This window comes from Pseudomonas sp. CK-NBRI-02 (assembly GCF_008124495.1).
GTDB lineage: Bacteria > Pseudomonadota > Gammaproteobacteria > Pseudomonadales > Pseudomonadaceae > Aquipseudomonas > Aquipseudomonas guariconensis.
In genome coordinates, this window is sequence record NZ_VSJH01000017.1 from 170519 (window position 1) to 227427 (window position 56909).

A 56909-nucleotide genomic window follows, 5' to 3' on the forward strand; every position below is an offset into this window, starting at 1 on the left:
GGTACCGATGCCCACGAACTCTTCGCGCAGGATCTTCTCCAGACGCTTCATCATGCCCTGGCGCTCTTCGAAGCCCTTGCTGACGATTACCAGCTGCGCGTAGTAGGGGTTCTGCAATTGCGCATCCAGCGGTAGGTAGAAGCGAATCGCCCCCTGGCCGATGTAGGTGCTCCAGCGCACCAGGTCCGGGTCGTCCTTGATCCTGGCCTCGAACCGGTCGACGACCTTGCGGGTTTCCTCGATCGACGCGTTCTGGGGCAGGTTCAGGTCGACCAGGATCTCGGGGCGGTCGGACGAAGGGAAGAACTGGTTCTGCACGAAGCGCTCGCAGATCAGCGCCAGGACAAACAGCAACACCGTGCCGATGATGGTCAGCCAGCGATGACGCATGCACCACAGCAGGCTGTGCTCGAACGCACGCCCCACGCGGCCGGGCTCGGCCTCATGGGCCTTGAGCTTGCTGCTGCTCAGGATATGCACGCCCAGCACAGGCGCGAAGAACACCGCCACCACCCACGACACCAGCAACGCCACCGCGATGACGGCGAACAAGGTGTAGGTGTATTCACCCGCAGAGCTGGCGTTGAGCCCGATCGGCACGAAACCGGCCACGGTCACCAGCGTGCCGGTAAGCATGGGGAAGGCTGTGGAGGTGTAGGCGAATGTCGCCGCCTGCTCCTTGCTTTCGCCCATCTCCAGCCGCGTGACCATGACCTCCACCGTGATCATCGCATCATCCACCAGCAGGCCCAGGGCGATGATCAGCGCTCCGAGGGAGATCCGCTGCATGGTGATGCCGCTGTACTCCATGAACACGAACACCATGGCCAGCACCAACGGGATCGAGCACGCCACCACCAGACCTGCGCGCACGCCCAGGCTGACGAAGCTCACCCCCAGCACGATCACCACCGCCTCGAACAGCGCACTGGTGAAGCCGCCCACCGCCTGCTTGACCACCACGGCCTGGTCGGACACGGTGTGCACGCCCACGCCCACCGGCAGGTCGGCGACGACGCTATCCATCTTCTTCTTCAACGCAGCGCCAAACACTTGGATGTTGCCACCGGCCTTCATGCCGATCGCAAGGCCGATGGCCGTCTGGCCGTTGTAACGGAACATTGGCGAAGGTGGATCGACATAGCCACGTTCGATATCGGCGATATCCGCGAGGCGGAAGAAGCGGTCGTTGATCCGCAGGTTGACGGTCTGCAGGTCCTTTTCCGAGGCGAATTGCCCGGTCGTACGCACTGAGATGCGCTCGGGGCCCGCTTCGATCACGCCCGCCGGGGTGACCGCGTTCTGCGATTGCAAAGCCTGCATCACCTGGCGCTGGTCGATGCCCAGGGCCGCCAGCTTGCGGGTGGAGAAGTTCAGGTAGAGCACTTCGTCCTGGGTGCCGATCAGCTCGATCTTGCCGATGTTGGGCACATCGCGCACTTCGGCCCGCGCCACTTCCACGTAGTCGCGCAGCTGGCGCAAGGTCAGGCCATCGGCTGTAAAGGCATAGATCGAACCGAACACATCGCCGAATTCGTCGTTGAAGGCAGGGCCCTGGATGCCCGAGGGAAACTGGCCGCGGATATCCTGGATCTTCTTGCGCACCTGGTACCAGATTTCCGGGATGTCCTTGGCCTTGGTGGTGTCGCGCAGGTAGACATAGACAGTGGATTCACCAGGGCGGGTATAGCTCTTGGTGTAATCGAGCGAGTCGAGCTCCTCGAGCTTCTTTTCGATGCGGTCGGTGACCTGATACAGCGTCTCGTCCTGGGTCGCCCCTGGCCAGCGGGTCTGGATCACCATGGTCTTGATGGTGAAGGACGGGTCTTCCTCACGTCCTAGGTTGAAATACGAAAAAATCCCCATCAGCAGCCCGACGAACATCAGGTACCAGACGAACGATTGGTGCCTGAGCGCCCACTCGGACAGGTTGAAGCTTCCTTTCATTGCGCGTCCTCATCGAATGCGACCTTCTGGCCCGGCTTGAGGCTGTTCACGCCGGCTGTGACCACCCGCTCGCCTGGCTGAACGCCGGACGTCAGGACGATGCTGTCCTGCGTGCGCTCGATCAGGGCTACGTCACGGATGGCCACGGTCTTCTGTTTCGGGTCGATCACCCACACCTGGGTCTTGCCGTCGCGTTCGAGCAAGGCGCTCAGCGGCAGCTGGCTGCGCGGCGAAACCGCGGAGCTCAACGTCACGCTGATGGCAGTGCCCAGGTGGAAGGCGGCCGGCGTGCTGGCCAGGGTCAGCCGCGCACGACGGGTTCGCGTCGTGGCATCGGCCTGGGGCTCCAGCTCGCGCAAGGTAGCGGTGGTGTTGATGGTGGGGTCCAGTTGCGAGGCGACGGTGAACGTCAGGCCTTTGTTCAGTTGCTCGGCCAGACCGATAGGCAGATCGATCACCGCTTCCTTGACGTCCGGACGGGCCAGCGTGACCACGGCCTGCCCGGCCGTCACCGTCTGCCCGGCCTCGGCCTGCCAGGCGGTGATGACGGCGGCGTGGTCGCTGCGCAGGGTGCTGTAGTCGAGCTGGTCACGGGCCTGACTCACTGCCGAACGGGCTTGTTCCAGTGCAGCGCCTGTGGTCTTGAGGTTGGTCTGGGCGATGTCCAATTGCGCCTGGGCGCCAACGCCTCGATCAAACAGTTGCTGTTGCCGTCGTGCGTCGGCCTGGGCGTTGATCCACTGCGCTTGCACCTTGGCCAGGTCGCCTTCGGCAGCGCGCAGTTGGTTCTGCTGATCGGTCGGATCGAGGGTGGCCAAGGTATCGCCGGGCTTTACCTGGGCGCCGACGTCCAGCCAGCGCCGGGCGATACGCCCGGACACACGAAACCCCAGCGTGCTTTCGAAGCGGGCCTGGATACTGCCCGCAAAGCGCCCCAGCTGCGACTGTACCTGGGGTTCGACGGTCATCGACAACACCGGCCGGATCGGCTCGGGTGCTTGCTCCTCGCTGGAACAGGCGGCCAGCAGTAGGCTGGCCGGCAATACAAGCAGCACGCGCTTCATGGCGCCCCTCCCCCGTCCTTGGCGTCGACCTTGTGCACCTGCATGTTCGGGTGCAGCAATTGCCCACCACTGACCACGACGGTTTCACCACTTTTCAGGCCGCTGGCGACCACGATCTTGCCGGTCAGGTAACGTGTGACCTCGACCTTGCGCAATTCGACCTTGTCCCCCTCGCCCACCACCCAGACCGCCGGCTCGTGCAACGCTTTGGTCAAGGCCGACCAGGGCAGCTCGACACTCGGCCGCCCCTGGGCATTGGTGGTGGCGGTGACCGGCGCGCCCAGCTGCATACCGGGAGGTACGTTGCGCAGCCCTACCTTGACCTGCACCGTGCCACTCTGCGCGGAGACGGTCGGCGTGATTTCCCGGACAAACCCTTGCGCCTGGATCTTGGGATCGTCCAGCAGACTGACAATGACGCCTGCATCGCTCGGCGGCGCCACCAGCAGGGACTCATACACGTTGAACACCGCATCGCGGTCGCCGTCGCGGGCGAGGCTGAAGATCGGCATGGTCGCCTGCACCACCTGGCCGACTTCGGCCTGACGCTCGGTGATGACCCCGTCGGCCTCTGATACCAGCGCGGTATAACTCAACTGCTCCTGGGCATCGGCCAACTGCGCCTGGGCAGCCTTGAGCGCACTCTGGTCGCTGCGCAGCGACGCCTGGGCGGAGTCGTACTCGCTCTGGCTGGTGTAGCCCTTGGGCAGTAGCTTTTGCTGACGCACGAAGGCCGCGCTGGTCTGGGTGACACGCGCCTGGGCGGCGAATACTTCGGCCTTGGCCGAATCGACGTTGTTCTGCAGATCCTTGGGGTCCAGGCGCGCCAACACCTGGTTGGCTTTGACGTGATCGCCTACATCCACGCTACGGGAAATGATCTTGCCGCCGACCCTGAACGACAGGTCGGTCTGCACCCGCGCCTGGACATCGCCGGTCAGGGTCACCCTGGCGGCAAAATCGGTAGGTTTGACCTGGATTACACCCACCCTGGGGAGTTCAGCTTTCGACTCTTCCTTGCTACAGCCCGACAGCATGGACAGCAGCCCCAGGCAAACGACCATCAGCGGACGCGCTAACGTCATGCAGGCTCCTTGCTTGTGCCAATTGGATTGAGGGACGCGAGTGAAAGCGTAGATCAGGCACGGACAACTGGCACTGACTCAGATCCATCAAAACTTCTGCACGCAGAATCGGGGATACTGCCGCTTCACAGGACAAGGAAAAGGCCCATGCTCAACACCCTGGCCATTGCCAACTATCGCTCGATCAACCAGCTGGTCATCCCCCTGGGCCGGTTGAACGTGATCACCGGCGCCAATGGCAGCGGCAAGTCCAACCTCTACAAAGCCCTGCGCCTGCTGGCCGAGACGGCCCGTGGCGGGGTGGTCAACGCCCTGGCCGCCGAGGGCGGCCTGGAGTCGACGTTCTGGGCCGGCCCCGAGACGATCAGCCGGCGCATGCGCCAGGGCGACGTGCCCGTGCAGGGTGGGCCGCGTCAACATGTCAAACGTCTGCGCCTGGGGTTTGCCGACGACGATTTCGGTTACGCCATCAGCCTCGGATTGCCCGAGCCGAGCCGGTCGAAGTTCGCCCTCGACCCGCAGATCAAGCACGAGGCGATCTGGGCTGGCCCGGTGTGCCGCCCTGCCAGTCTGCTGGTTGAGCGTAGCGCGGCCATGGTCAAGGCACGCCAGACGCGCCAGTGGCAGGTGCGCAATCAGCACATGACCGAATTCGACAGCCTGTTCGACCACGTCGGCAGCCTGCAGGATTCGCCGGAAGTCCTGCGCCTGCGCGAACGCATCCGCAGTTGGCGCTTCTACGATCACTTTCGCACCGACGCCGAGGCACCGGCACGCCAGCCACGCCTGGGCACCCGCACCCCCGTGCTGCACCACGATGGCCGCGACCTGGCCGCTGCCTTGCAGACCATCGATGAGATCGGTGACTTCGGCGCCTTGCAGCAAGCCATCGGCGACGCTTTCCCTGGGGCTCATCTGAAAATCGATGCGCAGCCCGGGGGCTTGTTCAGCCTGCGTTTTCACCAAGCCGGGCTGCTGCGCCCGTTGAGCGCCGCGGAACTGTCCGACGGCACCCTGCGCTATCTGCTGCTGGTGGCCGCCCTGCTGACGCCCAGGCCGCCGAGCATGATGGTGCTCAACGAGCCGGAAACCAGCTTGCACCCGGACCTGCTACCGGCCTTGGCGCGTTTGATCCGCCACGCTGCGCAGCATTGCCAAGTGTGGGTGGTCTCCCATGCTCCGCGCTTGGTGGCGGCGCTGGAAGAAGACGAAGCCTGTCACTCGATCCGCCTGGAAAAAGATCTCGGGCAGACGTTGATGGCTGGGCAGGGGATGCTCGATGAACCGGCCTGGAACTGGCCGGATTGAGCCTGGGGATGCGTCGCAGCCCTCGCGCGGCCCCGATGCGCTCCTGCAGGTATCGCATGCGATACCTGCAGGAGCTCGCGGAGCCTGCGAAGGGCCGCAAATCGGCCCACGGATGGATCAGACCGACGCGGTAGCCTGAACCGGACGCTTGACCTGCGGCTGCGAAACATTCGCCGCAGCGCCCTCTTCGATGGCTTGCTGGATAGCCTTGCGACGACGCTCTTCGGCCTGGCGGCTGAAGTACCACACCAGGAAGGTCACCAGCGATACCGACAGCAGGATCAAGCTGGCCACGGCGTTGATTTCCGGCTTCACGCCAAGGCGCACAGCGGAGAACACTTCCATCGGCAAGGTGGTCGAACCTGGACCGGACACGAAACTGGCCAGTACCAGGTCATCCAGCGACAGGGCGAAGGACATCATGCCACCCGCCGCCAGCGATGGCGCGATCATCGGGATGGTGATCAGGAAGAACACCTTCCACGGCTTGGCACCCAGGTCCATGGCAGCCTCTTCGATGGACAGGTCCAGCTCACGCAGGCGCGCCGACACCACCACCGCCACATAGGCTGCGCAGAAAGTGGTGTGAGCGATCCAGATGGTGACGATGCCACGCTCCTGCGGCCAGCCGATCATCTGCGCCATGGCCACGAACAGCAGCAGCAGCGACAGACCGGTGATCACCTCAGGCATCACCAGAGGCGCTGTTACCAGGCCACCGAACAGGGTACGGCCCTTGAAACGGGTCACCCGGGTCAGCACGAAGGCGGCCAGGGTACCCAACGCCACGGCGGCGATCGCGGTGTAGCAGGCGATCTCCAGCGAGCGCATCACCGAGCCCATCAACTGACTGTTGTCCAGCAGGCCGACGTACCACTTCACCGACCAGCCGCCCCAGACCGTCACAAGCTTGGAGGCGTTGAACGAGTAGATCACCAGGATCAGCATCGGCAGGTAGATGAACAGCAAGCCGAGCACCAGCATCAGCTTGGAGAAACCGAAGCGCTTCATGCTCTGCCCTCCATTTCTTTGGCCTGGCTGCGGTTGAACAGCAGGATGGGCACGATCAGGATCGCCAGCATCACCACCGCCAGGGCGGATGCCACCGGCCAGTCACGGTTGTTGAAGAACTCCTGCCACAGCACCTTGCCGATCATCAGGGTTTCCGGGCCGCCGAGCAGTTCAGGAATCACGAACTCGCCCACCACCGGGATGAACACCAGCATGCAGCCGGCGATGATGCCGTTCTTCGACAGCGGCACAGTGATCTTCCAGAAGCTGTTGAAGGTGCTCGAACCCAGGTCGCTTGCGGCCTCGAGCAGGCTCGGGTCGTGCTTGACCAGGTTCGCGTACAACGGAAGGATCATGAACGGCAGGTACGAATAGACCACGCCGATGTACACCGCCAGGTTGGTGTTGAGGATCTGCAGCGGCTGGTCGATCAAGCCGATCCACAGCAGGAAGCTGTTGAGCAGGCCGTTATTGCTGAGGATGCCCATCCAGGCATAGACGCGGATCAGGATCGCGGTCCAGGTCGGCATCATGATCAGCAGCAGCAGGACCGTCTGGGTTTCCTTGCGGGCATTGGCGATGGCGTAGGCCATCGGGTAGCCGATCAGCAGGCACAGAAGGGTGCTGAAGAAGGCCATCTTCAGCGAGCCCAGATAGGCCGAGATGTACAGTTCATCCTCGGTCAACAGGCCGTAGTTGGCCAGGTTGAGTACCAGTTGGATCTTGTCCTCGACGTAGCTGTAGATCTCCGTGTAGGGCGGGATCGCCACGTCGGCTTCAGCGAAGCTGATCTTCAGGACGATGAAGAACGGCAGCATGAAGAACAGGAACAGCCAGATGAACGGCACGCCGATCACCAGATGGCGGCCCTCCGGGGTCACTTTGTTGAGTGCTCGCTTGAGCTTGCGAATGTTCATGAGCGCAATACCACGCCGCTGTCGTCTTCCCACCAGACGTACACTTCATCGCCCCAGGTCGGGCGGGTGCCCTGGCGCTCGGCGTTGGCGACGAAGGACTGGACCACTTTCCCGCTCGGCAGCTCCACGTAGAACACCGAATGACCACCCAGGTAGGCGATGTCATGGACCTTGCCACGCGACCAGTTGTACTGGCAGGTCGGCTGCTCGGAGGTCACCAGGAGTTTTTCCGGACGCAGGGCATAAGTGATGTGCTTGTCTTCGACCGAGGTGGTGACACCGTGGCCGACGTAGATATTGCGTTCGAGCTCAGGGCTTGCGATCAGCGCATGGCCTTCGGCGTCGTCGACCACTTCACCCTCGAACAGATTGACGTTACCGATGAACTCGCAGACCAGGCGGCTGGTCGGGGTCTCGTACACATCCACCGGGCTGCCGATCTGGGCGATCCAGCCCAGGTGCATGATGGCGATGCGTTGGGCCATGGTCATGGCCTCTTCCTGGTCGTGGGTCACCATCACGCAGGTCACGCCGACTCGCTCGATGATTTCGACCAGCTCCAGTTGCATTTGCGAGCGCAGTTTCTTGTCCAGGGCGCCCATCGGTTCGTCCAGCAGCAGCAGCTTCGGACGCTTGGCCAACGAACGGGCCAGGGCCACACGCTGGCGCTGGCCGCCGGAAAGCTGGTGCGGCTTGCGCTTGGCGTACTGAGTCATGTGCACCAGCTTGAGCATCTCGGCCACGCGGGCGTCGATCTCGGCCTTGGGCATCTTGTCCTGCTGCAGGCCGAAGGCGATGTTCTGCGCCACGGTCATGTGCGGGAACAGCGCGTAGGACTGGAACATCATGTTGATCGGCCGCTCGTAGGGCGGCATGTCGGTGATGTCGACGCCATCGAGGAAGATCCGCCCTTCGGTCGGACGCTCGAAGCCGGCAAGCATACGCAGCAAGGTGGACTTGCCGGAGCCGGAGCCACCCAGCAGGGCGAAGATCTCACCCTTGCGGATTTCCAGGGACACATCGTCCACGGCTACCGTTTCGTCGAACTTTTTTGTGACCCGGTCGATTTTGACCAGCACCTGCTTGGGTTGCTGGCCACCCTCGAGGGCTTTTTTATAGGCACCGGAGGCAACTGCCATGAGTGAAACTCCCAACAAGATTTTTATGCCCACACGACCTGTTTTGGCAGGAACGTAGAGGGTCTGGATGATTACTTGCCCGACTTGACCTTGGTCCAGCTACGGGTCATCAGACGTTGCACCTTCGGTGGCAACTCAGCATTGACGAACATCTTGTCCAGCACTTCCTGCGGAGGGTAGACCGCAGCGTCAGTCCTCACGGCCTGATCCATCAGGTCGCCAGCCCTGGGGTTCGGGTTGGCGTAACCGACATAATCGCTGACCTGAGCGATGACCTCAGGTTTCAGCAGATAGTTGATGAAGGCATGGGCCTCCTTGACGTTGCTGGCGTCCTTGGGAATCGCCAGCACATCGAACCAGAGGTTGCCGCCTTCTTTTGGAATGGCGTAGGCCAGTTTCACGCCCTTGCCGGCCTCTTCGGCGCGGGCCTTGGCCTGGAACACATCACCGGAGAATCCGGCGGCGACGCAGATATCGCCATTGGCCAGGTCAGTGATGTATTTCGAGGAATGGAAGTAGGTCACGTAGGGACGCACGGCCAGGAGTTTCTTTTCGGCCGCCTGGTAGTCCTTGGGATTGCTGCTGTTAGGGTCCAGGCCCATGTAGTTGAGCACGGCCGGCAGCATTTCGTCGGCCGAGTCCAGGAACGCCACGCCGCACTGGGAGAGCTTCTTCATGTTCTCGGGCTCGAAGAGCACGGCCCAGGAGTCGATCTTGTCGGTGCCCAGCACCGCCTTGACCTTCTCGACGTTGTAACCGATGCCGTTGGTGCCCCACAGATACGGCACGGCGTACTGGTTGCCCGGGTCATTGCGCTCGAGGCGCTTCATCAGAGCCGGGTCCAAGTTGGAATAATTCGGCAGCAGGCTGCGGTCGAGCTTCTGGAAGGCGCCCGCCTTGATCTGCTTGCCCAGGAAATGGTTGGACGGCACGACCACGTCATAGCCGGTGCGACCGGCGAGCAGCTTGCCTTCCAGGGTTTCGTTTGAATCGAAGACGTCGTACTTGGCCTCGATGCCGGTTGCCTTCTGGAAATCGGCGAGGGTCGTCGGGCCAATGTAGTCCGACCAGTTGTAGATATGCACCGTGGGCGCTGCTTGGACGCCGAATGCCAGCGTCAGACCCGCTCCAGCCATCATGGCCTTGCGAAATACGGAAATAGACAAGTGGATGGTCCTCACAATCAGTGCCTCTGGGTGACGGCGACGCTGCCGTACACGCAAAACCGGCGCGCAACTTACCTTTGCTGCATCGATGCCGCAAACAAAATTGCCTTACACGCCTTCCGGGCCGGGAAACCCCGGCCCAGAGGGCTTCGAGACGGGCTTACTTGCCCGACTTGATCTTGGTCCAGCTGCGAGTGATCTCACGCTGTGCCTTGGCACCCGGGTCGGCGATCGCGTACAGCTTTTTCTTCACGTCAGCTGGCGGGTAGATGCTCGGATCGCTGGTGATTTCCTTGTCTACCAGTGCAGTCGCAGCTTTGTTGCCGTTCGGGAAGCGCACGGCATTGGTGATGCCAGCCATGACTTCCGGTTGCATCAGGAAGTCCATGAACTTGTAGGCGGCTTCGACGTTTTCGGCATCCTTCGGAATGGCGACCATGTCGTAGAAGGTACCGGCGCCTTCCTTCGGAATGACGTAGCTCAGCTTGACCTTGTCGCCGGCTTCGTGGGCACGGGCCTTGGATTGCTCCAGGTCGCCCGAGTAGCCGACTGCCACGCAGATGTTGCCGTTGGCCAGGTCAGAGATGTACTTGGAGGAGTGGAAGTAGGTGATCGAAGGACGAATGCTCAGGAACAGCTCTTCGGCGGCCTTCAGGTCTTTCTTGTCGGTGCTGTTGGACGGTTTGCCCAGGTAGTGCAAGGCCGCCGGGATCATTTCGGTCGGTGCATCCAGGAAGCTCACGCCGCAGCTCTTGAGCTTGGCGATGTTCTCAGGCTTGAACACGGCGTCCCAAGAATCGATCTTGTCCACGCCCAGCGCGGCCTTGACCTTCTCCGGGTTGTAGCCGATGCCGATCGAGCCCCACATGTACGGGAAGGCATGCTTGTTGCCCGGGTCGCTGGCATCGCCCACGGCCTTGAGCAGGTCTTCGTCCAGGTTCTTCCAGTTCGGCAGCTTCGAGCGGTCGAGCTCCTGGTAGACACCTGCCTTGATCTGCTTGGCCAGGAAGTTGTTCGACGGCACGACCACGTCGTAGCCGGATTTGCCGGCCAGCAGCTTGGCTTCCAGGGTCTCGTTGCTGTCGAAAACGTCGTAGACGACCTTGATGCCGGTCTGCTTCTCGAAGTTGGCGATGGTGTCCGGTGCAATGTAGTCGGACCAGTTGTAGACGTGCAGCGTTTTGTCGTCAGCCTGAACAGCGGTAGCCATGGCACCCATCAGGGCCGCGGCCAGCAACGTCTTGCCCATTTTCTTCATGCGTAATGCTCCAGAATTTATTATCAAGCCATCTGTTCAGCAGCCAAGATCCCACGGTACAGCACTGGGCGACTGAAACAGCCGCTAGTCTGGCAAGTTACAAGGCGCTGTTTCAAGGAAAGCAGGGCCCTGTAACCGCTTAATGTCGCTTTGCCAGCCTAGCAGACCGTCACTTGATCGCTTCGTACGTCAAGTCCAGGCACTTGCGCGCCTTTTCAATCAACTCATCAATCTCTGCGTGGCTGATCACCAAGGGCGGCGCGATGATCATGGTGTCGCCCACCGCACGCATCACCAGCCCGTTCTCGAAGCAGTGCGTACGGCAGATCATGCCGACGCCCTTGCCCTCGTGACGGGTGCGGGTCGCCTTGTCCTTGACCAGCTCGATCGCACCGAGCAGGCCCAGGCCGCGTACCTCGCCCACCAGTGGGTGGTCTTGCAGTTCACGCAAACGCTTTTGCAAATAAGGTGCCGTTTCGGTCCTGGCGCGCTCGACGATCTTCTCATCGCGCAGGATGCGCAGGTTTTCCAGGCCCACGGCAGCGGCCACCGGGTGGCCTGAGTAGGTAAAGCCGTGGTTGAAGTCGCCGCCTTCGCTGAGAACCTGGGCCACGGTGTCACGCACGATCACACCGCCCATGGGGATGTAACCGGAGGTCAGACCCTTGGCGATGGTCATCAGGTCGGGTTCCAGACCGTAGTAGTCCGAGCCGAACCACTCGCCGGTACGGCCGAAGCCGCAGATCACTTCGTCGGCGACGAACAGAATGTCGTACTTGGCGAGGATCTCCTTGATCTTCGGCCAGTAGGTGTCCGGTGGAATGATTACCCCGCCCGCCCCCTGGATCGGCTCGGCGATGAACGCCGCGACGTTGTCTTCGCCCACTTCCAGGATTTTCTTTTCCAGTTGCTCGGCAGCCCATACCCCGAACGCATCAGGGGTCATGTCGCCGCCCTCACCGAACCAGTACGGCTGTGGAATGTGCACGATGCCCGGGATCGGCAGGCCGCCCTGCTCGTGCATGCCGCTCATGCCGCCGAGGCTTGCGCCAGCGACGGTGGAGCCGTGATAGCCGTTGATGCGGCCGATGATGGTCTGCTTGCCAGGCTTGCCCTTGAGCGCCCAGTAGTGGCGAACCATACGCAGCACGGTGTCGTTGCCTTCGGAGCCGGAACCGGTGAAGAACACATGGGTCATGCCCTTGGGCGCCACATCGGTGATCGCCTTGGCCAGTTCCAGGGCTGGCGGGTGAGCGGTCTGGAAGAACAGGTTGTAGTACGGCAGCTCTCGCATCTGTTTTTCCGCCGCCTGCACCAGTTCTTCACGGCCATAGCCGACGGCCACACACCACAGGCCGGCCATGCCGTCGAGGATCTTGTGACCCTCGCTGTCCCACAAATGCACGCCCTGGGCCTTGGTGATGATGCGCGGTCCTTTTTCCTTCAGCTGCTTGTAGTCGCTGAAAGGCGCCAGGTGGTGCTCACCGCTCAAGGTTTGCCATTCACGGGTTTGCGGGTTGTTGACGCTCATGTGCTTCTCCGTTATCCGACAGCCGCGCTGAAGCGGCCCCAAGTTTGATCAGACGGCAAACAGCAGGAACTCTCGCTCCCAGGAGCTGATTACCCGTTTGAAGTTCTCGTGCTCGGCCCGCTTGGTGGCCACATAGCCGCTGATGAATTTCTTGCCCAGGTACTGTTCCAGCGCGCGGCAGTTTTCCATGCGCTCCAAGGCATCTTCGATGGTCAGCGGCAGGCGCAGATTGCGCCGCTCGTAGCCACGGCCCTGGACCGGCGCGCTGGCGCCGATGCCCTCGACCATACCGATGTAGCCGCACAGCAAGCTCGCGGCAATGGCCAGGTAAGGGTTGGCGTCGGCGCCTGGCAGACGGTTTTCCACGCGGCGGTTCTGCGGCCCGGCATCAGGCACACGCAGGCCAACGGTGCGGTTCTCCTCGCCCCATTCGACGTTCACCGGTGCCGAGGTGTCCGGCAGGAATCGGCGGAACGAGTTGACGTTGGGGGCGAACAGCGGCAGCGCTTCAGGGATGAACTTTTGCAGGCCGCCGATGTGGTTGAGGAACAGCTCGCTCATGCTGCCGTCCTCGTTGGAGAAAATGTTCTTGCCGGTGGCCACGTCCACCACGCTCTGGTGCAGGTGCATGGCGCTGCCCGGCTCGCCGGTCATGGGCTTGGCCATGAAGGTCGCGGCCACGTTGTGCTTGAGCGCCGCCTCGCGCATGGTGCGCTTGAACACCAGGATCTGGTCGGCCAGGTGCAGAGCGTTGCCGTGACGGAAGTTGATCTCCATCTGCGCCGTGCCGTCTTCGTGGATGAGTGTGTCGAGGTCCAGTTGCTGCAGTTCGCACCAGTCATAGACGTCCTCGAACAACGGGTCGAACTCGTTGGCAGCCTCGATGGAGAACGACTGGCGACCGGTCTCCGGACGGCCGGAGCGACCCACTGGTGGTTGCAGCGGGAAGTCCGGATCCTCGCTGCGCTTGGTCAGGTAGAACTCCATCTCAGGCGCCACGATCGGCTGCCAGCCTTTGTCGGCGTACAGCTTCAGGACTTTCTTGAGCACGTTGCGCGGCGACAGCTCGACCGGGTTGCCCTTCTTGTCGTAGGTGTCGTGGATGACCTGGGCGGTCGGCTCGATGGCCCATGGCACGAGGAACACAGCGCTCTCGTCTGGGCGGCAGATCATGTCGATGTCGGCCGGGTCCAGCAGTTGGTAATAGATGTCGTCGTCGACGTAGTCGCCGGTCACGGTCTGCAGCAGGACGCTTTCGGGCAGGCGCATGCCCTTTTCGGCGATGAACTTGTTGGTCGGCGAAATCTTGCCGCGGGTGATGCCGGTCAGGTCGCTGATCAGGCATTCCACTTCGGTGATCTTGTGCTCTTTCAACCAATCGGTGAGCTGGTCGAGGTTGGTACTCATAAATACCTCAGGAGGTAATGTGGCCCGGCTGACGATAGTCGGGCGCCGCTGACGCCTGGCGTCGATCAAGACGGACGCTGCCTGGCCGCAAATGCCATGGCAGACCCGCGCCTTGATTCTGGATGCAGTGCTTGGCTAAAGCAAAAACCCACGCGCAAGACGACAGCAGATACACTCGAAACAAGCGTGTCCGCGATACAAACAAAGGGCAGAGAAGCGAAAGGACGTGCAGGAAACTGCTACGAACGGAGGATGGACCTGACCAGCCGTCAATTATTGCGAGCAGAGCGCGCGCGCAGGACTCGATGCGTGCGCAGCCTTCGCGGCGAATGCTGGGAACACCTGTGTGCGCGGCGCAGGCAGCGCTTTCAGGTCTCGGCAGGCGGACCATGTGACCCTCGTATTATTGTGTTCTGGGTTGAGGCCGAGCTTAGCCTTGTTCATTTTTTTACACAACCACTCCGTAAAAAATAAACCACGCTCAGCCTGCGATAGCCCTTTGGGGCCAAAATAGCGGATAATGAGTTGCCCCCAGATGCAGCATTTCTGCCGTTGCTGTGCCATTTCGGGGCATCATGGGGTTGGCTTGACTTCGCTAGGTCTTTCGGATTGACTGGGCTTGCAAGCCCCCCTTGATTGATATTTTTAACAACAAAGGTGTTGCATCATGTCGGTACCCCCGCGTGCCGTTCAGCTTAACGAAGCGAACGCGTTCCTTAAGGAACATCCTGAGGTTCTCTACGTTGACCTTCTGATTGCAGATATGAATGGTGTGGTGCGCGGCAAGCGCATAGAGCGCACCAGCCTCCACAAGGTTTACGAGAAAGGCATCAACCTGCCCGCCTCCCTCTTCGCCCTGGATATCAACGGTTCCACCGTCGAAAGCACCGGCCTTGGCCTGGACATCGGCGATGCCGACCGCATCTGCTACCCGATCCCCGGCACCCTCTCCAACGAACCCTGGCAGAAGCGCCCCACCGCTCAACTGCTGATGACCATGCACGAACTGGAAGGCGAGCCGTTCTTCGCCGACCCGCGCGAGGTCCTGCGCCAAGTGGTGAACAAGTTCACCGAGATGGGCCTGACGATCTGCGCAGCTTTCGAGCTCGAGTTCTACCTGATCGACCAGGAAAACGTGAACGGCCGTCCCCAGCCGCCGCGTTCGCCAATCTCGGGCAAGCGTCCGCAATCGACCCAGGTGTATCTGATCGACGACCTGGACGAGTATGCCGATTGCCTGCAGGACATCCTCGAAGGCGCCAAGGAGCAAGGCATTCCGGCCGACGCCATCGTCAAGGAAAGCGCCCCGGCCCAGTTCGAAGTCAACCTGCATCACGTCCCCGACCCGCTCAAGGCCTGTGACTACGCCGTACTGCTCAAGCGCCTTATCAAGAACATCGCCTACGACCATGAGATGGACACCACCTTCATGGCCAAGCCCTACCCGGGCCAGGCGGGCAATGGCCTGCATGTACACATCTCCGTGCTGGACAAAGATGGCAACAACATCTTCACCAGCGAGGATCCCGAGCAGAACGCCGCGCTACGTCACGCTGTCGGCGGTGTGCTCGAGACCCTGCCCGCGTCCATGGCGTTCCTGTGCCCGAACGTCAACTCGTACCGTCGCTTCGGTGCACAGTTCTATGTGCCGAATGCGCCGAGCTGGGGCCTGGACAACCGTACCGTAGCCCTGCGCGTGCCAACCGGTTCGCCGGATGCCGTGCGCATCGAGCACCGCGTGGCCGGTGCCGACGCCAACCCGTACCTGATGATGGCCGCCGTATTGGCCGGTGTGCACCATGGCCTGACCAACAAGGTCGAGCCGGGTGAGCCGATCGAAGGCAACTCGTACGAACAGCTGGAGCAGAGCCTGCCGAACAACCTGCGCGATGCCCTGCGCGAGCTGGACGACAGCGAAATCCTGAACAAGTACATCGATCCGAAGTACATCGACATCTTCGTCGCGTGTAAGGAGAGCGAGCTGGAGGAGTTCGAGCACTCGATCTCCGACCTCGAGTACAACTGGTACCTGCATACCGTGTAAACGAAAACGCCGCCCCAAGGGGCGGCGTTTTTCATTCCGGGACCGTGTCGCCCGCGAAGAGATCAGCACAGTCTCAAAGCGGCTTCTCGAAAATCTTCGAATTGCGCTGGTAGTTGTACAGCGATGCCCGCGCCGCCGGCAGCCGCTCCACCCCACTGGGCGCGAAGCCGCGTTCACGGAACCAATGCGCGGTACGGGTGGTGAGCACGAACAAGGTGCTAAGGCCCTGCTGCCGCGCCCGGCTCTCGATCCGCTCCAGCAACTCGTCGCCACGTCCGCCATGGCGATACTCAGGGTTCACCGCCAGGCACGCCAGTTCTCCTGCGTCGGAATCGGCGATCGGATACAGCGCCGCGCAGGCGATGATCATGCCCTCGCGCTCGACGACGCTGAACTGCTCGATCTCTCGCTCCAACACTTCACGCGAGCGCCGCACCAGGATCCCCTGCTCCTCCAGCGGACTGATCAGCTCCAGCAAACCGCCCACATCGTCGATGGTCGCCTCACGCACCACTTCGAACTGCTCCTGGGACACCAGCGTGCCCCCGCCGCCACGCGTGAACAGCTCGGTCAGCAGCGCGCCGTCCTCGGCATAGCTGACGATGTGACTGCGCGCCACACCGCCCTTGCAGGCTTCGGCGGCGGCATCGAGCAGTTCGCCCTGATAGTCGCTGCCCAAGCGTTGCAGATGCGCGGGTACCTGTTGTGGACGCAGCTCACGCACCAGCTTGCCCTGCTCGTCCAGCAAGCCGGGTTCGGCACCGAACAGCAGCAGTTTGTCGGCGCCAAGCTCGATGGCGGCGCGGGTCGCCACGTCTTCGCAGGCCAGATTGAAGATCTCGCCGGTAGGCGAATAGCCCAAGGGCGACAGCAACACGATGGAGCGCTCGTCGAGCAGGCGGTTGATGCCCTTGCGGTCGATCCGCCGCACCTCGCCGGTGTGGTGATAGTCGACCCCTTCGAGCACCCCGATCGGCCGGGCGGTGACCAGATTGCCCGACGCCACCCGCAGCCGCGAGCCTTGCATCGGCGAGGCGGCGATATCCATCGACAGGCGCGCCTCGATGGCCAGGCGCAGGGCGCCGACGGCATCGATCACGCAGTCCAGGGTCGCCGCATCGGTGACACGCATGCCGCGATGATAATGAGGTGTCAGGCCGCGATCGGCCAGGCGGCTCTCGATTTGCGGACGCGAGCCATGGACCAGCACCAGCCGCACGCCGAGGCTATGCAGCAGCACCAGGTCGTGGACGATGTTGCCGAAATTGGGGTGTTCCACGCCATCGCCTGGGAGCATGACCACGAAGGTGCAGTCGCGATGAGCGTTGATGTAGGGAGAAGCATGGCGCAGCCAGTTGACGTAATCGGGCATGACAAGGCCTGTGGATAAGTGAACGGAGAACGGCGAACAAACGGCGGCGTTCAAAATCATCGTCGGAACAGGCTTGCGGTCACGCGCGGTCTCCTCTAGGCAGGGACGAATCAGGTCAATGGACGTTTAGGCGCTGTACGAAATGTATCCGCTCTGGCCCATGCTGCGTTGGAACAGGGCTCCAATGCGCGTGTACGCGCGGGCGAAGACATTTCATACAGACCCTAGCTCAGGCAATAGTGCCGGATCAGATCACGCAATAGACGCACAGTAGGCTCGATACGTGACATTTCAAGGTATTCGCCCGGCTGGTGGGCACAGGCAATGTCGCCCGGGCCCAGCACGATGGTCTGGCAGCCCAGTTGTTGAAGATAAGGCGCTTCGGTGCCAAAGGCCACTGCCTCGGCGCGATGGCCGGTCAGACGTTCGGCCAATTGCACCAGTTCGGCGTCGGCGGCCTGCTCGAACGGTGGGACTTCCGGAAACAACGGCGCATAGTCGATGCGCACTTCGTGGCGTTCGGCCACCGGCACGAGTTTTTCCCGGATCGCCGCGCGCAGCTGTTCGACATCCATGCCAGGCAGCGGACGCAGGTCGAACTCCAGGGCGCATTGGCCGCAGATGCGATTAGGGTTGTCGCCGCCGTGGATGCAACCAAAGTTCATCGTCGGGGTCGGCACGCTGAACTGCGGGTTGCGGTAGGCCTGCTGCCATTGCTGGCGAAGGCCCATCAGCTCGCCCATCACCGCATGCATCGCCTCAAGGGCACTGTGCCCAAGGCTTGGGTCAGAGGAATGCCCGCTGCGTCCCAGGATGTCGATACGGTCCATGAGGATGCCCTTGTGCATGCGAATCGGCCGCAAGCCCGTGGGCTCACCGATCACTGCCGCGCGGCCTAGGGGCTGACCGGCCTCAGCCAGGGCGCGGGCGCCGGACATCGAGCTCTCCTCGTCGCAGGTCGCAAGAATCAGCAGCGGTTGCTTGAAATCGTGTTCCAACAGCGGCAACACGGCCTCGATGACCAGCGCAAAGAAGCCTTTCATGTCGCAACTGCCCAAGCCCACCCAGCGGCCATCGACCTCGGTCAGCTTGAGCGGATCGCTGGCCCACAGTTGTGGATCATAGGGCACGGTGTCGCTGTGTCCGGCCAACACCAGGCCGCCGGGGCCCGTGCCACGGCTGGCCAGCAGATTGAACTTGCCAGGCGTTACCTGGCGGATCTCGCAGACAAAGCCAAGATCGCCAAGCCAGCCGGCCAGCAAGTCGATGACCTGACGGTTGGACTGGTCCAGCGCAGCCTGGGTGCAACTGACCGACGGTGCGGCGATCAGGGCGGCGAACTGGTCTTTCAGCGACGGCAGGGGCATAAGCGCTCTCCTCGGGCTCGAGGCCCATCATAGCAATGCATCCCGTCCCCGGAACAACCCAACAGCCGGGAGCCGACTCCTGTAGACTGCACGACAACGATGCCCCCTCCTTCGAGTCTGCGATGCACAAAGAAACCGAACTCAAGCTCCGCGCCAGCCGCGAGACCCTTGCCGCCCTGCGCGAGCACCCCCTGCTGAAGAAGCGCAACAAGTCCGGCTGGCAGACCCGCGAACTGCTCAACCAGTACTTCGACACCCCAGACCGCGACCTCGCGGCTGCCCGCGTTGCCCTGCGCCTGCGTCGGGACGGCGAGGTCATCATCCAGACCCTCAAGTGCCGCGGCCAGAGCGTGGCCGGGCTGTCCGAGCGCAACGAACACGAATGGCACCTGGACAAGGTCAAGCTGGACCTCAAGAAGCTCGACGACACCTGCTGGCCAGAGCAGCTAGCGGGGCTGGACAAAAAGACCATCAAGCCGCTGTTCACCACCGACTTCACCCGCGAATTCGCCGAGATCGCCTGGGGTCGTGGCAAAGCCAAGGTGGTGATCGAAGCCGCCCTTGACCAAGGCTTCGTCATCGCTGGCAAGCGCAAGGAAGAAATCTGCGAGCTGGAGCTTGAGCTGCGCGAAGGTGCCCCTGAAGCGCTGCTGGAACTGGCCGCCGAACTGGCCGCCAGTCTGCCGCTGATGCCCTGCGACATCAGCAAAGCCGAGCGCGGCTACCGCCTGCTCGAGCCCGAAAGCTATGAGCTGAGTTTGCCGAACACCGAACTTGAAGCCGAAACCTCGGTGGACGACGCCTTCGCGGCGCTGGCCTGGCAGTTGCTCGGCAGTAGCCAGCGCCTGGCCGAGCAGTACCGTCACAGCGGCCATTGGCGCCTGCTGCAGGACTGGGTGCAGTGCCTGGCCGAGCTGCGTGCCTTGGTCAGCACTCTGGGCCAGGCCGCCCCCCGCGCGACCACACGTGACCTACGTCTGCGCCTGGACGCCCTGCTGGAAGACTGGCGTCCGTTGGTACAGGCCGGCAACGACGACGAAGACGTCCGCCGCGCCGCCCCCGAGCAGTTCGCCGACGAGCTCGAAGACACTCGCTGGGGTCAGTTCTCCCTGGAAACCTCGCGCTGGCTGCTGGCCCGTACCTGGACCGTCGAGCGCGCCGGCCGGGGCGAGCGCCAGGGCAAGGCGCACCTGGCCAGCTGGCTGGCGCACCTGCTGGGCGAGGAAGGCCGTTCGCTGAAGTTGCCGCTGTATGCCCAGCGTCCAGAAGACCTTGCCGAGCAACTGCCGCGCATCGAGCAATTGCTGGCCTGGCTGCACCACGCGCGTCACGTCCTCGAGGCGCCGCAGATGGACCGGCTGTATGGCGACCTGAAGAAGCTACATGAGCTGGCGGAACTGCCGATCAGCGATGAACTGCTGGAGGCGCGGATCGAGCAGGCCCGCGTCATCGATCAGAGCAGGGGCTGGAAGCATTTGCTCAAAGTTTGATACCGGCTCGCTACTTCACGGGTGGACCCGTTCCTACAGATACGGCGCAGATCCTGGTTTTGCGCAGCCCTGTGAGCGCGGGTTCCCCTGTGAACGCTTCACCTCGATAACGGCAGACTGGTGGTGGATTTGATTTCGGACAGGGCCACGATCGAATTGACTTCCTGGATCCCTGGCACGTTGGACAATTTCTCGAAGAAGAACCGTTCGTAGGCTTCGATGTCCGGCGTGACGATGCGCAGCAGGAAATCAACCGATCCCATTAGCACATAACACTCCAGCACCTGCGGAAAACCCCGGATCGCCTCAGTGAACTCGGTGAAGTTAGAACGCCCATGGGCATTGAGCTTAACCTCGGCAAAGATCTGCGTATTGAGGCCAACCTTCTTGCGGTCGAGCAAGGTCACCTGGCCACGAATGATCCCCTCGTCCTTCAAGCGCTGTATGCGCCGCCAGCACGGCGATTGCGAAAGGCCGATACGCTCGGCGATCTGCGCGCTGGACAGCGAAGCATCCTCTTGTAACAGCTCCAGGATGCGGCGATCGTAAGCGTCAAGCTCGCTTTGCATGAATAATTCTCCATTTCGCACAGATTCGAATAGAAATAGCTGCCAAGGGGCGATTGGCTGGAATCATAGCGAAAAAATACCCCCCTCGACCTGCCAGAATTTCTCCCTCGACGATGGAGATCGGCATGAACGCACTCGAACGCCCCGACACCCCGCAACGCACCGACACCTGGGCCGCCAGCGCCGCTCACTGCACCGCACGCTATCGCCTGCAGGCCGAGGCCGAGCCGGACAGCCTGTGCCGGGTGCTCAATCTGTTCGCGTTGCAGTTTCTGACTCCGCACAGCGTCCATGTGCAACAGCAGGACGATCTGCTGGATATCGAAGTGGGTGTGGACGGACTTAGCTGGCATCGGGCCGAAGTCATTGCACAGAAATTGCGCAACCTGGTGTGTGTCGGTGAAGTGCGCCTTGAGAACATGCCGCGAATGGCCGAGGTGGCTGCGAGCTGAGGACTGCGAGACGGGGGTGGCCTCGTTCGGCTTCTCTGAGCAAGATCCAGACACTTTTTGCCCCGACTCCTTCACCTGACGCCGGCTAGCCTTCCCCGGGACCGATCCACCCTGGCAAGGAAGCCATCTATGTATACCGACGACACCCACGCCCTCGACCTGAGCCGAGTGCTCGACGCCCTGCTCATCGAACAGCACCTGGACGCCAGCGACACCCTGCGCGTTCTCGAACAGGCCCACCGCCACCCAGATCAGCATCCGCTCGAGACCATCGCCAGCCTCGACCTCCATGACCGTCGCCACCCCGACCGACGCCTGGACCTGGACATCCTCTGCCAATGGCTCGCCAACCGGGCCGGCCAACCGTTCATGCGCATAGACCCACTGCAAGTCGACCTGCAGCAGGTCAGCGGCCTGATGTCGCCAGCTTTCGCCCAGCGCCACGGCATCCTCGCCGTGGCTGTGGACGACAGCTGCGTCACGGTGGCCAGCGCCCAACCCTACCAGTGCGAATGGGAGGCCGACTTGGTCCGCAGCCTGGGCAAGCCGATCCGCCGCGTACTGGCCAGCCCGGTGCAGGTTCGCCAATTGGCCCAGACCTTCGTTCGCCTGGCCCACTCGGTCAAGGGCGCACAGCGCCAGCAGACCACTGGCCTGGGTGAACTGGAGCATCTGCTGGAGCTCGGCCAGCGCCACACCGAGGCCAGCGCCGACGACGCCCACATCGTGCACATCGTCGACTGGCTGCTGCAGTACGCCATCGAACAGCGCGCCAGCGATATCCACCTCGAACCGCGCCGAGAACAAGGCCAGCTGCGATATCGCATAGATGGCTTGCTGCATACGGTCTATGCCTTTCCGGCAGGTGTCACCCTGGCGTTGGTCAGCCGCCTCAAGCACTTGGGGCGCATGGATGTCGCAGAAAAGCGCCGCCCCCAGGACGGTCGACTGAAAAGCCGTCTGCCGGGGGGTGGCGACGTGGAACTGCGGCTGTCCACATTACCCACGCCTTTCGGCGAAAAACTGGTACTGCGGCTGTTCGACTCCCAACAATCGCACCAGGACTTTCACCACTTGGGCCTGGAGGGCGACTTGCTACGCCAATGGCAAGGGCTGCTGAACCACCGCCAGGGTATCGTCCTGGTCACAGGCCCCACAGGCTCGGGCAAGACCAGCACGCTCTACGCCAGCCTACGCCAACTGGCCACGCCCCAGGTCAACCTGTGCACCATCGAAGACCCTATCGAGCGTCTGGAGCCTGCGTTCAACCAGCTGCAGGTCCAGCCGAGCCTCGACCTGGGGTTTGCCAATGGCGTGCGCGCCCTGCTGCGCCAGGATCCGGACATCATCATGATCGGTGAGATACGTGATCGCGAGACCGCCCAGGTCGCGGTGCAAGCAGCCCTGACGGGGCATCTGGTGCTGTCCACCCTTCACACCGACGACACCTGCAGCGCGATCACCCGTCTACAGGAGCTGGGTGTGGCGGACTACCTGCTCAAAGCCACACTGCTCGGTGTCATGGCCCAGCGCCTGGTGCGTACCTTCTGCGGCGACTGCCAGGGCACGGCGGCCCTCGACGGTGTTGCCTGTCGTGCTTGCCGAGGGACGGGGTTTCATGGCCGCACGGGGCTGTTCGAGCTGTTGATCCCAAGCGAAGGCCTGCGCGCCAGCATCGGCTCCAACAGCGATCTGGCCGCCCTGCGTCGGATGGCTCTGGCGGAAGGGTTGCAGGACCTGCGCCACTGCGGGGAGGTGAAAATCAGCGCCGGACAGACCAGCCTGGCGGAGGTGCTCAGGGTCTGCTCCTGAGCAAAATTCCCTTGTATTCAGGGAACTTGCGTCACTCAGACACGATCCAAACGGCCATTCCCACAACCCTCACCACTCGAGGTGAATGCACCATGCGTCTCAAAACCGCCATCGCAGCCGCCGCCCTGCTCTCGCTGCCTGTTGGCTCCGCCATGGCCGATACCTTCTGGCGTAACGTCATGACTTCCGGCGCGACCACCGCGTCGAGCTACCTGACCTCCAAAGACCACAAGATGGTCGTGGCCGCCCAAGACGATGCCGGCAGCTTCGTTGCCAGCGAAGGCGCCATCCGCGGGCCATACCTGGAGGCAGCGCTCCGCAAGGTGCGCGCCGACAACCCTGGCATGCAAGCGACCGACATGGACCTGGCCAACGCTATCTTGGCCAAGAACGCCGTCGTCGAGTAACACCGCAGGGGCCTTCCGACAGATCCATCTCGGGCCTGTATGAGCAACGGTCTTGCTCCGTGGCGTCTTGTTCGCGGGTAACCCGCTCCCACTGGTCCGCGCTGGCCCTGTGGGAGCGGCTGACCCGCAAGCAGACGACTCAGATGCTGGGGTCATCTAACCGCTGCTTCAATCGCCCATTTCCCTCTGCTTCCTACCTACCTTGGGTGGCCTAGCATCAGCCTCAGCGATACGCCTCCACCGGCACGCACGAGCAGAACAGGTTCCTGTCCCCATACACATTGTCGACCCGGTTCACCGCTGGCCAATACTTGTGCAAGCGCACATGAGCACTGGGAGCTACGCCTTGCTCCAGGCTGTAGGGGCGCGTCCAGGGCGCCAGCACATCGGCCAGGGTATGGGGGGCATGCTTGAGCGGGTTGTCCTCGGCGGGCCAGTTGCCTTCCTTGACTTCATCGATCTCCGCCCGGATCGCCAGCATCGCCTCGACAAAGCGGTCCAGCTCAGCCTTGGATTCGCTCTCGGTAGGCTCGACCATCAAGGTACCCGGCACCGGGAAGGACATGGTCGGGGCATGGAAGCCGTAGTCCATCAGGCGCTTGGCCACGTCCTCCTCGGTGATTCCAGTCAGCGCCTTGAGCGGGCGCAGATCGAGGATGCACTCGTGGGCGACACGCTCGTTGCGCCCCCGGTACAACACCGGGAATGCCCCATCGAGCTGGTGAGCCAGGTAGTTGGCTGAAAGAATCGCCACCTCACTGGCATCGGCCAGTTGCGGCCCCATCATCGCGATGTACATCCAGCTGATCGGCAAGATGCTCGCACTGCCCCAGGGCGCGGCGCTGACTGCGCTATTGTTCGGGTCGAGCCCTGGCACCGGCACCACCGGGTGGCTGGCAACGAACGCCTTGAGGTGGGCACGCACCCCGATCGGCCCCATGCCGGGCCCCCCGCCGCCATGGGGGATGCAGAAGGTCTTGTGCAGGTTCATGTGCGAGACATCGGCACCGATGTCGGCCGGCCGTGTCAGGCCGACCTGGGCATTGAGGTTGGCGCCGTCCATGTACACCTGGCCCCCCTGCTGGTGGATCACCTCACAGATCTCACGAATGCCTTCTTCATACACCCCATGGGTCGAGGGGTAGGTGATCATCAGGCAGGAAAGTCTATCGCCAGCAGCGCGCGCCTTGGCCTTGAGGTCGTCGAGGTCGACGTTGCCATCATCGTCGCAGTCGACGATCACCACCTCCATGCCAGCCATCTGCGCCGATGCAGGGTTGGTGCCGTGCGCCGATGATGGAATCAGGCACAGGGTCCGCTGCGGCTGATGGCGACTCTGGTGATAGCGGGTGATTGCCATCAGCCCTGCATATTCGCCTTGGGCGCCCGAGTTGGGCTGCATGCAGATGGCATCGAAGCCGGTGATGGCGCACAACCAGCTTTCCAGCTCGTCGATCATGGCCTTGTAGCCCTGGGCCTGGCCGGCCGGGACGAAGGGATGCAGCGAGGCGAAGCCAGGCCAGGTGATGGGGATCATCTCGCTGGTGGCATTGAGCTTCATGGTGCACGAGCCCAGCGGGATCATCGACTGGTTCAGCGCCAGGTCCTTGTTCTCCAGCTGCTTGAGGTAGCGCAGCATCTCGGTTTCGCTGTGGTGCAGATTGAACACCGGATGGGTGAGCAACGGCGTACGCCGGACCAGCGCCCCCGGAATGCCTTCGGGGAGCGCCTGGGCGTCGAGGTCGGCGATGCGCAGGCCATGGTCGACACCCAAGAAGATATCGAACAGACGCATGACCGTCGCCTCGGTGCAGGTCTCGTCCAGGCTGACGCCCAGGTGTCCGCGCCCGAGAATGCGCAAATTGATCCGGGCCTTCTCGGCGCTTTCGATGATCGCCGCCTGGGTACCGCCAACCTCGAGGGTCAAGGTATCGAAGAAGTGCTGGTTCACCCGCTTGATGCCCTTGGCTTCGAGGCCTGCGGCCAGGACGAACGTCAGCCGATGCACACGCTGAGCGATGCGCCTGAGCCCTTCAGGACCATGGTAGACCGCGTAGAACCCGGCGATGTTGGCCAGCAGCACCTGAGCGGTGCAGATGTTGGAATTGGCTTTCTCGCGGCGGATGTGCTGCTCGCGGGTCTGCAAGGCCATGCGCAGGGCGGTATTGCCGCGAGCATCGCGCGAGACGCCGATGATGCGCCCCGGCATCGCGCGCTTGAACTCATCACGACAGGCGAAATATGCGGCATGGGGGCCGCCATAGCCCATGGGTACGCCAAAACGCTGGGTCGAACCCAGCACCACATCGGCCCCCAGCTCACCGGGTGGGGTCAGCACCACCAGGCTGAGGATATCCGCCGCGACGCAGGCCAAGGCGTGTTGGCCATGCAATTGCTCGATCAGTGGACGCAGGTCGCGTACTTCCCCATGGGTGTCGGGATACTGCATCAAGGCGCCGAACACCTGATGCTTGGCCAGGTTGTCCAGTGAATCGACGATCAGTTCGAAGCCGAACCCCTCGGCGCGGGTGCGCAGCACCGAGAGTGTTTGCGGATGGCAGTGCTCGTCGGCAAAGAAGACATTGCTTTTGCTCTTGGCCATCCGCTTGGCCAGGGCCATGGCCTCGGCCGCCGCAGTGGCTTCATCGAGCAACGAGGCATTGGCCAGGGCCAGGCCGGTGAGGTCGATCACCATTTGCTGGAAGTTCAGCAGCGCCTCCAGCCGCCCTTGGGCGATTTCCGGCTGGTAAGGCGTGTAGGCGGTGTACCAGCCCGGATTCTCCAGCACATTGCGCAGAATGACGGTGGGCGTGACGGTCCCGTGGTAACCCATGCCGATCAGGCTGGTCCAGATCTGGTTCTGCTCCGCGTACCCAGCCAGTTTGGCCAGGGCAGCTTGCTCATCCAGGGCGGGCGGAAGGTCCAGCGGGCGGGCCAGGCGGATGCCCGGGGGGACGGTCTGTTCGATCAGTTCGGTGCGACTGGCGATGCCGAGGGCATCGAGCATGGCCTTCTGCTCTGAGGCATCAGGCCCCAGGTGACGACGCAGGAAGGGGTTGAGCTCTTGCAGTTGACTCAAGGATGGCGACTGGGACATGGCGATCGTCTCTTCCTGGACCAGGTCTCATGGAGACTTACAAGTCTAGGAAGGGATTGCCCATGCTGCGTGAAATCTTGCGTTGCCCAGTGACTTCTTCACGGATAAACCCGCTCCCGCAGGGCTCGGATCGCGCCTGCAGGAGGGGTTTAGTTGTGCCAGGAAGGCTTACTCGCCGATGGCAGCTTGGTAGCCAGCAGCGTCCAGCAGGTTGTCCAGATCGGCTGGGTTGCTTGGCTTGAGCTTGAATATCCAGGCAGCGTAGGGCTCTTCGTTGAGCAGCTCAGGGCTGTCGGCCAGTTCTTCGTTGACGGCGATGACTTCGCCGGCCACAGGTGCGTAGATATCCGAAGCGGCCTTGACCGACTCGACCACGCCCGCGGCGTCGCCAGCGGCAAACACCTTGCCCACTTCTGCCAATTCGACGAACACCACATCACCCAGGGCTTGCTGGGCATGATCGCTGATACCGACGGTCACGCTGCCATCGGTCTCCAGGCGTGCCCACTCGTGGCTTTCGGCAAAACGCAGTTCGGCGGGGATATTGCTCATCTGTTGTCTTCCTCGATTGGCTCAGCGGTCAGCCCGCCGGTAATTGTTCAGATCAGAATCTTTCCATGGCGCACGAAGGTCGGCTTGACCACCCGCACCGGATACCACTTGCCACGAATCTCCACCTCGGCACGCTCGCCCGTAGCCATGGGCACACGCGCCAAGGCGATGGATTTGCTCAGCGTAGGCGAGAAACTACCACTGGTGATCTCCCCTTCGCCAATCCCGGCTACCCGCACTACCTGATGGGCGCGCAGTACACCACGCTCTTCCAGCACCAGGCCGACCAGTTTCTCTTGCACACCCTGCTCGATTTCCGCAAGCAGGCCGGTACGCCCGATGAAGTCGCGCTCGGCCGGTTCCCAGGCGACACTCCAGCCGAGGTTGGAGGTCAGTGGCGTATGGTTTTCGTCAATGTCTTGGCCGTAAAGGTTCATGCCGGCTTCCAGGCGCAACGTGTCGCGCGCACCTAGGCCGCTCGGCGCAATGCCTGCACCGACCAGGTCGTTGAAGAAGGCTGGCGCCTGCTGGCCGGGGAAGATGATCTCCAGGCCGTCCTCGCCGGTGTAGCCGGTGCGGGCAATGAACCAGTCACCTTCGGCAACCCCTTCGAACGGGCGCAGCTCACGGACCAGTGCAGCACGCGGGGCACTGAGCAACTGGGCGACTTTTTCGCGGGCATGGGGGCCTTGGATGGCGAGGATGGCGAGCTCGGAGCGCTCGACGAAGTTGATGGCGAAACCGGCGCTCTGCGCCTGCAGCCAGGTGAGGACCTTGTCGCGGGTGGCGGCGTTGGCCACCAGGCGATAGCCGATTTCCGTGCGGTAGGCGATCAGGTCGTCGATGACGCCGCCGTCGGCGTTGAGCAACGGGCTGTACAGCGCCTTGCCTAGGCTATCCAGACGGGCCACATCGTTGGCCAGCAAACGTTGCAGCCAGGGTGTGGCCTGGTCGCCGGCAACATCGATGACGGTCATGTGGGATACATCGAAGACGCCGCAATCACTGCGCACCTGGTGGTGCTCCTCGACTTGCGAACCGTAGTGCAGGGGCATGTCCCAACCACCGAAATCGACCATCTTGGCGCCGAGCGCCAGGTGCAGGTCATACAGAGGCGTACGCTGTCCCATGGGTTTCTCCTTCCGGGCGTGGCGAGGCAGCGGCGGTCGGCAACGTTGATCCGTCGCCTGATCTTGTTCAGGACCCGCCGCAGCGAATGCCGCGCATTGTAGCCGCAAGGGCGGAGCCTGGCACCCTCAGTGACGATGCCCGGGACGCCGAGCCGAACGGCGGATCAACCCGATGACCGGCAGCAGGCCGACCAGCACCAGCGTCAACGCTGGCAGCGAGGCTCGTGCCCATTCGCCTTCGCTGGTCATCTCGAACACCCTGACGGCGAGGGTGTCCCAGCCGAACGGTCGCATCAGCAGCGTCGCCGGCATCTCCTTGAGCACATCGACGAACACCAGCAGCGCCGCACTCAGGACGCCCGGCACCAGCAACGGCAGATACACCTTGAAAAACAACCCCACGCCACCGACCCCCAGACTGCGCGAAGCCTCCGGCAGCGACGGCCGTATACGCTCCAGGCTGCTCTCCAGCGGACCGTAGGCCACGGCCATGAAGCGCACCAGGTAGGCCAGCAGCAAAGCCCAGAGGCTGCCCAGCAACAACGGTTTGCCGGCGCCGCCCAACCATCGGGACAACGGAACCACCCATTGGTTGTCCAGGTAGCTGAAGGCAAGCATGATCGACACGGCCAGTACCGAGCCCGGCAGGGCATAGCCCAGGTTGGCCACGCCCACCCCGGCGCGGATGCCTCGGGTTGGCGACTGACGCCGCGCAAAGGCCAACAGCAGGGCCACGCTGACCGTGATCAAGGCAGCCATGGCGCCCAAGTAGAGGGTATGCAGCACCAAGCCAATGTACCGCTCGTCAAGGTCATGCCGCCCCCGCTGCCAGAACCACGCCAGCAATTGCAGCAGCGGGATGACGAAAGCACAGGCGAATACCAACAGGCACCAGCCGGTAGCCGCCAGCGCTTTCAGGCCACGCAGGTGATAGAGCGCCTGCCCCCGGGGCCGCTCGTTGCCATGGCGGCTTTTGCCACGAGCCCGCCGCTCGCCGTACAGCACCAGCATCACCACCAGCAGCAACAGGCTGGCCAGTTGCGCTGCGCTGGAAAGACTGAAGAAGCCATACCAGGTCTTGTAGATGGCCGTGGTGAAGGTGTCGAAGTTGAACACCGCCACGGCGCCGAAATCTGCCAGGGTCTCCATCAGGGCCAAGGCGATGCCTGCACCGATGGCGGGCCTGGCCATCGGCAGCGCCACACGCCAGAACGCCTGTAGCGGCGACAGCCCAAGCACCCGCGCCGCCTCCATCAACCCTTTGCCTTGGGCCAGGAAGGCGCTACGCGCCAGCAGATAGACGTAGGGGTAGAACACCAGCACCAGCACGGTGATCACGCCACCGGTGGAGCGCACCCGAGGCAGGCGCATGGGCCCGAACACCTCGCGCAGGGCAGTCTGCACGGGGCCGGCGAAATCGAGCAGGCCGACGAAGACGAATGCCAATACGTAGGCTGGGATGGCGAAGGGCAGCATCAGCGCCCAGTCCAGCCACCGCCTGCCGGGGAATTGGCAAAGGCTGGTCAGCCAGGCCAGGCTCACACCCAGCACCGTCACCCCGACGCCCACTCCCAGCACCAGCGTGAGCGTGTTGCCCAGCAAGCGGCTCATCTGGGTGTCGAGCAGGTGCGACCAGATCTGCACGTCGATCGACTGCCAGGACAGCAGCAGCACGCTCAGGGGCAAGAGCGCCAAAGCAGCGACGAGAAAGACCGGGAAGTACCAACGGCGTTGGAGGGTGTGGGGCAAGGCGAACGTCTCTGTGCTGATGGCGACCGCTGCGCGGTCGTTCGCAGGTAAACCCGCTCCCCAGGAACACCCTCGAGGGAGCGGGTGTTCCTGGGGAGCGGGTTTACCCGCGAAGGGCCTTTGCAGGCCCTGAAGGATAAAGCCTGGGGTTTAGTTCCAGCCAGCCCGGTCCATCAAGCGAATGGCCTCGGCCTGGCGTTTGCCGGCCACTTCCACCGGAATGCTGTCGGCCTTGAAACTACCCCAGGCCGCGACTTCCTCGGACGGCTGGACCTTCGGGTTGGCCGGGAATTCCTGGTTGATGTCGGCAAACAGCTTCTGCGCCTCGACGCCGGTCATCCACTCGACCAGCTTCTTCGCCGCCTCCGGGTGCGGCGCGTGCTTGGTCAGGCCGATGCCCGACAAGTTGACATGCACGCCACGGTCGCCCTGGTTGGGCCAGAACAGCTTGACCGGCAGGTTGGGCTTTTCCTTGTGCAGACGACCGTAGTAATAGGTGTTGACGATGCCCACGTCGCACTGACCGGCCTCGATGGCCTGGAGCACGGCGGTGTCGTCGGAGAACACATCGGTGGACAGGTTGTTCACCCAACCCTTGATGATTTCCTGGGTCCTGGCCTCGCCGTGGTTCTCGATCAGGGTCGCAGTCAGCGACTGGTTGTAGACCTTCTTGGCCGTGCGCAGGCACAGACGGCCTTCCCATTGCTTGTCGGCCAGGGCTTCGTAGGTGGTCAGCTCTTGGGGTTTTACCCGCTCGGTGGAGTAGGCAATGGTCCGCGCACGCAGGCTCAGGCCTGTCCAGTCGTGGGAGGAAGCGCGGTACTGGGAAGGGATGTTCTGGTCGATGACGTCCGATTTGATCGGTTGCAGGATGCCCATCTGTTCAGCCTGCCAGAGGTTGCCGGCATCGACGGTGAGCAGCAGGTCGGCCACGCCGTTCTCGCCCTCGGCCTTGATGCGTTGCATCAATGGGGCTTCCTTGTCGGTGATGAACTTGATCTTCACGCCGGTCTTGGCGGTGTAGGCGTCGAACACTGGCTTGATCAGCTCGTCGATGCGCGAGGAATACACCACCACTTCGTCCGCCGCCTGGGCAGTGCCGCCGAACAGGGTCAGGGCCAGAGCGGCCAATAGGGGCTTGCGTGGCAACATCGGGGTCTTCCTCGCTGAGTTGAGAGGTGCAAATGGTAGTGAATCCCATTATCTACCTCACCTGCGCAGACGTTACCGAATGTTGCCGGACGCCCTCAGGCCTTGGCCAAGGCCGGCAGATCCCCGGAAAGCCCCAGCGCCTGGCGCACGAACAACGCCTTTGCCTCCGGCATCTGCTCCACCAGCTTCAACCCGCTGTTGCGTAGCCAGCGCAGCGGCAATGGATCAGCCTGGAACAGCCGCTCGAAACCTTCCATCGCTGCCATCAACGCCAAGTTGTGCGGCATGCGTCGCCGCTCGAAGCGGCTCAGCACCTTCACGTCGGCGAGCCGTTCGCCACGTTCGCAGGCGCGCTCCAGCTCCTCGGCCAACACGGCAGCATCCAGAAAGCCCAGGTTGACGCCCTGTCCGGCCAGCGGATGGATGGTGTGCGCGGCGTCGCCGATCAGCGCCAGCCCCTCGTCCACATAGCGCTTGGCATGGCGCTGGCGCAGCGGCACGCAAAGCCGTGGATCGGCACTCACCACCTCACCCAGGTGCCCCTCGAAAGCACGACCGAGCGCCTCGCAGAAGGCGGCGTCATCCAAGGCCATGAGTTTCTCGGCCTGCTCCGGCGTGGTCGACCAGACGATCGAGCACCAGGCCTGCCCGTCATCACGGGACAACGGCAGGAAAGCCAGCGGCCCTTCATCGGTAAAGCGTTGCCAGGCCGTGGCCTGGTGCGCCTCGCTGCAGCGCACGCTGGTGACGATGGCGTGGTGCAGGTAATCCCACTCACGGGTTTCACAACCGGTCAGCTTGCGTACCGCGGAGTTGGCGCCATCGGCGGCCACCACCAGCGGCGCACGCAGGGTCCGCCCATCGGCCAGGGTCAGCAGCCATTCGTCGCCGGAGCGGCGCATCTGCTCCAGGCGAGCATTGGACAGCAGGCCGACGTCACTGTCGTGAAGACGCTCCAGCAGGCTATCCTGCACCACGCGGTTCTCGACGATATGGCCAAGCACCTGGGCGTGCACGCTGGCTGCCGAGAAGTGGATCTGACCCGTACCGCTGCCATCCCAGACGTGCATGTCCGTATACGGCGAGACCCGGCGCCCGGCGATGCCTTCCCAGGCGCCCAGGCGCTCGAGGATACGCTGGCTGGCCGCCGACAGTGCGCTGACGCGGGGTTCGAATGGCCCTTGGGCATCGAAGGGTTTGACCGACAGCGGGCTGCCGTCGAGCAGGAGAATTTCCAGGCCGCTGTGGCGCAAGGCCAAGGCCAGGGCGCTGCCGACCATACCGGCACCGACAATCAACAGATCTGCGCGCATTTCCATGCCTTACGCCTGCCTCGCTTGCGGCTTGAGCCGCACATAAAGGGTTTTATCGACCCGCGCAACCAGTTCGCCGGCACCGTCGCGGATATCGACCTGCAAACGAGGCAGGTACTTCTTGCCGCTGGCGGTCTGCTGGCGAATGTCCTCCAGCAACGCGTCATCGACATGGAATTCGGCGAATACCGGGCCTTTGCCGGGTGCGATGAAATCGATGGTGGCGGCCTTGTCCCAGACGATGTATTCACGCCCGAGTCGCTCGATCAACAACAACATGTAGAAAGGATCGACCATCGAATAGAGGCTGCCACCGAACTGGGTGCCGACGTAGTTGCGGTTCCAACGGGTCAGCTTCATGCGCACCCTGATGCTGCGCATGTCGGGACTGATGTGCTGCACGCGGATACCGGCGCCCAGATAGGGTGGGTAGAGGTTGAGCAGCCACCGCAACATGCGGGCCTTTCGGGCGAGCCTGCGCGAATCGCTCATGCACGGCCTCGCGGGTCGGGACGGGTACCCAGGCCCATGGCCTGTCGGGCGAACCAGCGCTTGGCCGGCGGCAGCAGGTCCAGGCCGAGCAACCCAAGGTTGCGACCGGCGGCCAGCAAAGGCTGGCTGCTGCCGAACAAGCGGGTGACCTGGTCGGAAAAACCGATGGTCATGGCCTGGTCCAGTTGCTGACGCTGATGGTAGGCCTGCAACGTGGCAAGGTCGCCCAGCGGCTGCGGGCCGGCCAGCAGGGCTTCGGCCAGCGACTGCACGTCACGCAGCGACAGGTTGAAGCCCTGCCCTGCGATCGGGTGCAGGCTGTGGGCCGCGTTGCCCAGCACCACCAGATGTGGACGCACCTGCTCCTGGGCTTCGATCAAGGCGAGCGGATACAGATGGCGCACCCCTACCTGACGCAGGGCGCCCAGGCGGTAGCCGAATACATCTTGCAGTTCACGCAGGAAGCTGCGTTCGTCGATCTCGGCCAGGCGCTGGGCGTCCATCCCTTGGCGGGTCCAGACGAGCGCACAGCGGTTTTCCGGCAGCGGCAGCAAGGCCATCGGGCCCTGCTCGGTGAAACGTTCGAAGGCCTGCCCGCGATGGGCTTCGCCCGGGGTGATGTTGGCGATCAGTGCGCTTTGTTCATAGGGGGTACGCCGGACATGGATGCCCAGTTGTTCGCGCAAGCCCGAGCGGCCACCGTCGGCGAGTACCGCGAGGTCGCACTCAAGGCTGGTGTCGTCGTCCAGCAGCAAGCGGTAGCCGCCGGCGACAGCCTGCATGGCCTTGACCTCGGCCGGACAACGCCAGCTCACCACATAGGCATCAAGGCTCTGCCACAGGCATTGGCCAAGCCAGGCGTTCTCCACCACATAGCCCAGCGCCGGCACGCCTTCCTCGATCGCATCCAGGCGGGTGGCGCCGAAGCGACCTCGGTCGGACACCTGGATCTGGCTAATTGGCTCGGCGCGTTGGCTGATCAGCTGCCACAGGCCCAAGTGCTCATAGATTTGCCGGGTGCCGTAGGACAACGCCGAGGAGCGGGCATCGTAGCTGGGCTGGAAGCTGTGACCCGGGGCGAACGGCTCGATCAGCAGAATCTTCCAACCGCGCGCCTTGGCGCCGGCCTGCAAGGCCAGGGCTAGGCTGGCCCCGACCAGGCCGCCACCGATGATCGCCAGGTTGACCCGGTTCATGCCGCGTCCTTGCGGGCGGCGGCCATCAACGCTTCGATCTCGGCAACCGTGCGCGGTACGTCGGAGGTCAGAATTTCACAGCCCTGCTTGGTCACCACCACATCGTCCTCGATCCTTACGCCGATGCCGCGCCATTTCTTCGCGACGTTCTGGTTGTCGGCGGCAATGTAGATACCGGGCTCGACGGTCAGCGCCATGCCCGGCTCGAGCACGCGCCACTGCCCGCCCACCTTGTAATCGCCCACATCGTGCACATCCATGCCCAGCCAGTGACCGGCGCGATGCATGTAGAACGCACGATGGGCCTCGCTGTCGATCAGCGCTTGCACGTCACCTTTGAGCAGCCCCAACTCCACCAGCCCCTCGGTGATAACCCGCACGGTCGCCTCATGGGCGTGGTTCCAGTGCTTGCCCGGCGCGATCTCGGCGAACGCGGCGGCCTGGGCCTTGAGCACCAGTTCGTAGATGGCTTTCTGCTCCGGCGAAAAACGCCCGCTGACCGGGAAGGTCCGGGTGATGTCGCTGGCGTAGCAGTCGATTTCACAGCCGGCATCGATCAGCACCAGGTCGCCATCCTTGAGTGGGGCGTCGTTCTGCTGGTAGTGCAGGATGCAGGCGTTGCGTCCGGCCGCGACGATCGAACCATAGGCCGGCATCTTCGCGCCGCCCTTGCGGAATACGTAATCCAGTTCTGCTTCCAGGCTGTATTCGTGCAACCCGGCCCGGCACGCCTGCATGGCCCGCACGTGAGCCTGCGCGGAAATCTTCGCGGCGGTGCGCATCACCTTCACCTCTGCCGCCGATTTATACAGGCGCATGTCGTGCAGCAGGTGATCCAGGGCAACGAATTCGTTCGGAGGCTGGGCGCCGAGCCGCGCCTTGGAGCGAATCACGTTGATCCACTCCATCAACCGGCGGTCGAACTCGGGATTGCTGCCCATGGCGGTATAGACCCGGTCGCGGCCTTCGATCAGGCCGGGCAGGATCTCGTCGATATCGGTAATGGGGAAGGCGTCGTCGGCGCCAAAGTCGCGGATCGCGCCTTCCTGGCCGGCACGCAGGCCATCCCACAGCTCACGCTCAGGGTTGCGCTCGCGGCAGAACAGCACGTACTCGCCATGCTCACGGCCAGGAATCAGCGCGATGACCGCCTCGGGCTCAGGGAAGCCACTCAGGTACTGGAAGTCGCTGTCCTGCCGGTAAACGTGCTCGACGTCGCGATTGCGGATGGCAACCGCGGCCGCAGGCAGGATGGCGATGCTGTTGGGGACCATCTGCGCCATCAGCGCCTTGCGCCGACGGGCATATTCGGCCTTCGGAATATGGCTCATGGGCAGGACCCCCGGGGTATCAGTGCAGCGATGGCTTGGGCGCGGGCGCAGCGGGTTTGGCCAGCTCGGTGTACAGCAACAACGGGGCGACGCGCAGGTACTCCATGACTTCCATGTAGTCGCTCTCACCGTCCTCGGATTCTTCGAGGGCGTCCTGAACCTGGGAAATGGCCACCAAGTCCTGTAGGACTTCCTTGGCTTCGTCGGAGAGGTCCTTGCCGCCGGCGTTGAGCCCGAAGCCTGTGATGAAGCCCTGGCACCATTGGCCCAGGGCAGTGGCACGCTCGGTCAGCGGCGCATCGTCGCCCGGCAGCAGCAGGACGATGGCAATGTCTTCGCCAGTGAGCTCGGCCTTGACCATTTCCTGCAGACCAAGCAAGGCGGCGCGCACGGCATCCACCGGCTCGTTCTCCAGCGCACCGGCGGCGTCGGCCAGCCAGGAATCGGCATCGAAGCCTGCGCCGGCGCAGCTGCGACCGATCAGCAGGCCGTGCAGTTCGGCGGGGGAGACAGGATGGCCATTGCTGGAGAGCAGCGTGGCGAAGGCAGTGTAGGGCGATTGGGTATTGGGCATGGGCAGCTAGGCGCCAGGCGGCGCAATGACTAGAATGAAGACCTTGTATCCTAGCACCGGCAGGCGCGCCAAGACCATCCGCACTGGCTGCACCGCCCCCGGAAGAGGCATGATCGCCAGGCAGTCAACGAGGGAGCGAATCGAGTGCAACCCATGCCAGAGAACGACTTGCAAGCGCTGATGAGCCGATTCGAGTTGCTGATCGAGCGAGTCGAGCAACTAAAACGGCAAAATGCACTCCTACTAGCGCAGGAAAAATCCTGGCGCGAGGAGCGCGCCCACCTCATCGAAAAGAACGAGATCGCAAGGCGAAAGGTCGAGTCGATGATTTTACGCCTCAAGGCCCTGGAGCAAGACTCATGAGTTCAAGCAATAGCGTCACCGTCCAGATCCTCGACAAGGAATACTCGATCATCTGCCCGCCGGAAGAGCGCAACAACCTGGTCAGCGCCGCCCGCTACCTGGATGGCAAGATGCGCGAGATCCGCAGCAGCGGCAAGGTGATCGGTGCGGACCGCATCGCGGTCATGGCAGCCCTGAACATCACCCACGAACTGCTGCACCGTCAGGAGCGTCCGGATGTTGCCGCCAGCGGCACCACACGCGAGCAAGTGCGCGACCTGCTCGAGCGGGTCGACCAGGCGCTGTCCGACGACGCGGATACCAAAATCGGCTGAGCTTGGTATACTGGCGCCACTCCCTGGGGGATGCGCCAGTCGGTTATGTCCCTGAGCCGATACGCACAACCACGGGGGTTGCACGCTGGGGCCGGTGTGCATGTCCGCCCGACGGAAAGCCTTAACGCCCCCTGCAATCTCCACCTTGAACTTTCGGGTTCAAGGGCTACACCGATAGCGGTCTTGTCGGGGAGCCTGAATTCTTTCTTGCCCGCCTGCCCTGGCGGGCAAATCGTCCGGTCGCCACGGCGTCCGGCACATCTGGGAACGCCTGTGCCATGACCGACACCGCGCCGCTCACCCGCCCCCAATTGCGCCGTCTGCTTCGCAATGCCCGCCGCGCACTGACGCCCGCCCAACAACGCCAAGCCTCCCTCGGCCTGTACCGCCAGCTGGCCCAGCATCCGTTGTTCCGCCGCGCCCGGCACATCGCCCTGTATCTGCCCAACGATGGCGAGATCGATCCGCGCCTGTTGCTGCGCGAGGCCCAACGACGCGGCAAGCGTGTCTACCTGCCGGTACTGCATGCCTGGCCGCGCACGCGCATGGTTTTCCAGCGTTTCGAGCACGGCGAAAAGCTGCGCCCCAACCGCTTCCGCATTCCTGAACCTGTGGTCGAACGCAAGCGCCAACGGCCGATCTGGTCATTGGACCTGATCCTGCTGCCATTGGTGGGATTCGACGAGGTGGGGGGGCGCCTGGGCATGGGAGGCGGCTTCTATGACCGCAGCCTGGCTTACCAGGCGCGCCGCAAGACGTGGAAGAAACCGCTGCTGCTGGGGCTGGCCCATGAGTGCCAGAAAGTGGAGCGGCTAGCTCAGGCCAGTTGGGATGTTCCGCTCAAGGGAACGGTCTCGGACCGAGGCTGGTACCTGGCGCTGGCTTGAACGGCGCCTGCGGACAGATCAGCGCTGCGGCTGGGCTGGATCTACCGGCATCTGGTAGGCGGCGTCCACCTTGCGCTCAAGGAAACTCTGCGCATAACCGGTGGTGACGACACCCAGGCCAAAGATAAAGACCAGGATCCAGAGCAGGTCCGGTTTGCGTTGGTTCATTGATGATTGCCCCCCTAGGCAAACAGTCAGGCTCGGCAACCTTCTTGGTGCTGCCGGAGCGTCAAGCTTAAAATCGGCGCATTTTCCGACAACCTGAGTCGACACGCAAACGTTGACGCCAACCGACTGTCGGTTAAATGCGTCAGGTTATTTCAAACTTTTTCAGGAGCCTCACCCATGGCCTATTGGCTGATGAAATCCGAGCCAGACGAGCTCTCCATCGAAGCCCTGGCAGGTCTCGGACAGGCGCGCTGGGACGGGGTGCGCAACTATCAGGCCCGTAATTTCCTGCGCGCCATGAGCGTGGGCGACGAGTTCTTCTTTTACCACTCCAGCTGCCCACAGCCGGGCATTGCCGGTATCGCGCGCATCACTGCCTCGGCCTATCCCGACCCGACCGCACTGGACCCCGAGAGCCATTACTACGACGCCAAGGCCACTGCCGAGAAGAACCCCTGGAGCGCCGTGGACGTTGCCCATGTGAAGACCTTTCGCCAGGTGCTGGGCCTCGGGCTGCTCAAGCAGCAGGCCGCCCTCGACGAACTGCCGTTGGTGCAAAAAGGCAGCCGCTTGTCGGTAATGCCGGTCACGGCCGAACAGTGGGCAGCGATTTTGGCGCTGACGACCTGACACACTGGTAAACCCGGCCCCGCAGGCCCGACGGTAAGCCTTGCGGGAACGGGTCCACCCGTGAAAAGCGCGTTTATTGCACGATCAGGTTGTTGAACAACAAGTCCTCGACGATCGGCTTGCCTTCCTCGGCTTCCATCACCTGCTGAACCTGCTTGAGCGCTTCCTGGCGCAGCTTTTCCTTGGCCTCGACATTGCTCATGTTGTCCACACCCTGCTGGGTGAACAGTGCCACCAGCTGGTTGCGAATCAGCGGTTCATGGTGCTTGACCGCGGTGGCCGCGGCATCACCGGTCACGCGCAGGGCAACGTCGGCCTTGTACACACGCAGCTTGGGGCTGCCGTCGAGGGCATAGTTGCCGACGAAAGGTGGACTTAGGCTGATGTAGGCCACCTTGGGCTCTCCTTCCTTGGCTTCCTCGGCCAGGGCCGCCGCTGGCAACAACAAGGCCAGCATCATCAAGATCCACGCTTTCACGAATTCGCTCCTCAATACAGTTGGCGCCAGCTTACCCAGCACATCGCTCAAACCCAAGCCCGGGCTTATGCCGCCCCATCAGGGCGGGGCATGCTCGTTGACCCGTCCTGTGCCCCTCCTACACTTATCGGCCAACGCACGCAAAGGAATAGCCCCGATGAAAGCAGTGTTGTGCAAAACCCTCGGCCCTGCGCAAAACCTGGTGCTGGAGGAGGTGGCAAGCCCGGTACCGAAGAAGAACGAGCTTCTGCTGGAGGTTCATGCCGCCGGCGTCAACTTTCCCGATACCTTGATCATCGAGGGCAAGTACCAGTTCCAGCCACCGCTGCCGTTCTCCCCTGGGGGTGAAGCGGCCGGCGTGGTAGCGGCGGTCGGGGATAAGGCCGGCGCCTTCGCGGTCGGCGACCGGGTCATGGCACTGACCGGCTGGGGCAGCTTCGCCGAGCAGGTCGCCGTGCCCTTCTATAACGTGCTGCCGATTCCCGTGTCGATGGACTTCGCCACCGCTGCAGCGTTCGGCATGACTTATGGCACCTCGATGCATGCTCTGCGCCAGCGCGGCCAGCTCAAGGCCGGCGAAACCCTATTGGTGCTCGGTGCATCCGGCGGCGTGGGCTTGGCCGCCGTGGAGATCGGCAAAGCCATGGGCGCCCGGGTGATCGCCGCAGCCAGCAGCGCCGAGAAGCTCGCCGTCGCCAAGGCTGCCGGAGCCGATGAGCTGATCGACTACAGCCAGGCCAGCCTGAAGGATGAAATCAAGCGCCTGACCGGGGGCAAGGGCGTGGATGTGGTCTACGACCCGGTGGGTGGCGAACTGTTCGAGCAGGCCGTACGCGGTCTGGCCTGGAACGGTCGACTACTGGTGGTGGGCTTTGCCAGCGGGACCATCCCCCAGTTACCCGTGAACCTGGCATTGCTCAAGGGCGCCGCAGTGCTGGGCGTGTTCTGGGGCGCTTTCGCCCAGCGCCAGCCCGAGGACAACGCAGCCAACTTCCGCCAGTTGTTCGTCTGGCATGCCGAGGGCAAGCTCAAACCGCTGGTGTCGCAAACCTATGCGCTGGCAGAAGCCGGTGCAGCCATCGAGCGATTGGCGCAGCGCAAGGCTGTGGGCAAGTTGGTGGTGCTGACCAAATAGGGGGGCTGGGCGAGGCCTGCCCACGGACGGCAAGCCCCCGAGAGTCGCAAGCACTTGATGGGGAACGGGCGTTTCTTACACCTCGCGCAGGTTATGGCACCTGCGAAACCGCGCTTCCAAATTGCGATCGGGCATCTGGTGGCTGCGCAAGGCGTTGAGCGTCTGTTCGACATAGTCCCGGGTACTGCCATAGCGCCCTTTGGCACTGGCCAGAATCTGACTGAGCAACGCGTCCGGCAGATTGCCGGCATAGCACGGCAGATGCCGCTCCAGCACAAAACCCAGGGCCTGCACCTTGCTGCCGTCGCTCAACCGGCAGTTGAGCCAGTGCGGCCGGTAAGCCGGGTACGGCATCTCGCGTTGCCACAGGGCCATCAGCGAGTCATCCAGGTTGTTCTCGTCCAGGCGATAGGCAAAACCGCTGCACGAGCCACCACGGTCCAGGCCGAACACGAGCCCCGGGCAATCGGGCGTGCCACGATGCTCGTGGGACCATAGATACAGGCCCCTGTGGTACCCATGCACGCGCGCCCGCTGGCGCTCGACCGAATTGCATTCCGGCCGCCAGATCAGCGAACCATAGGCGAACAACCACACCGGTCCACCTTCGTGACGCGACATGGTCAGTTTCATGGAGTGATGCAACTGCTCTTCGGTCAACTGCTGACCGAAATCCAGCGAAGGAGGATAAGTCACCTGCCACGACGAACTTTCAAGTGTCGACATCATGCTGCCGCCATTATTCCCCGTAAACTACCGAAGGCTGTCACTGTAAAAGCCGTGACGCCTCGCTGGAATTACCGTACGGCAGAAAGTGTCCGGAACTCAAGTCAAGTATTGCGTGAGCCCAGTATTCATCTGCCTTTGCGGATAACAGACAGGTATTGTTCCGAGTAGAGTGAAAGTTATTAACCGCGGCGGCAACAATGAGCGCCTTATAATACGAATGGCACACTTCGGTTATTAAAAACGGCACACCTTTGCGGTGTGCCGTGTGCTGTTTCAGGCCCGCGGTGCGTAGGCGAAAACATCGGCGCGCATGCGATGCGCATCCATACCGGCCTCGACCAACGCATCCAGAGTCGCGTAGACCATGGTGGGCGAACCGCTGGCATAGACATGCACCTGATTCAAGTCAGCGATATCTTCGCAGACCGCTTCATGCAACAGCCCACAGCGTCCTTCCCAACCGCACAGATCACTCACCACCTTGTGCAGGAAAAGATTCGGCAACTGCTCCCATTCGGACCAATGCTCGATCTGGTAGAAGTCCTCGGGTCGACGCACGCCCCAATACAGGTGAACCGGATGCTTGAAGCCTTGGGCGCGGCAATGCTCGATCAGACTGTGCATCTGGCCCATGCCGGTACCGGCGGCGATCAATACCAGCGGCCCGTCCGGCAATTCGGCCAGGTGCGCGTCGCCAAACGGCAGCTCGATGCGTGCCACGCCGTCGCGCTGCAACTGGCTGATCAGTTGCCGGGCGCTGTTTTCACGCGCCAGCACATGCAGCTCCAGGTCACGACCGCCATGGGGGGCCGATGCCAGGGAGAAGGCCGCCTTGTCGGCTCCCTCACGTTCGATCATCAGGTATTGTCCGGCGTGATAGCGCGGCGCCTTGCCGGCGGGGGCGCGCAGGCGCACGCGCCAGACGTCGCCACCAACCTCGACGCACTCACTCAAGGTGCAGGCCAGCTTGCGCACCGGCAACTCACCCAGGGCCAGCACACCATCCCAGAGCACCACGCAGTCCTCCAGCGGCTCGGCGATGCAGGTGAACAGCTCGCCATGATCGCGAACTTCACCTTCTTGGCGCACCCGCCCTTCTACCAGCAGCGCGGCGCAAACGTGGCAATTGCCGTTGCGGCAGCTGTTGGGGCAGTCATAACCCAGACGCCGGGCCGCATCCAGAATCCGTTCTCCGGGCTCGACGGCCAGTACCGCTCCGGACGGCTGCAACGTTACCTGCATCAATCTATTCCCAACTGATCCCACAGCTCATCGATACGGCGGGTGACGGCCTCGTCCTTGACGATGGCACGCCCCCATTCGCGTGTAGTCTCGCCCGGCCACTTGTGCGTGGCATCCAGGCCCATCTTCGACCCCAGGCCCGATACCGGCGACGCGAAGTCGAGGTAGTCGATCGGCGTGTTGTCGATCATCACCGTATCACGCTTGGGGTCCATGCGCGTGGTGATGGCCCAGATCACGTCGCTCCAGTCACGGGCGTTGATGTCATCGTCGGTGACAATAACGAACTTGGTGTACATGAACTGTCGCAGGAACGACCACACACCCAGCATCACGCGCTTGGCGTGCCCTGGATACTGCTTTTTCATGGTCACCACCGCCATCCGGTACGAGCAACCTTCCGGCGGCAGATAGAAATCGACGATCTCCGGGAACTGCTTCTGCAGGATCGGCACGAACACTTCGTTCAGCGCCACGCCCAGGATCGCCGGCTCATCCGGCGGACGGCCAGTGTAGGTGCTGTGGTAGATCGGCTTTTGCCGGTGGGTGATGCGCTCGACGGTGAAGACCGGGAAGCTGTCCACCTCGTTGTAGTAACCGGTGTGGTCGCCATACGGCCCTTCCGGGGCCATTTCACCTGGGTGGATCACCCCTTCGAGAATGATCTCGGCAGTGGCCGGCACCTGCAGGTCGCTGCCACGGCATTTGACCAGCTCGGTGCGATTGCCGCGCAGCAGGCCTGCGAAGGCGTATTCGGAGAGCGTGTCCGGCACGGGGGTCACGGCACCGAGGATGGTCGCCGGATCCGCCCCCAAGGCAACGGCCACGGGGAATGGCTGCCCGGGGTGCTTCTCGCACCATTCACGGTAGTCCAGCGCACCGCCACGGTGGCTCAGCCAACGCATGATGACCTTGTTGCGGCCGATCAGCTGCTGGCGGTAGATACCGAGATTCTGGCGATCCTTGTTGGGGCCGCGGGTGACGGTCAGGCCCCAAGTGATCAGTGGCGCCACATCGCCCGGCCAGCAGTGCTGGATCGGAAGCTGGGTGAGGTCGACGTCCTCGCCCTCGACCACGACTTCTTGGCACACCGCGTCCTTGACGACCTTCGGCGCCATGGACACGACTTTCTTGAAGATCGGCAGCTTGGACCAGGCGTCCTTGAGCCCTTTCGGCGGCTCGGGCTCCTTGAGGAAGGCCAGCAGCTTACCGATTTCACGCAGCTCATCGACCGACTCGGCGCCCATGCCCATGGCCACGCGCTCCGGCGTACCGAACAGGTTACCCAGCACAGGCATGTCGAAGCCGGTGGGCTTTTCGAACAGCAGCGCCGGGCCCTTGGCGCGCAGGGTGCGGTCGCAGACTTCGGTCATTTCCAGGATGGGGGAGATCGGAACCTGGATGCGCTTGAGTTCACCGCGCTGTTCCAGGCCACGGATGAAGTCGCGCAAGTCGCGATACTGCATGCAGAAGCCTCGTGTTGGCCGTATCGATCGGGGTTGCAGAGTGTAGCGCCGTTCAAGGCTTTGTTGGGGGCAAAAATGACTTGGGGCCGCTTCGCAGCCCTTCGCATGTAAACCTGCTTCCACCAGAATCGCACGAAACCTGTGGAAGCGGATTTACCCGCGAAGGGGCACGAGGCGGCCCCAATTACATCCTGATCTACAGCGCTTACTTGCGCTTCATCGACAGGAAGAACTCGTCGTTGGTCTTGGTCTGCTTGAGCTTGTCGACCAGGAATTCGATGGCGGCAACTTCATCCATCGGGTGCAGCAGCTTGCGCAGGATCCACATGCGCTGCAGTTCGTCGTCGGCGGTCAGCAGCTCTTCGCGACGGGTACCGGACTTGTTGATGTTGATGGCCGGGAATACGCGCTTCTCGGCAATGCGACGGTCCAGCGGCAGCTCCATGTTGCCGGTGCCCTTGAACTCTTCGTAGATCACTTCGTCCATCTTCGAGCCGGTTTCGACCAGCGCGGTGGCGATGATGGTCAGCGAACCACCTTCCTCGATGTTACGCGCCGCACCGAAGAATCGCTTTGGCTTTTCCAGGGCGTGGGCGTCGACACCACCGGTCAGGACCTTGCCGGAGCTCGGAATGACGGTGTTGTAGGCACGGGCCAGACGGGTGATGGAGTCGAGCAGGATGACCACGTCTTTCTTGTGCTCGACCAGGCGCTTGGCCTTCTCGATGACCATCTCGGCAACCTGCACGTGACGGGTCGGCGGCTCGTCGAAGGTCGAGGCGACCACTTCGCCGCGTACGGTGCGCTGCATCTCGGTCACTTCTTCCGGGCGCTCGTCGATCAGCAGGACGATCAGGTGGCACTCGGGGTTGTTGCGGGTGATATTGGCCGCGATGTTCTGCAGCATGATGGTCTTGCCCGCTTTCGGCGGAGCGACGATCAGGCCACGCTGGCCTTTACCGATCGGAGCGCACAGGTCGATGACACGGCCAGTGAGGTCTTCGGTAGAGCCGTTGCCGGCTTCCATCTTCAGGCGCTCGTTCGGGAACAGCGGCGTCAGGTTCTCGAACAGGATCTTGTTCTTCGCGTTTTCCGGGCGGTCGAAGTTGATGGTGTCGACTTTCAGCAGGGCGAAGTAACGCTCCCCTTCCTTCGGCGGACGGATCTTGCCGACGATGGTGTCACCAGTGCGCAGGTTGAAGCGACGGATCTGGCTGGGCGAGACGTAGATATCGTCAGGGCCGGCCAGGTAGGAGGCATCCGCCGAACGCAGGAAACCGAAACCATCCTGGAGAATCTCCAGCACGCCGTCACCCGAGATCTCTTCGCCGCTTTTCGCATGCTTCTTCAGCAGGGCGAAAATCACGTCCTGTTTGCGCGAACGGGCCATGTTTTCGATGCCCATCTGTTCGGCCATTTCCAAAAGATCGGTAATCGGCTTTTGCTTGAGTTCAGTCAGGTTCATAAGGGGAGTGACGTAATCATGTAAGAAGGGAGAATTAAGCGTTGGCTTAATGAGGCCGCGCCGCTAGATGGCGACAGGATCGCGTACTGATTCGAATTAGGGATGCTTCGGCGACGGCGTGCAGAGGGCACTGGAGAAACAGTGCGAGGCCGAATGTAACACTTGCTTTTTTCGACGTCTAGGGGTTTTGACTGGGTAAATCGCGCCTCGTGGGAACCGGTTTACCTGTGAAGGCAGCCGTGGCTTCACCCTCGAATTCGCGGGCAATCCTGCACTCACAAGCGCTTGGGCCCAGAAAAAAGCCCCGCATGTGCGGGGCTTTTCACATCACAGGTGGGCGTCGAGGAACGCGGCCAGCTGGGACTTGGACAGGGCGCCGACCTTGGTCGCTTCGACGTTGCCGTTCTTGAACAGCATCAGGGTCGGGATACCACGCACGCCATGCTTGGCAGGGGTTTCCTGGTTTTCGTCGATATTCAGCTTGGCGACGGTCAGCTTGCCTTCGTAGGTAGCCGCGATATCGTCCAGGACCGGAGCGATCATCTTGCATGGGCCGCACCATTCAGCCCAGTAGTCGACCAGCACCGGGCCTTGAGCCTGCAGTACGTCGGCTTCGAAGCTGGCGTCGGTGACGTGTTTGATTTTGTCGCTCATGGAAATCTCCAAGGTCGTAAGCAATAAAAAACGTTGCCCATCATAGCTGCACCTACGTCCTACAGGAAGTCGCGCACGATTGAGTGTAACTATAGTTGTGCAAGACGCCACGAATCGAAACTGTCACATCACTGTCATAGCATCGAGTGGCACATTGCCCTGCATCAATCCCGACAATTGTCATGCGTTGGCGCAAGCCATGGATCATGGCAGGATTGGCGGGTTATCGACCGAGAACATCGAGATCATGCCGCATACCACCGCGAAGAACCTGTCTCTGATCGCCGCCATCGACCTTGGCTCCAACAGTTTCCACATGGTCGTGGCCAAGGCCCACCACAGTGAAATCCGCATTCTCGAGCGGCTCGGGGAAAAAGTGCAGCTGGCCGCCGGCATCAGTGAAGAGCGTCAGTTGAGCGAAGAAGCCATGCAGCGGGGCCTCGAATGCCTCAAGCGCTTCTCGCAACTGATCAACGGCATGCCCCAGGGCGCCGTTCGCATCGTCGGCACCAACGCCCTGCGCGAAGCACGAAACCGCAACGAATTCATCCTGCGCGCCGAAGCCATTCTCGGCCATCCGGTCGAGGTCATCTCCGGCCGCGAGGAAGCGCGCCTGATCTACCTGGGCGTCTCCCACACGCTGGCCGATACCCCGGGCAAGCGCCTGGTCGCCGACATCGGCGGCGGCAGCACCGAGTTCATCATCGGCCAGCGCTTCGAGCCGCTGCTGCGCGAGAGCCTGCAGATGGGCTGCGTCAGCTTCACCCAACGATATTTCCGCGACGGAAAGATCACCCCCGCACGCTACGCCCAGGCTTATACCGCCGCACGCCTGGAGTTGATGAGCATCGAGAACGCCCTGCATCGCCTGACTTGGGACGAAGCCATCGGCTCGTCTGGCACCATCCGTGCCATTGGCGCGGCGATCAAGGCCAACGGCATGGGCAGTGGCGAGGTCAACGCCGAAGGCCTGGCGGCGCTCAAGCGCAAATTGTTCAAGCTCGGCGAGGTCGACAAAATCGATTTCGAAGGCGTCAAGCCGGATCGTCGCGCGATCTTCCCAGCAGGCCTGGCGATTCTCGAGGCGATCTTCGACGCCCTCGAACTGCAACGCATGGACCATTGTGACGGCGCCCTGCGCGAAGGCGTACTGTACGACCTGCTAGGCCGTCACCATCACGAGGACGTTCGTGAGCGCACCCTGAATTCGCTGATGGAGCGCTACCACGTCGACCAAGGCCAAGCGGCACGTGTCGAACGCAAGGCGCTGCATGCGTTTGACCAAGTGGCCAAGGCCTGGGGCCTGGAAGAAGGCAACTGGCGGGACCTGCTGAGCTGGGCGGCGAAAGTGCACGAGGTCGGGTTGGATATCGCCCACTACCACTACCACAAGCATGGCGCCTATCTGATCGAACACTCCGATCTGGCTGGTTTCTCCCGCGAGGACCAGCAGATGCTGGCCCTGCTGGTTCGTGGCCACCGCCGTAACATTCCCAAGGACAAGTTCGCGGAGTTCGGCGATGAAGGCGTGCAGTTGATCCGTCTGTGCGTGCTGCTGCGCTTCGCCATCCTGTTCCACCACATCCGCGGTACACAGCAGATGCCGAAGGTGGAGCTCAAGGCAGGCGAGGACAACCTGGAAGTGGTATTCCCGCAGGGCTGGCTGGAAGAAAACCAGCTGACCCAGGCCGACTTCGCCAACGAGGCGCAGTGGCTGGCCCGGGTCAACTTCATCCTCAGCGTACGTTGAGAACCGGATTGCTCAGGCGCTCGAGCAGGGCGGCCTGGGCATTGCGCGGGTTCTGGTTGCCGGTCGGCGTGCTGCGCACGTAGCGGCCGTCCGGCTGCAGGATCCATGCGTGGGTGTTGTCGGTAAGGTAACCCTCGAGCTCCTTCTTGACCCGCAGCACCAGCTTTTTACCTTCCACCGGGAAGCAGGTCTCGACGCGCTTGTCGAGGTTGCGCTCCATCCAATCGGCGCTGGACAGGAACATCTGCTCCTCGCCGCCATTGAGGAAGTAGAACACCCGCGTGTGCTCCAGGAAGCGACCGATGATCGAGCGCACCTGGATATTGTGTGAAACCCCCGGAATCCCTGGGCGCAGGCAGCACATACCGCGGACCACCAGATCGATGCGCACGCCCGACTGGCTGGCCTTGTACAAGGCTTTGATGACCTTGGCATCGGTCAGCGAGTTGAACTTGGCGATGATGTGCGCGGGCTTGCCTTCCAGTGCGAACTGGGTTTCCCGGGCAATCATGTCCAGCATGCCCTTTTTCAGGGTGAACGGCGCGTGCAGCAGCTTCTTCATACGCAGGGTCTTGCCCATGCCGATCAGCTGGCTGAACAGCTTGCCGACGTCCTCGGTCAGCGCATCGTCGGACGTGAGCAGGCTGTAGTCGGTGTAGAGGCGCGCATTACCGGCGTGGTAGTTGCCCGTGCCCAAGTGGGCATAGCGCACGATCTCGCCCTGTTCACGACGCAGGATCAACATCATCTTGGCGTGGGTCTTGAAGCCGACCACGCCATAGATCACCACGGCACCCGCAGCCTGCAGACGGCTGGCCATCTGTAGGTTGGACTCTTCGTCGAAGCGCGCACGCAGCTCGATCACCGCCGTGACCTCCTTGCCGTTGCGCGCCGCATCCACCAGGGCGTCGACGATCTCGGAGTTGGCGCCGCTGCGGTACAGGGTCTGGCGCACGGCGAGCACGTGCGGATCCTTGGCGGCCTGGCGCAGCAGGTCGACCACCGGGGTGAAGGACTCGAACGGGTGCATCAGCAGCACGTCCTGCTTGCCGATCACGCTGAAGATGTTGTCGGCGTTTTGCAGGATCTTCGGAATCGCCGGGGTGAATGGGGTGTATTGCAGCTCAGGGTGGCTGTCCAGGCCGGTGATGCTGAACAACCGGGTCAGGTTGACCGGGCCATTGACCTGGTACAGCTCGCTCTCGCTCAGGCTGAACTGCTTGAGCAGGTAGTCCGACAGGTGTTTAGGGCAATTGTCGGCCACTTCCAGGCGCACAGCGTCCCCGTAGCGGCGCGAGAATAGTTCGCCGCGCAGAGCCCGCGCCAGGTCTTCGACATCCTCGGAATCCAGCGCAAGGTCAGCGTTACGGGTCAGGCGGAACTGGTAGCAGCCCTTGACCTTCATGCCTTGGAACAGGTCATCGGCGTGGGCGTGGATCATCGAGGACAGGAACACGAAGTTGTCCCCGGCGCCACCGACGTCTTCCGGCACACGAATCACCCGCGGCAACAGGCGCGGTGCCGGGATGATGGCCAGACCCGAATCTCGGCCGAAGGCATCGACACCTTCGAGCTCGACGATGAAGTTCAGGCTTTTGTTGACCAGCAGCGGGAAGGGGTGGGTCGGGTCCAGGCCGATCGGGGTGATGATCGGCGCGATTTCGTCACGGAAGTAGCGACGTACCCAGGTCTTGAGCTTGGTCGTCCAGTGCCGGCGGCGAATGAAGCGGATCTGGTGTTTCTCCAGCTCCGGCAGCAGCACGTCGTTGAGGATCGCGTACTGGCGTTCGACCTCGCCATGGACCAGCTCGCTGATGCGCGCCAGCGCCTGGTGCGGCTGCAGGCCGTCGGCACCGGCTTGCTCGCGGGCGAAGGTGATCTGCTTCTTCAGGCCCGCCACGCGGATCTCGAAGAACTCGTCCAGGTTGCTGGAGAAGATCAACAGGAATTTCAGGCGCTCGAGCAGCGGGTAGGATTCGTCCAGCGCTTGCTCGAGCACCCGAATGTTGAACTGCAGCTGCGAAAGCTCGCGATGAATGTACAGGCTGCTGTCGTCCAGGCTCGGAATGGCGATGGCAGGCGCGGGCGCAGGCGCGACAGCTTCGGCCGCAGGCTCGGCTGCTGGTGGCAGATCCGGCGGGGTCTGCACCATTTCTTCGGGAACCGCCTGGGCATCCTTGATCGCGACAGGTGTTAGCACTTCATTGTTCATCTGACGTTCCTGGAGGGCGTGACTGCCCTCTCGACAATTGAGCGGCGCGGGCAGCGAAAAGAGGTCAGGATGCCATCGGCGCCTGCCCGTTTGAAGCGGCACCAGTCCTGCGCAGCTTCCAGCGGTACATCGAGGGAGAGGATCCTGGTGGAAAACGCATCCCGACGGTCGCTGCGCAGCCTGGTGGCAAGAGGAAGGAGGATGAACGGGGCAACGCTCACGGCAGACTCCTGGGCCCGCGCACGCGGGCTGGCGCGACAGTTATAAGCCGCCATTATGACGCTGGGATGACAGTATTGGGCAACCCTTTGACCAGAGGCCAAAGCGACCTTTCCTGTAGGAATTGTTCACGTCGAGACACATTTGGACACTTTCCCGAACGCGCGCGAAGGGGTAGGCTGCGCGTTCATTTCGCTAGCACCCCAGAAAATGCTTCAACAATTCCTGCAGGATTTCGGCTACTTTGCCCTTTTTCTCGGCACGTTTTTTGAAGGCGAGACCATCCTGGTTCTTGCGGGCTTCCTTGCGTTCCGCGGATACATGGACATCAATCTGGTGGTGATCACAGCGTTCTTCGGCAGCTATGCCGGCGACCAGTTGTGGTACTTCATGGGCCGCCGTCACGGCCGGGCCATCCTCGCGCGCAAACCACGCTGGCAAGCCATGGGCGACCGGGCACTTGACCACATCCGCCGCCATCCGGACATCTGGGTCCTGAGTTTTCGCTTCGTCTACGGCCTGCGCACGGTCATGCCCGTGGCCATAGGTCTGTCCGGCTACCCACCCCGGCGCTACCTGTTGCTCAACGGCATCGGCGCAGCGGTCTGGGCCCTGGCCCTGGGCGCCGCGGCGTACCACTTCGGCGCCATCCTCGAAGGCATGCTGGGCAATGTGAAGAAGTACGAGCTATGGGTGCTCGGCGGCCTGCTGGCGCTCGGTGGCCTGCTCTGGTTGCGCCGCCGGTTCCGCACCCTGCGCGCCGAGCGCAAGGCAGCCGCAGCGGGTCAGACCCCAGAGACTGGCAACGCTGTATCCCAGGAGCAGGAGCCACCCCAAGGGCGTGACCGGCCCTAAGCCCATGGCACCGGCCAGGTACAGCGCCGGTGCATTCGATGTCAGTCGTGCCAGCTCCAGGCGCCTGGCCCAAGGCCGATTCTCGAGTGCAGCGCCGAGCACGAACAAACCAAACGCCATGACTGTCCAGCCCAGCACGAGGCCGGCCGTGGGCACCTGTTCGGCCACCTGCATGAGGTAGCTGCCCAAGGCAACGTAGGCTGCAAACTGCGCCACGACGTAAACCTGTGACCTTCGCCCCAACGGAATCTCGAACTTGTGAAACCGCGCCAGGTCCGGCTTGGCCTGTGGATAACGTGCCGCGACGTCAGCCGGACGCCAGCCGGTGGGCATGAACCAAATACGCAGTTTGTCCCGCAGCGAGTGGGTACGCCTGGCATCCTCCCAAAGCTGAGCATAGAACTGCAGGTTGGCCCACAGCGGATTCCAGCTGGCCAGCGGTGTGGTCACGCCGAACACCACCGGTTCACGAGGGTCCTCTTCCTGGAAGGTGCCGAACAGTCGATCCCAGAGAATGAACACGCCTGCGTAGTTGCGATCCAAGTACAGAGGGTTTTGCGCATGGTGGACGCGATGGTTGGACGGCGTGATCAGCACCCATTCGAGCCAGCCCAGCTTGGGGATGTGCCGCGTGTGCACCCAGAACTGGTAGAGCAGATTCAGCGAGGCCACGGTAACGAACACCAGCGGTGGCACGCCGATCAGCGCCAGGGGCAGGTAAAAGATCCAGGAGAAGATGAAGCCGCTGCTGGTCTGGCGCAGGGCGGTGGTGAGGTTGTACTCCTCGCTCTGGTGATGCACCGAATGGGCGGCCCAGAGAATATTGCGCTCATGTCCCAGGCGGTGCAGCCAGTAGTAGCACAAGTCGTACAGCACGAAAGCCAGCAGCCAGGTCCACCAGGCGTCCCCCGGCAGGCGCGAGAAGGCCAGATATTCCCAGGCCAGGGCGTAGCTCACCAGCCCCACGCCTTTGGTCAACAGGCCGGTGCTGGTCGACAGCACGCCCGTGCTCAGGCTGTTGATCGCATCGGCCAGCCGGTAGTTGCGCTGACCACGCACGCGGTCGGCAATCAGCTCCACGGCGATCAGCACGAAAAAGAACGGCACGGCCAGCAGAATCAGGTCCATGGACAAGCATCTCCGGGGTTATCCCCAAAGATTAGGCCTCGTGCGTGGGAAACCCTATGGCGACATCTGCCAAACTAGAGGACATTTAGCGCCTCGACACTGGAGTAATGAGCATGACGAAAAAAGTTGCGGTGATACTTTCCGGCTGTGGCGTCTACGACGGCGCCGAGATCCACGAAAGCGTGATCACGCTGCTGCGCCTCGATCAGCGCGGCGCCCAGGTGCAGTGCTTCGCGCCCAACATCGCCCAGATGCATGTGATCGATCACCTCACTGGCCAGCCCATGCCTGAATCGCGCAACGTGCTGGTGGAGTCGGCGCGCATCGCTCGCGGCCAGATCAAGGACATCCGCGAAGCCAGGGCCGAGGACTTCGACGCACTGATCGTCCCGGGTGGCTTCGGCGCGGCGAAGAACCTGTCCAACTTTGCCGTCGAGGGCGCCAACTGCACCGTCAATCCGGACGTGCTGGCACTGGCCGAAGCGTTCGCCGAGGCGGGTAAGCCGGTGGGTCTGATCTGCATTTCCCCGGCGCTGGCGGCGAAGATCTACGGCCCGGGCGTGGTCTGCACCATCGGTACCGACGCCGATACCAGCGCGGCGGTGGTGAAGATGGGCGGTACCCACGAGGAGTGCGATGTGCACGACATCGTCGAGGACACCCAACGCAAGTTAGTGACCACACCCGCCTACATGCTGGCCACGTCCATCAGCGAGGCGGCCAGCGGTATCTACAAGCTGGTGGATCGAGTGCTGGAGCTGACCCACGAGAACGATTGACCAGCTCCGCCCCCAAGCAGTCGGATACCCATCCAACCCTTGGGGGCTGTTCGTCACACCTTCGACAGCCGGGTGAGCATCCGGTCCAGGGCATTGGCGAATGCCTGCTTCTCCCGCTCGCCATAAGGCGCCTGCCCTCCCCCGACCTGCCCTTGCTCGCGTAGCTCGGTGAACAGGTTGCGCACCGCCAGGCGCTCGCCCATGTTGCGCTCATCGAACTCACGCCCACGCGGGTCGAGGGCGGACACACCCTTCTTGATCAGGCGATCGGCCAACGGCACGTCGCTGCAGATCACCAGCTCGCCCGGCACGGCGTTTTCCACCAGATAGTCATCGGCCGCGTCCATGCCGCTGGGCACCACGATCAGCCGAACACAGGCAAACGCCGGCTTGATCTGGGCCTGGCCGGCCACCAGCACCACCTCGAACTTGCGCTTGAGGGCGAACTTGACGATCAGGTCCTTGGCCGCCTTGGGACAGGCGTCGGCATCGATCCATACACGCATTGCAGGTGTTTCCTCGAAATCGTTGGGGAGGGCTTGACCCTCCAATCGCGGCCCAAGGCCGCTCCCACAGGTTCACAGTATGCCTGCGGGAGCGGCTTTCAGCTCGCCGCGATCCGGCGCTTCTCGGCCAGGCGTGACCGCCCATAGAGGAACATGATCGCCAGCAATGCCAGCGCCTGCGCGCCGAGTGAATAGGCATCGGCATGAATGCCCAGCCAGTCGAACTCGAAGAACGCCACGGGCCGCGTGCCCAACACGCCGGCTTCCTGCAGCGCCTTGATGCCATGCCCGGCGAACACGACCGACAAGACGCACAGCAAGGCCGCATTGATCGCGAAGAACAGCGACAACGGCAGTTTGGCCGAGCCACGAAGGATCACCCAGGCCAGGCCCACCAGCAGCACCAGCGCAGTAGCCCCTCCGGCCAGCACGGCGTTGTGGCCCGCTGGGCCGGCCTGCAGCCACAGGGTTTCATAGAACAGGATCACCTCGAACAACTCGCGGTACACCGAGAAGAACGCCAGTACAGCAAAGCCGAAGCGCCCACCACCGCTGACCAGGCTGCTCTTGATGTAGTCCTGCCAGGCCGCAGCGTGGCGACGGTCGTGCATCCACACGCCCAGCCACAGCACCATCACCGCGGCGAACAACGCCGTACAGCCTTCGAGCAGCTCGCGCTGAGCACCACCGACGTCGATCACGTAGGCCGCCAGGGCCCAGGTAGCGAAGCCTGCGACCAGCGCCAGGCCCCAGCCGAGATTGACGCTGCGCACTGCCGATTGCTGGCCGGTATTGCGCAAGAAGGCCAGGATCGCCGCCAGCACCAGGATGGCCTCGAGCCCTTCACGCAGCAGGATCAACAGGCCGGAAACGAAACTCAGCGACCAACTCAGCCCATCGCCGCCCAGCAGCTTGGCGGCGCCGTCGAGCTTGGCCTTGGCCTCGGCCAGGCGCTGCTCGGCCTGGGCGACCGGCAGCCCGTCCTGAAGCGATTGACGATAGGCCATCAGGGCTTTCTCGGTGTCCTTGCGTGCCAGGGTGTCGATGTTATCCAGGGAGCTTTCGACCAGCTCGAAGCCTTCGAGGTAGGCCGCTACCGAGAGGTCATAAGCCTGGTCATGGTCGCCTTCGCGGTAGGCGGCCAGGCTCTTGTCCAGGGTGCTGGCGGTGTACTCGAGCAACTGCGCAGGGCCACGCTTGACCTGCGGCGGCTGGGCACGCTGGGCGCGGAAGGCGAGCACGGCTTCGGCGCCTTCACTGACAGCGACTTCGGCCGGGGTCTGGCGCGCCAGGTCGGCCAAGTTCCAGGTCTTGTCGCCCTTGGCGGCCTGCGGGTCGGCCGTGAGGCTCGCCACGTAGGCGGCCACATCCCAGCGCTGACGTTCATCGAGCTGGTCGGCGAACGACGGCATCTCGGTGCCTTCGATGCCCAGCGCCAGGGTGTTGTAGAGATCGAACAGGCTCAGCTGGTCGAGGCGCGCGACACTGCGCAGGTTGGCCGGCGGCGGCTCCAACCCCAGGCCCGCCGGGCCATCGCCGGCACCGGTATCACCGTGGCAGATGGCGCAGTTCTGTGCGTACAGCGAGGCGCCACGGGCCGGATCGGGGGTGATGATCGGCGCCTGGCTGACTTCATAAGCCACCGCCAGTCGTGCGCCCAGCTGGCGGGCCTGCTTGGCGACGACTGCACCCTCCTGGCGTTGGTCGATGGCTTGACGCAGTGCCTGCACGCCCTGTTCGAGCCCGTTACGCTCAGGATTGTCCGGCAGGGCCTTGAGCACTTCGGCCAGGACGGCGCTGAACTCCTGCTGCTCGCGGTATTCACCCGCATCCACCACCTTGCCGTCGTGCACGGTCGGTGGGTAGTCGGCGCCGATGTAGTCGAGCAGGTGCAACGCCTTGGCAGCCTCGGCGGGGGATTCGGCCAGCGCCGGGGTGCTGCTCAGCGCCAGTATCGGGCCGAGCAACAAGGCGGGCAGCCAGGCGAGCAGACGGAAGGGGAACATCATGGCCACTCTCGCGGTAAATACGAAAGAGAACATTGTTCACTTCCACTCCCTTTCGCTCAAGGCTCGTGGGCGGATTTCATGAAAAATCTTGTGACAAACTGACGACACTTGCGCCGCGCCGAGGGCGTTGCCCTTGATCATGACGCTCGCGTATGGGTCCTCAAGGCTTGGCCGCCGCGCCCTGCCATCCACCGCCCAAGGCCAGGAACACCCCGATCTGCCCCATGGCCACCTGTGTATTGGCAGCAGCCAGCTGCGCGCGCACATCGGTATAAGTGCGGGTCGCCTGCAGATCGGCCAGGAACGACTCGCGTCCCACCTGGTATCGCAGGTGAGTCTGGTCCGCCGACTCCTTCGCCGAGCGCTCGGCGTCGGCCAGGGCGTCGCGGCGCTCCAGCAACGCGCTGTACTGGGCCAGGCGGGTCTGGGTTTCGCGGATGGCATTGAGTACCACGCCATCGAAATGCGCCAACGCCGCCTGGGTCGAGGCCTCGGCCATGCGTATGCGCGCCCGGGTGCCGTTGGTGGGGATCGTCCAGCTGACCTGCGGGCCGAAGCCCCAACGGTTGGTCGACGGGTCACCGAGGTTTTCAAGGATACCGATGGTGCCGACCTGGGCGCCGATGCTGATGTCCGGATACAACGCACCGGTGGCCACGCCGATGGCGGCGGTGGCGGCGGCGAGCTGACGTTCGGCCTGGCGCACGTCGGGGCGGCGCTTGAGCAGCGCAGCGCCATCGCCTACCGGAAGCAACTGGGTGATGTGTGGCAGCTCCGCGCAGTCAGCGGTGCCGGCCGGCAGCCGCTCGACCGGCTTGGCCAGCAGGGCCGCCAGGGTGTAAAGGCCAGCCTCACGCTCGGCTTTGAAGCGCGGCAGCTCGGCGCGCAAGGATTTGAACTGGGTCTGCGAACGGGTGACCTGGGTTTCATCCCCGCGGCCAGCGTCGCGCAGGCGCTGGTTCAGTTGCACGCTCTGTTCCTGCAGGTCGAGGGACTCACGGGCGATGTGGTACTCCTCGTTGGCCGAGCACACCTGGGTGTAAGCCTTGACCACGTCGGCCACCAGGGTGATGCGCGCAGTATCGGCCGCGGCCTGCACCGCGTCGGCATTGGCCTTGGCGGCCTCGGTGCCACGCTTGAAGGTGCCCCACAGATCGAACTGGTAGCTGGCGCTGATGATCGCCTCGCCGATGTTGGCCACCGGCACCTTTTCCGGCAGCAGGAAAGCTTCGCCGGATTCCTGCAGCCGCTGGGCGCCGAGCTTGACCCCACCGTTGAAGCCACCCTGGGACTCGGCCACTTCCACCTGGGCACGAGCCTTGGCGATGTTGGCCGCCGCGACGCGTAGCTCGGTGTTGGCCGCCAGGGCCTGGCGCACCAGCTCGTTCAAGCGCTGATCCTGGTACAGCTGCCACCAGTCGTCTGGTACCGGCGCCGAGACCACGCTGTCGGCGTCCTGGCGCAGCGGGCCGTTGAGGTCGCTGCGCTGCACAGCGGCGTCCTTGGGCACTTCGTAGTCCGGGCCGACCATCATGCAGGCGCCCAGGGACAGGCACAGCCCCGCCAGGATCAGCTGTTTCATGGCCGCTGGCCCTCGATGATCGACACCGTGGCGGTACGCCCGGCGATCATGCGGAAGTCTTCTGGCACGTCATCGAAAGCGATACGCACCGGGATCCGCTGGGCCAGGCGCACCCAGCTGAAGGCCGGGTTGACGTTGGGCAACAGGTTGGCGCCGCTGCTGCGGTCTCGATCCTCGATGCCCGCCGCCAGGCTCTGCACATGGCCTCGCAGCCGGGTGTTGTCGCCCATCACGCGGATGTCCACGGCATCGCCGATGTGGATACCGCCGAGCTTGGTCTCTTCGAAATAGCCATCGACGTGGTACGAGGCGCTGTCGACCACCGACAGCACTGGCCGCCCGGCGGTGACGAATTCATGAGCACGCGGCGCGCGGTCGTTGAGGTAGCCGTCCACTGGGCTGCGCA

50 protein-coding genes, 1 other RNA gene and 1 pseudogene (2 of these 52 running past the window's edge) are annotated in these 56909 nt (G+C 63.0%); 15 read left to right on the forward strand and 37 right to left on the reverse strand.

Features of this window, described 5'->3' with window-relative positions:
* The 3 genes in view from DQ397_RS14160 to DQ397_RS14170 are tightly spaced (each overlapping or abutting the next) and all read right to left on the reverse strand, a layout consistent with a single transcriptional unit that may run on beyond the window.
* Positions 1 to 1947, reverse strand: partial view of an efflux RND transporter permease subunit gene (locus DQ397_RS14160; protein WP_043211523.1) — the 5' portion only. It extends 1107 nt beyond the left edge of the window; only the first 1947 of its 3054 coding nucleotides appear in the window; it begins with the start codon at positions 1945 to 1947; its stop codon lies off the left edge, out of view.
* Positions 1944 to 3011 (reverse strand): efflux RND transporter periplasmic adaptor subunit, encoded by a 1068-nt coding sequence (locus DQ397_RS14165; RefSeq protein ID WP_043211525.1) that lies wholly within the window; start codon positions 3009 to 3011, stop codon positions 1944 to 1946. The genes DQ397_RS14160 and DQ397_RS14165 overlap by 4 nt, the downstream gene beginning before the upstream one ends.
* Positions 3008 to 4096 carry an efflux RND transporter periplasmic adaptor subunit gene (locus DQ397_RS14170; RefSeq protein ID WP_043211527.1) on the reverse strand — a complete coding sequence of 363 codons (1089 nt, stop codon included), beginning with the start codon at positions 4094 to 4096 and terminating at the stop codon, positions 3008 to 3010. The genes DQ397_RS14165 and DQ397_RS14170 overlap by 4 nt, the downstream gene beginning before the upstream one ends.
* Before the next feature lie 147 nt (positions 4097 to 4243).
* Here DQ397_RS14170 and DQ397_RS14175 point away from each other — a divergent pair, with 147 nt between their 5' ends.
* On the forward strand, positions 4244 to 5404 hold the full coding sequence (locus tag DQ397_RS14175) for an AAA family ATPase (protein WP_090343460.1): 1161 nt from the start codon (positions 4244 to 4246) through the stop codon (positions 5402 to 5404).
* 117 nt (positions 5405 to 5521) lie between these two features.
* Here DQ397_RS14175 and DQ397_RS14180 read toward each other — a convergent pair whose 3' ends face one another.
* The 7 genes from DQ397_RS14180 to DQ397_RS14210 form a co-directional block, all read right to left on the reverse strand.
* Positions 5522 to 6415 carry an ABC transporter permease subunit gene (locus tag DQ397_RS14180; protein WP_043211529.1) on the reverse strand — a complete coding sequence of 298 codons (894 nt, stop codon included), beginning with the start codon at positions 6413 to 6415 and terminating at the stop codon, positions 5522 to 5524.
* On the reverse strand, positions 6412 to 7332 hold the full coding sequence (locus DQ397_RS14185; RefSeq protein ID WP_043211531.1) for an ABC transporter permease subunit: 921 nt from the start codon (positions 7330 to 7332) through the stop codon (positions 6412 to 6414). Before DQ397_RS14185 ends, DQ397_RS14180 begins: the two co-directional genes overlap by 4 nt.
* Positions 7329 to 8471 (reverse strand): polyamine ABC transporter ATP-binding protein, encoded by a 1143-nt coding sequence (gene potA / locus DQ397_RS14190; protein WP_043211532.1) that lies wholly within the window; start codon positions 8469 to 8471, stop codon positions 7329 to 7331. Before potA ends, DQ397_RS14185 begins: the two co-directional genes overlap by 4 nt.
* Before the next feature lie 71 nt (positions 8472 to 8542).
* Positions 8543 to 9637 (reverse strand): polyamine ABC transporter substrate-binding protein, encoded by a 1095-nt coding sequence (locus DQ397_RS14195; protein ID WP_043211534.1) that lies wholly within the window; start codon positions 9635 to 9637, stop codon positions 8543 to 8545.
* 160 nt (positions 9638 to 9797) lie between these two features.
* Positions 9798 to 10895: a polyamine ABC transporter substrate-binding protein gene (locus tag DQ397_RS14200; RefSeq protein ID WP_043211536.1), complete on the reverse strand. Its 1098-nt coding sequence runs from the start codon at positions 10893 to 10895 to the stop codon at positions 9798 to 9800.
* Positions 10896 to 11064: 169 nt separating this feature from the next.
* Positions 11065 to 12426, reverse strand: coding sequence for an aspartate aminotransferase family protein (locus tag DQ397_RS14205; RefSeq protein WP_043211539.1), 1362 nt, complete (start codon positions 12424 to 12426; stop codon positions 11065 to 11067).
* A 48-nt stretch (positions 12427 to 12474) separates the two neighbouring features.
* Positions 12475 to 13833, reverse strand: a complete 1359-nt coding sequence (locus DQ397_RS14210; protein ID WP_043211541.1) for a glutamine synthetase family protein — start codon at positions 13831 to 13833, stop codon at positions 12475 to 12477.
* 667 nt (positions 13834 to 14500) lie between these two features.
* Between DQ397_RS14210 and DQ397_RS14215 the strand changes: the two genes are divergently transcribed.
* Positions 14501 to 15877: a glutamine synthetase family protein gene (locus tag DQ397_RS14215; protein ID WP_043211544.1), complete on the forward strand. Its 1377-nt coding sequence runs from the start codon at positions 14501 to 14503 to the stop codon at positions 15875 to 15877.
* 73 nt (positions 15878 to 15950) lie between these two features.
* Here DQ397_RS14215 and argA read toward each other — a convergent pair whose 3' ends face one another.
* Together argA and argE are read right to left on the reverse strand one after the other, a co-directional pair.
* The gene (argA, locus tag DQ397_RS14220) at positions 15951 to 17249 is read right to left on the reverse strand and encodes an amino-acid N-acetyltransferase (RefSeq protein ID WP_043211546.1); all 1299 of its coding nucleotides are present in this window, start codon (positions 17247 to 17249) and stop codon (positions 15951 to 15953) included.
* Between the two features lie 224 nt (positions 17250 to 17473).
* A complete protein-coding gene (gene argE, locus DQ397_RS14225) occupies positions 17474 to 18616 on the reverse strand; it encodes an acetylornithine deacetylase (protein WP_043211548.1) in 1143 nt (380 codons plus the stop codon).
* 122 nt (positions 18617 to 18738) lie between these two features.
* Here argE and DQ397_RS14230 point away from each other — a divergent pair, with 122 nt between their 5' ends.
* Complete coding sequence (locus tag DQ397_RS14230; protein WP_043211550.1) at positions 18739 to 20106, forward strand: inorganic triphosphatase; 1368 nt, start codon at positions 18739 to 18741, stop codon at positions 20104 to 20106.
* A 98-nt stretch (positions 20107 to 20204) separates the two neighbouring features.
* On the opposite strand, the gene DQ397_RS14235 is transcribed toward DQ397_RS14230, so the two are convergent.
* Entirely contained in the window at positions 20205 to 20675 is a 471-nt protein-coding gene (locus DQ397_RS14235; RefSeq protein ID WP_043211551.1) for an Lrp/AsnC family transcriptional regulator, read from the reverse strand.
* A gap of 125 nt (positions 20676 to 20800) precedes the next feature.
* Here DQ397_RS14235 and DQ397_RS14240 point away from each other — a divergent pair, with 125 nt between their 5' ends.
* From DQ397_RS14240 to DQ397_RS14250, 3 genes are all read left to right on the forward strand, one after another.
* The gene (locus DQ397_RS14240; protein WP_043211552.1) at positions 20801 to 21127 is read left to right on the forward strand and encodes a hypothetical protein; all 327 of its coding nucleotides are present in this window, start codon (positions 20801 to 20803) and stop codon (positions 21125 to 21127) included.
* A gap of 129 nt (positions 21128 to 21256) precedes the next feature.
* A complete protein-coding gene (locus DQ397_RS14245; protein ID WP_043211553.1) occupies positions 21257 to 22939 on the forward strand; it encodes a GspE/PulE family protein in 1683 nt (560 codons plus the stop codon).
* Between the two features lie 92 nt (positions 22940 to 23031).
* Complete coding sequence (locus DQ397_RS14250) at positions 23032 to 23346, forward strand: DUF2388 domain-containing protein (protein WP_043211555.1); 315 nt, start codon at positions 23032 to 23034, stop codon at positions 23344 to 23346.
* A 223-nt stretch (positions 23347 to 23569) separates the two neighbouring features.
* Here DQ397_RS14250 and gcvP read toward each other — a convergent pair whose 3' ends face one another.
* The 10 genes from gcvP to DQ397_RS14300 all read right to left on the reverse strand — a co-directional run bounded on the left by gcvP (position 23570) and on the right by DQ397_RS14300 (position 35932).
* A complete protein-coding gene (gcvP, locus tag DQ397_RS14255; protein WP_043211558.1) occupies positions 23570 to 26443 on the reverse strand; it encodes an aminomethyl-transferring glycine dehydrogenase in 2874 nt (957 codons plus the stop codon).
* A gap of 168 nt (positions 26444 to 26611) precedes the next feature.
* The gene (gene gcvH, locus DQ397_RS14260) at positions 26612 to 26995 is read right to left on the reverse strand and encodes a glycine cleavage system protein GcvH (RefSeq protein ID WP_043211560.1); all 384 of its coding nucleotides are present in this window, start codon (positions 26993 to 26995) and stop codon (positions 26612 to 26614) included.
* Positions 26996 to 27042: 47 nt separating this feature from the next.
* Positions 27043 to 28125: a glycine cleavage system aminomethyltransferase GcvT gene (gcvT, locus tag DQ397_RS14265; protein WP_043211562.1), complete on the reverse strand. Its 1083-nt coding sequence runs from the start codon at positions 28123 to 28125 to the stop codon at positions 27043 to 27045.
* Between the two features lie 126 nt (positions 28126 to 28251).
* Positions 28252 to 29874 carry an iron ABC transporter permease gene (locus DQ397_RS14270; RefSeq protein WP_148921571.1) on the reverse strand — a complete coding sequence of 541 codons (1623 nt, stop codon included), beginning with the start codon at positions 29872 to 29874 and terminating at the stop codon, positions 28252 to 28254.
* A gap of 150 nt (positions 29875 to 30024) precedes the next feature.
* Positions 30025 to 31026: an extracellular solute-binding protein gene (locus tag DQ397_RS14275; protein ID WP_043212162.1), complete on the reverse strand. Its 1002-nt coding sequence runs from the start codon at positions 31024 to 31026 to the stop codon at positions 30025 to 30027.
* A 95-nt stretch (positions 31027 to 31121) separates the two neighbouring features.
* A complete protein-coding gene (locus DQ397_RS14280; RefSeq protein ID WP_178113792.1) occupies positions 31122 to 32339 on the reverse strand; it encodes a 2-octaprenyl-3-methyl-6-methoxy-1,4-benzoquinol hydroxylase in 1218 nt (405 codons plus the stop codon).
* A 9-nt stretch (positions 32340 to 32348) separates the two neighbouring features.
* Positions 32349 to 32831: a DUF4442 domain-containing protein gene (locus tag DQ397_RS14285; RefSeq protein WP_043212156.1), complete on the reverse strand. Its 483-nt coding sequence runs from the start codon at positions 32829 to 32831 to the stop codon at positions 32349 to 32351.
* Complete coding sequence (gene ubiH, locus DQ397_RS14290; protein ID WP_043212154.1) at positions 32828 to 34027, reverse strand: 2-octaprenyl-6-methoxyphenyl hydroxylase; 1200 nt, start codon at positions 34025 to 34027, stop codon at positions 32828 to 32830. Before ubiH ends, DQ397_RS14285 begins: the two co-directional genes overlap by 4 nt.
* Positions 34024 to 35358 carry a Xaa-Pro aminopeptidase gene (pepP, locus tag DQ397_RS14295; RefSeq protein WP_043212152.1) on the reverse strand — a complete coding sequence of 445 codons (1335 nt, stop codon included), beginning with the start codon at positions 35356 to 35358 and terminating at the stop codon, positions 34024 to 34026. Before pepP ends, ubiH begins: the two co-directional genes overlap by 4 nt.
* A 19-nt stretch (positions 35359 to 35377) precedes the next feature.
* Positions 35378 to 35932: a YecA family protein gene (locus DQ397_RS14300; protein WP_043212150.1), complete on the reverse strand. Its 555-nt coding sequence runs from the start codon at positions 35930 to 35932 to the stop codon at positions 35378 to 35380.
* A 153-nt stretch (positions 35933 to 36085) separates the two neighbouring features.
* Here DQ397_RS14300 and DQ397_RS14305 point away from each other — a divergent pair, with 153 nt between their 5' ends.
* The 4 genes from DQ397_RS14305 to DQ397_RS14320 all read left to right on the forward strand — a co-directional run bounded on the left by DQ397_RS14305 (position 36086) and on the right by DQ397_RS14320 (position 37496).
* Positions 36086 to 36295: a TIGR02449 family protein gene (locus DQ397_RS14305; RefSeq protein WP_043212148.1), complete on the forward strand. Its 210-nt coding sequence runs from the start codon at positions 36086 to 36088 to the stop codon at positions 36293 to 36295.
* Positions 36292 to 36609 carry a cell division protein ZapA gene (locus DQ397_RS14310; protein ID WP_043212146.1) on the forward strand — a complete coding sequence of 106 codons (318 nt, stop codon included), beginning with the start codon at positions 36292 to 36294 and terminating at the stop codon, positions 36607 to 36609. Before DQ397_RS14305 ends, DQ397_RS14310 begins: the two co-directional genes overlap by 4 nt.
* A 17-nt stretch (positions 36610 to 36626) precedes the next feature.
* Positions 36627 to 36806, forward strand: a non-coding RNA gene (ssrS, locus tag DQ397_RS14315) — 6S RNA.
* Positions 36807 to 36887: 81 nt separating this feature from the next.
* The gene (locus DQ397_RS14320; protein ID WP_043212144.1) at positions 36888 to 37496 is read left to right on the forward strand and encodes a 5-formyltetrahydrofolate cyclo-ligase; all 609 of its coding nucleotides are present in this window, start codon (positions 36888 to 36890) and stop codon (positions 37494 to 37496) included.
* A gap of 18 nt (positions 37497 to 37514) precedes the next feature.
* Here DQ397_RS14320 and DQ397_RS24525 read toward each other — a convergent pair whose 3' ends face one another.
* Positions 37515 to 37664 carry a hypothetical protein gene (locus tag DQ397_RS24525; RefSeq protein WP_167358061.1) on the reverse strand — a complete coding sequence of 50 codons (150 nt, stop codon included), beginning with the start codon at positions 37662 to 37664 and terminating at the stop codon, positions 37515 to 37517.
* A 177-nt stretch (positions 37665 to 37841) separates the two neighbouring features.
* Here DQ397_RS24525 and DQ397_RS14325 point away from each other — a divergent pair, with 177 nt between their 5' ends.
* Positions 37842 to 38294, forward strand: a complete 453-nt coding sequence (locus DQ397_RS14325) for an EVE domain-containing protein (RefSeq protein ID WP_043212142.1) — start codon at positions 37842 to 37844, stop codon at positions 38292 to 38294.
* Positions 38295 to 38367: 73 nt separating this feature from the next.
* Here the strand turns inward: DQ397_RS14325 and DQ397_RS14330 are convergent, their stop codons facing one another.
* Positions 38368 to 38772: a flagellar basal body-associated protein FliL gene (locus DQ397_RS14330; RefSeq protein ID WP_043212140.1), complete on the reverse strand. Its 405-nt coding sequence runs from the start codon at positions 38770 to 38772 to the stop codon at positions 38368 to 38370.
* A gap of 157 nt (positions 38773 to 38929) precedes the next feature.
* Between DQ397_RS14330 and DQ397_RS14335 the strand changes: the two genes are divergently transcribed.
* A complete protein-coding gene (locus DQ397_RS14335; RefSeq protein WP_043212138.1) occupies positions 38930 to 39907 on the forward strand; it encodes an NADPH:quinone oxidoreductase family protein in 978 nt (325 codons plus the stop codon).
* Positions 39908 to 39982: 75 nt separating this feature from the next.
* On the opposite strand, the gene DQ397_RS14340 is transcribed toward DQ397_RS14335, so the two are convergent.
* From DQ397_RS14340 to trxA, 5 genes are all read right to left on the reverse strand, one after another.
* Positions 39983 to 40633, reverse strand: a complete 651-nt coding sequence (locus DQ397_RS14340) for a gamma-glutamylcyclotransferase (RefSeq protein ID WP_043212177.1) — start codon at positions 40631 to 40633, stop codon at positions 39983 to 39985.
* 276 nt (positions 40634 to 40909) lie between these two features.
* Entirely contained in the window at positions 40910 to 41878 is a 969-nt protein-coding gene (locus tag DQ397_RS14345; RefSeq protein WP_043212136.1) for a CDP-6-deoxy-delta-3,4-glucoseen reductase, read from the reverse strand.
* The gene (gene ubiD, locus DQ397_RS14350) at positions 41878 to 43344 is read right to left on the reverse strand and encodes a 4-hydroxy-3-polyprenylbenzoate decarboxylase (RefSeq protein WP_043212135.1); all 1467 of its coding nucleotides are present in this window, start codon (positions 43342 to 43344) and stop codon (positions 41878 to 41880) included. Before ubiD ends, DQ397_RS14345 begins: the two co-directional genes overlap by 1 nt.
* Positions 43345 to 43549: 205 nt before the next feature.
* Entirely contained in the window at positions 43550 to 44809 is a 1260-nt protein-coding gene (gene rho / locus DQ397_RS14355) for a transcription termination factor Rho (protein ID WP_043212134.1), read from the reverse strand.
* Positions 44810 to 45136: 327 nt separating this feature from the next.
* Entirely contained in the window at positions 45137 to 45463 is a 327-nt protein-coding gene (gene trxA / locus DQ397_RS14360; RefSeq protein ID WP_012274768.1) for a thioredoxin TrxA, read from the reverse strand.
* Positions 45464 to 45710: 247 nt separating this feature from the next.
* Between trxA and ppx the strand changes: the two genes are divergently transcribed.
* Positions 45711 to 47213, forward strand: coding sequence for an exopolyphosphatase (ppx, locus tag DQ397_RS14365; protein ID WP_043212175.1), 1503 nt, complete (start codon positions 45711 to 45713; stop codon positions 47211 to 47213).
* Here ppx and ppk1 read toward each other — a convergent pair.
* Both ppk1 and DQ397_RS14375 read right to left on the reverse strand, forming a co-directional pair.
* The gene (ppk1, locus tag DQ397_RS14370; protein ID WP_043212132.1) at positions 47200 to 49425 is read right to left on the reverse strand and encodes a polyphosphate kinase 1; all 2226 of its coding nucleotides are present in this window, start codon (positions 49423 to 49425) and stop codon (positions 47200 to 47202) included. The two genes, ppx and ppk1, sit on opposite strands and share 14 nt — an antisense overlap.
* Positions 49422 to 49646, reverse strand: coding sequence for a hypothetical protein (locus DQ397_RS14375; protein WP_043212130.1), 225 nt, complete (start codon positions 49644 to 49646; stop codon positions 49422 to 49424). The genes ppk1 and DQ397_RS14375 overlap by 4 nt, the downstream gene beginning before the upstream one ends.
* Before the next feature lie 208 nt (positions 49647 to 49854).
* On the opposite strand from DQ397_RS14375, the gene DQ397_RS14380 reads away from it, so the two are divergent.
* On the forward strand, positions 49855 to 50499 hold the full coding sequence (locus tag DQ397_RS14380; RefSeq protein ID WP_178113789.1) for a DedA family protein: 645 nt from the start codon (positions 49855 to 49857) through the stop codon (positions 50497 to 50499).
* Positions 50500 to 51000: 501 nt separating this feature from the next.
* On the opposite strand, the pseudogene DQ397_RS24755 reads toward DQ397_RS14380, so the two are convergent.
* Positions 51001 to 51627, reverse strand: a pseudogene (locus tag DQ397_RS24755) (sterol desaturase family protein); the annotation flags it as partial.
* A 113-nt stretch (positions 51628 to 51740) separates the two neighbouring features.
* Between DQ397_RS24755 and elbB the strand changes: the two are divergent.
* Positions 51741 to 52406 (forward strand): isoprenoid biosynthesis glyoxalase ElbB, encoded by a 666-nt coding sequence (gene elbB, locus DQ397_RS14390; protein ID WP_043212126.1) that lies wholly within the window; start codon positions 51741 to 51743, stop codon positions 52404 to 52406.
* A gap of 53 nt (positions 52407 to 52459) precedes the next feature.
* Here the strand turns inward: elbB and DQ397_RS14395 are convergent, their stop codons facing one another.
* The 4 genes from DQ397_RS14395 to DQ397_RS14410 all read right to left on the reverse strand — a co-directional run.
* A complete protein-coding gene (locus DQ397_RS14395; RefSeq protein WP_043212125.1) occupies positions 52460 to 52912 on the reverse strand; it encodes a YaiI/YqxD family protein in 453 nt (150 codons plus the stop codon).
* A 98-nt stretch (positions 52913 to 53010) separates the two neighbouring features.
* The gene (locus DQ397_RS14400; protein WP_043212123.1) at positions 53011 to 54954 is read right to left on the reverse strand and encodes a cytochrome c/FTR1 family iron permease; all 1944 of its coding nucleotides are present in this window, start codon (positions 54952 to 54954) and stop codon (positions 53011 to 53013) included.
* Positions 54955 to 55081: 127 nt separating this feature from the next.
* Positions 55082 to 56503 (reverse strand): efflux transporter outer membrane subunit, encoded by a 1422-nt coding sequence (locus DQ397_RS14405; protein ID WP_043212122.1) that lies wholly within the window; start codon positions 56501 to 56503, stop codon positions 55082 to 55084.
* Positions 56500 to 56909: the end of an HlyD family secretion protein gene (locus DQ397_RS14410; RefSeq protein ID WP_043212120.1), read on the reverse strand. 466 nt of this gene lie beyond the right edge of the window; 410 of the gene's 876 nt are visible here — the last part of the coding sequence; the start codon falls outside the window, past its right edge; the stop codon is at positions 56500 to 56502. The genes DQ397_RS14405 and DQ397_RS14410 overlap by 4 nt, the downstream gene beginning before the upstream one ends.

Bases quoted from the DNA above. Each gene is read 5' to 3' on its own strand.
- DQ397_RS14165 (WP_043211525.1), bottom strand. From the start codon at position 3,011: ATGAAGCGCGTGCTGCTTGTATTGCCGGCCAGCCTACTGCTGGCCGCC.
- DQ397_RS14170 (WP_043211527.1), bottom strand. From the start codon at position 4,096: ATGACGTTAGCGCGTCCGCTGATGGTCGTTTGCCTGGGGCTGCTGTCC.
- DQ397_RS14175 (WP_090343460.1), top strand. From the start codon at position 4,244: ATGCTCAACACCCTGGCCATTGCCAACTATCGCTCGATCAACCAGCTG.
- DQ397_RS14180 (WP_043211529.1), bottom strand. From the start codon at position 6,415: ATGAAGCGCTTCGGTTTCTCCAAGCTGATGCTGGTGCTCGGCTTGCTG.
- DQ397_RS14185 (WP_043211531.1), bottom strand. From the start codon at position 7,332: ATGAACATTCGCAAGCTCAAGCGAGCACTCAACAAAGTGACCCCGGAG.
- potA (WP_043211532.1), bottom strand. From the start codon at position 8,471: ATGGCAGTTGCCTCCGGTGCCTATAAAAAAGCCCTCGAGGGTGGCCAG.
- DQ397_RS14200 (WP_043211536.1), bottom strand. From the start codon at position 10,895: ATGAAGAAAATGGGCAAGACGTTGCTGGCCGCGGCCCTGATGGGTGCC.
- DQ397_RS14205 (WP_043211539.1), bottom strand. From the start codon at position 12,426: ATGAGCGTCAACAACCCGCAAACCCGTGAATGGCAAACCTTGAGCGGT.
- DQ397_RS14210 (WP_043211541.1), bottom strand. From the start codon at position 13,833: ATGAGTACCAACCTCGACCAGCTCACCGATTGGTTGAAAGAGCACAAG.
- DQ397_RS14215 (WP_043211544.1), top strand. From the start codon at position 14,501: ATGTCGGTACCCCCGCGTGCCGTTCAGCTTAACGAAGCGAACGCGTTC.
- argA (WP_043211546.1), bottom strand. From the start codon at position 17,249: ATGCCCGATTACGTCAACTGGCTGCGCCATGCTTCTCCCTACATCAAC.
- argE (WP_043211548.1), bottom strand. From the start codon at position 18,616: ATGCCCCTGCCGTCGCTGAAAGACCAGTTCGCCGCCCTGATCGCCGCA.
- DQ397_RS14230 (WP_043211550.1), top strand. From the start codon at position 18,739: ATGCACAAAGAAACCGAACTCAAGCTCCGCGCCAGCCGCGAGACCCTT.
- DQ397_RS14235 (WP_043211551.1), bottom strand. From the start codon at position 20,675: ATGCAAAGCGAGCTTGACGCTTACGATCGCCGCATCCTGGAGCTGTTA.
- DQ397_RS14240 (WP_043211552.1), top strand. From the start codon at position 20,801: ATGAACGCACTCGAACGCCCCGACACCCCGCAACGCACCGACACCTGG.
- DQ397_RS14245 (WP_043211553.1), top strand. From the start codon at position 21,257: ATGTATACCGACGACACCCACGCCCTCGACCTGAGCCGAGTGCTCGAC.
- DQ397_RS14250 (WP_043211555.1), top strand. From the start codon at position 23,032: ATGCGTCTCAAAACCGCCATCGCAGCCGCCGCCCTGCTCTCGCTGCCT.
- gcvP (WP_043211558.1), bottom strand. From the start codon at position 26,443: ATGTCCCAGTCGCCATCCTTGAGTCAACTGCAAGAGCTCAACCCCTTC.
- gcvH (WP_043211560.1), bottom strand. From the start codon at position 26,995: ATGAGCAATATCCCCGCCGAACTGCGTTTTGCCGAAAGCCACGAGTGG.
- gcvT (WP_043211562.1), bottom strand. From the start codon at position 28,125: ATGGGACAGCGTACGCCTCTGTATGACCTGCACCTGGCGCTCGGCGCC.
- DQ397_RS14275 (WP_043212162.1), bottom strand. From the start codon at position 31,026: ATGTTGCCACGCAAGCCCCTATTGGCCGCTCTGGCCCTGACCCTGTTC.
- DQ397_RS14280 (WP_178113792.1), bottom strand. From the start codon at position 32,339: ATGCGCGCAGATCTGTTGATTGTCGGTGCCGGTATGGTCGGCAGCGCC.
- DQ397_RS14285 (WP_043212156.1), bottom strand. From the start codon at position 32,831: ATGAGCGATTCGCGCAGGCTCGCCCGAAAGGCCCGCATGTTGCGGTGG.
- ubiH (WP_043212154.1), bottom strand. From the start codon at position 34,027: ATGAACCGGGTCAACCTGGCGATCATCGGTGGCGGCCTGGTCGGGGCC.
- pepP (WP_043212152.1), bottom strand. From the start codon at position 35,358: ATGAGCCATATTCCGAAGGCCGAATATGCCCGTCGGCGCAAGGCGCTG.
- DQ397_RS14300 (WP_043212150.1), bottom strand. From the start codon at position 35,932: ATGCCCAATACCCAATCGCCCTACACTGCCTTCGCCACGCTGCTCTCC.
- DQ397_RS14305 (WP_043212148.1), top strand. From the start codon at position 36,086: ATGCCAGAGAACGACTTGCAAGCGCTGATGAGCCGATTCGAGTTGCTG.
- DQ397_RS14310 (WP_043212146.1), top strand. From the start codon at position 36,292: ATGAGTTCAAGCAATAGCGTCACCGTCCAGATCCTCGACAAGGAATAC.
- DQ397_RS14320 (WP_043212144.1), top strand. From the start codon at position 36,888: ATGACCGACACCGCGCCGCTCACCCGCCCCCAATTGCGCCGTCTGCTT.
- DQ397_RS24525 (WP_167358061.1), bottom strand. From the start codon at position 37,664: ATGAACCAACGCAAACCGGACCTGCTCTGGATCCTGGTCTTTATCTTT.
- DQ397_RS14325 (WP_043212142.1), top strand. From the start codon at position 37,842: ATGGCCTATTGGCTGATGAAATCCGAGCCAGACGAGCTCTCCATCGAA.
- DQ397_RS14335 (WP_043212138.1), top strand. From the start codon at position 38,930: ATGAAAGCAGTGTTGTGCAAAACCCTCGGCCCTGCGCAAAACCTGGTG.
- DQ397_RS14340 (WP_043212177.1), bottom strand. From the start codon at position 40,633: ATGTCGACACTTGAAAGTTCGTCGTGGCAGGTGACTTATCCTCCTTCG.
- DQ397_RS14345 (WP_043212136.1), bottom strand. From the start codon at position 41,878: ATGCAGGTAACGTTGCAGCCGTCCGGAGCGGTACTGGCCGTCGAGCCC.
- ubiD (WP_043212135.1), bottom strand. From the start codon at position 43,344: ATGCAGTATCGCGACTTGCGCGACTTCATCCGTGGCCTGGAACAGCGC.
- rho (WP_043212134.1), bottom strand. From the start codon at position 44,809: ATGAACCTGACTGAACTCAAGCAAAAGCCGATTACCGATCTTTTGGAA.
- trxA (WP_012274768.1), bottom strand. From the start codon at position 45,463: ATGAGCGACAAAATCAAACACGTCACCGACGCCAGCTTCGAAGCCGAC.
- ppx (WP_043212175.1), top strand. From the start codon at position 45,711: ATGCCGCATACCACCGCGAAGAACCTGTCTCTGATCGCCGCCATCGAC.
- ppk1 (WP_043212132.1), bottom strand. From the start codon at position 49,425: ATGAACAATGAAGTGCTAACACCTGTCGCGATCAAGGATGCCCAGGCG.
- DQ397_RS14380 (WP_178113789.1), top strand. From the start codon at position 49,855: ATGCTTCAACAATTCCTGCAGGATTTCGGCTACTTTGCCCTTTTTCTC.
- elbB (WP_043212126.1), top strand. From the start codon at position 51,741: ATGACGAAAAAAGTTGCGGTGATACTTTCCGGCTGTGGCGTCTACGAC.
- DQ397_RS14395 (WP_043212125.1), bottom strand. From the start codon at position 52,912: ATGCGTGTATGGATCGATGCCGACGCCTGTCCCAAGGCGGCCAAGGAC.
- DQ397_RS14400 (WP_043212123.1), bottom strand. From the start codon at position 54,954: ATGTTCTCTTTCGTATTTACCGCGAGAGTGGCCATGATGTTCCCCTTC.
- DQ397_RS14405 (WP_043212122.1), bottom strand. From the start codon at position 56,503: ATGAAACAGCTGATCCTGGCGGGGCTGTGCCTGTCCCTGGGCGCCTGC.